Raw genomic sequence first — 57,671 nt, forward strand, 5'->3', positions numbered from 1 at the left:
ACCGGATATCACTATAACAACCTGATTATACAGGGAGTGTCAAGCCGCACCAGCGCAGGCAATGACCCTGGCGAGGTTGTCAGACTCACCAGATCCCAACCAGGTGACCTCAGGCCATCCCCTCAACCAGGTCATTTGCCGTTTAGCAAGCTGACGAGTGGCAACGATGCCACGATAACGCATCTCATCATACCCCAGTTCCCCGGCCAGGTAGTCCCACATTTGGCGGTAGCCAACGCAGCGAATTGAGGGTAGGTCCGGCGTCAGATCCCCCCGTGCGCGCAGGGCCCTGACCTCGTTCTCGAACCCTCGGGCCAGCATGAGATCGAAACGCTGCTCGATCCGCTCATGCAGCTGAGCCCTCTCGGTCGGGGCAATGGCAAATTGATGCACCCGATAGGGCAACCCCTCCCCCTGCACCTGAGTCAGCTCGGTGAGGGTCTTGCCGCTGATGCGATAGACCTCGAGGGCCCGGCTCAGCCGCTGGGGATCATTGGGATGAATACGCGCCCCGGCCACAGGATCGATACGCACCAGCTCGTCGTGCAGGGCCTGCCAGCCCAGCCGGGCCGCATCGGCCTCAATGCCGGCGCGAATGACGGGGTCGGCCGAGGGCAGCGGAGAGAGCCCCTCCAGCAGCGCCTTGAAATAGAGCATGGTGCCGCCGACCAGCAAGGGAATGCGGCCACGACTGGCAATCTCGTCCATTTCGCGCAAGGCATCACGGCAAAAATCCGCCGCCGAGTAACTCAGCGCCGGATCCAGAATATCGATCAATCGATGGGGGGCGAGCCTGAGCTCGTCGACACTCGGTTTGGCGGTGCCGATGTCCATGCCGCGATAGATGAGCGCGGAATCCACGCTGATGATGTCGCAGGGCAGGGTCTGGCACAGTTCGATGGCGAGATCCGTCTTGCCGGAGGCGGTAGGCCCCATCAGAAAAATGGCAGTCGGCAAGTCAGTCACGGTCAATTCCTTTCACAAAACGCTAAAAATGGGGGGGTTGCCCCATGCAAGTCAGCTGCGAGTGGCTTCACTCTTCCTCAAACTCGGCCAGGGCCGCGGCCAGAGAGAGGGGGCGCAGCAGCCCCTTGTCACCACGCGGATCACCCAGTTGACTCATCAGCTCACCAAGCAGGCGAGTGGCAGTGGCAAAGTCATATTGCTTGTCACTGGCCAAGCCTTGTTCGACCAGCCACTGACAGAGCACCTGAGCCTGCTCCTCGTTGCTGGCAGCACTCAACCCTTCGAGGAGTTGCAGCAGCTCGGGCAGCAAACGGGCCAGATCAGTCTGGCGCAGCAGCGCCGGCACCCGAGTCAGGATCATGGTGTCGCGACCACCGCTTTTCAACTCGAGTCCCATGCGTTTGAGCAGCTTTTCCTGTTCGGCGGCCACCCCATGGAGGGATTTGGGCAATTTAAAGGCGACGGGCAGCAGCAGCGGCTGGGCGGCCAGCCCCTGCCCCCAACCTTCGAGCAGCCAGTGGCGCAGCAGGCGCCGTTCGGCCACAACCACTCGCAGCAGAGCGAGCCCGCCTCCCTGCTCGAGCAGCAGATAACGTCCCTCCACCAACGTCAGGGCCCGAGCGGTGCCCTCGGCGTGCGCTTCATCCCGGGACGCCGTGCTGGTCTGAGGTGGCGCCTGGAGAGCGGGCAAGGTCGTCAACAGGGCCTCCATGCCACGCAGCGCCTCCCGAGTGGGGGCCTGCGGCAGCTCCCCACCATGAGAGCCCTGCCCCCTGGCCAAGGTCGTGCGCGGCTGACTAGCGGGACGGTCGCTGCCCATGATGCCATCAGATCCGCCCTGGCGGGCCCCCTCCCGCACCTCGGTGGGGGCACGATAGCCGTGTTCTGCCCCATACCAGTCGGTGCGCGCCGCTTGCCCCGGATAGTCGGGCGCCGTGGTCGGCAGGCTCACCTCACTCATCGCCAGAGGCTCCTGACGGTCGGCCTGGTGCAGGGCGCTAAACAGCGCCTGATAGATGAAGTCGTGGATGAGCCGCGCCTGATGAAAACGCACCTCGTGCTTGGCGGGGTGTACATTGACGTCCACCTGACGGGGATCCAGCTCGATATAGAGCACGTAGGCGGCAAAGCGATCCGGTCCCAGCAGCTCGTCATAGGCCTGGCGGATGGCGTGATTGATCAGCTTGTCGCGCATCATGCGGCCGTTGACATAGGTGTATTGCAGATCATTCTGCGGCCTGGCCCCGGCCGGGGTCGCCAACCAGCCGCGCAGTCGCACGTCGCTGTGCTCGCTCTCGATGGCGAGGGCATGGTGCATGAAGGGGGTGCCGCACACGGCGGCGAGGCGGCGCTCCTGCTCTTGCACCGAACTGGCAGCGCGATACTGGCGCACCAGCTTGTCATTGTGGCGCAGCAGCAGGGTGATATCGAAGCGCGACAGGGCGATGCGGCGCACCAGCTCATCGATGTGAGCAAACTCGGTCTTTTCGCTGCGCATGAACTTGCGCCGCGCCGGGGTATTGAAGAAGAGATCCACCACCTCGACCGTGGTGCCGACGGGATGGGCGGCGGGTCTGATGGTGACATTCATCTCCCGCCCCTCTGCCTCGGCCTGCCAGGCTTCGGACTGTTCCTGAGTACGCGAGGTGAAACTGAGCCGGGAGACTGAACTGATGGAGGCGAGCGCCTCTCCCCGAAATCCGAGGCTGTTGATCCCTTCCAGATCATCCAGGGTCGCCACCTTGGAGGTCGCGTGCCGTGACAAGGCCAGCACCAGCTCATCCTTGGGCACGCCGCAGCCGTTGTCACGGATGCGGATCAGCTTGGTGCCCCCTTTGTCTATGTCGATCTCGATCCGGTTAGCCCCCGCATCCAGGCTGTTCTCGACCAGCTCCTTGACGACGGAGGAGGGGCGTTCCACTACCTCGCCCGCTGCTATCTGGTTGGCGAGGAGAGCGGGCAAAATACGGATCGGCATCGCTTACTCCTGATTGTTGAACCTGGGGAATCCAGGTACCTGCACCACGACGGAGGGGCGCTCAACCACCTCGCCAGCGGCTATCTGGTTGGCGAGAATAGGAGGCAAAATACGGATCTGCATCGCTTATCCTTTGGGTATGTAGAGCACCTGCCCAATCTGGATCTCGTTGGATTTCAGATTGTTGTATTTAGCAAGCCGGGACATGGAGATGCCGTGGCGCTCGGCAAGCCGTGACAGGCTCTCGCCGCGGGTCACCACGTGTCTGATGCTGCGCTGCTTGTCGATGGTATTCGCGCCGCTGAGGCTGGTCATCGGCTTGATAACACCCGCCCCGGATGCGCTGACCACGGGGGCGCCGCTGCGAGCCGACTGACTAACAGGCGCCACCTGACTGACGGCTGGCTGGGTGCTGCGCGTCGACGCGCTGCTCACCTTGCCCGACATGATGTGTCCCTTGACGGGATGCGCCTTGTAGTAGTTGCGGATCCCGTGGAAGATCGCCTGGGCCAGCTTATTCTGATAAGCATTGCTGGCCAGCAGCTTCTCCTCTTCGTGGTTGGAGATAAAGCCCGTCTCCACCAGCACGGAAGGGATATCCGGCGCCTTGAGCACTGCCAGACTGGCATGCTCTGGGGCGGACTTGTGCAGGCGGGCGACTCGCCCCATCTCTTTCAAGATCATGCGGCTGACGTCATAGCCCTCGGCGCGGGACTTGTCCATGGAGAGATCCAAGAAGGTACGCGCCAAGTAGGGATTGGGGTCAGACTCGGCAATCACCTTGCCCACACCACCCAGCAGCTCGCCCTGCTTCTCCTGCTTCTCCAGCCAGCTGCCCATCTCGCGATTGGCCCTGTTGGTCGAGAGTACCCAGACCGAGGCACCACGCGGACGCGGGTTGGTGAAGCTGTCCGCATGCACCGAGACCAGCAGATCCGCCTTGGACTTGCGCGCAATCTCGGAACGTTTATTGAGATCGACGAAGTAGTCCCCGCGGCGGGTCATCACCGCCTGCATGCCGGGTTCACGATTGATGAGCGCGGCCAGCTTCTGGGAAACCGCCAGGGTGACTCGCTTCTCGTAGGTGCGACGCGGACCTATGGAGCCAGGATCCTCACCGCCGTGACCGGGATCGATGGCGATGATCACCTTGCTGCCCGGGGTCGCGGGGGCTGGCGTGGCATGACGGGCCGAACTCTCCTCATAGGGGAGATCGATCACCAGCCGGTGGCCATAGGGACCGGCTGGTGCCAATGGAAATACCACCGGCTTGATGGTCGACTTGAGATCCAGCACCAGACGCAGGCCTCCCTTGTCCACCGGCGTGCTCTCGCGGATCTTGCGTACCAGCTCGCTCTTGTTCTCGACCCGGGCCAGATTGGCGCCATTGCTGGCCCCTTTGAGGTCGATGACCAGCCGATCCGGCCCGGTCAGGGTGAAATAGTTGAATTGGGGCGAACTGGAGAGATCCAGCACCACCCGAGTGTTGTCGGGCGAGGGCCAGATCCGCACACTCTTGAGCTGATTGGCCCAGGTCGGTGAGGCAAGCAGAATAAAACACAGGGAAATTATCAGACGCACTTGGGTTGCAACCGTTCCAGAATAGCTTCGCCGATCGCAGTACGGGCCACCAGCAGGGCCTCGCGCTGCATGTCTACATATGTCAGGGTAATCTCGAGATCCGGGGCGGCTAACCAACCTTCTCCCTTCTCAGGCCACTCAACCAGACAGAGGGTGTTGGGGCCGAAATAGTCACGGATCCCCATGAACTCCAGCTCCTCGGGATCTGCCAATCGATACAAATCAAAGTGATAGACCTGCCAGGCTCCGAGCTCATAGGGCTCGACCAGTGTATAAGTCGGACTCTTTACCTTGCCTGAATGGCCGAGTCCCTGGATCCAGCCACGGGTGAGCGTCGTCTTGCCCGCCCCCAGGGTGCCGTGCATAAAGACGGTGGTCGCTACTTGGCTGGCGCGCGCCAACTGACCACCCAGATTTACGGTCGCTGCCTCATCCGGCAACGCTATCATCAACTGTTTTGCCATCGTCTTCTTAACTTGTCAGGAGTGTCGGGATTGGCCAGAAAGCGGATCCATGGCAACAGGTCAGATGCCAGCATGCCTCTCTCCCCTTCTGTCGCCGCCAGATCGGCAGCCTCCCCATGGAGCACTGCGCCCAGGCAGGTTGCATCACGCGCCCCTAGCCCCTGGGCCAAAAGGGCGGCGATTATACCAGATAACAGGTCACCCATGCCGCCGCTGGCCATGCCGGGATTCCCCTCATGGCAGAGCCAGACCTGTTTACCATCCGCGATGAGTGTACCTGCCCCCTTGAGCAGCACGACGCCGCCATAGGTGCCCTGCAGGGTCTGTACGGCGGCGAAGCGATCGGCCTCCACCTCGGCGGTGCTGCAACCCAACAGGCGGGCTGCCTCGGCGGGATGGGGCGTGAGCACCCAATTATCCTGATGGCGGGGCTGTAGCGCCAGCCAATTCAATCCATCTGCATCCAATACCAGTGGCAGCTCCCGGCACAAAGCCTGCTTGAACAGGGCCCCGCCCCAGGCATCGAGGCCCAGTCCAGGCCCCAGCACCCGTACTGATCCCCAGGGATTGACTCCGCCCACTCGGAGCCTCTCTCCAGGCAGGGTCTCTGCCGCCGATGAGGAGCCGACCAGCGCGTCGCGCGCTAATGTCATGATCTCGGGCTGGGTCTGGCTGGCGGGAACATTCATCGGATGCTGGCACACCTTGACCAGCCCGGCCCCGGTACGCAGGCAGGCCATGGCTGCCAGCAAGATGGCCCCCGCCATGCCCTGATTGCCGCCAATCAGCAGCACACGGCCTTGTTCTCCCTTGTGGGCGCAGCGTGCACGGGGGACTAACAGATGAGCCAGGGCGGGATAATCGATACGTCGGGCGGCGGGCGCTTGCCAATGACTCAGATCCAGACCGAGAGGGTCCACATCCAGCTCCCCGCACCAGCTCGGTCCCTGGCCGGTGAGCAGCCCCTGCTTGAGCCCGACCAGGCAGAGAGTGCGAGTCGCCCGCACCGGGCTGGCCATGATGTGGCCGGTATCGGCATCCAGCCCTGAGGGGAGATCCACGGCCAGCAGCGGCACGGGCAAACGATTGATGGTTGCGACAATTCTTGTCATCGCCTTCGTGAGTGGCAAGCGGACGCCGCTGCCAAGCAGCGCATCTATCAGCAGATCCGGAAGGGAAACCGGCTCGGCAAGGGTCAGATGGACATCCTCGAAGCGTTCAACCTGACCCCCCGCCGCCAGGAAAGCGGCCGCGGCCCGATGGGCATCCCCCTTGAGCTGTGCCGGGGCCCGCGCGGCGATGACTCTCACTCTGAAGCCAGCAGCCTGCGCCAACCGGGCCAATACATAGCCATCGCCGCCATTGTTGCCGGGGCCGGTGAAGATCCACCAGTGATGAGCCGCTGGCCAATGCCCCTTGGCATAATCAAACAGCGCGGTGCCGGCGCGCTCCATCAACTCATAGAGCGACACCCCCGCAGCGGCGGCCAATTCCGCCTCGGCACGGCGAATTTGTTCGCTACGCCATAGCGCGCTGGGGAGCCGTGGGCCATGACTGCGCGGTTCGTTGAGGAGCTGTGGTAAACTGCCCCCTCCTTCCCTGTTGATCTGCATCATGACGGCTCCCGATTTCGACAAACTGGCCCAAGATATCAAGCTCTGGGCACGCGAGCTAGGATTTGACCAGGCTGGCATCACGGACACTGACCTGCACCAGGAAGAGCCCAGGTTGCAGGCCTGGCTCGATGCCGGCTATCACGGCACCATGGACTACATGGCCCGTCACGGCATGATGCGCGCCCGCCCCCATGAGCTGCTGCCGGGCACCCTGCGGGTGCTGTCGGTGCGGATGAATTATCTCCCCTTCGAGGCGGGTTTCGCCGCGACCCTGCGCGATCCCAGCCTCGGCTATATCAGCCGTTATGCCCTGGGCCGCGACTACCACAAGCTGCTGCGCGCCAGGCTCAAACAGCTCGGTGAGCGGATTGAGGCGCGCTGCGAGGCGCTGGGCTGGCGTCCCTTCGTCGACTCGGCCCCCGTGCTGGAGCGGCCACTCGCCGCCAAGGCTGGGCTCGGTTGGGTTGGCAAACACTCACTTCTGCTCAATGAGTCCGCCGGTTCCTTCTTCTTCCTCGGCGAACTCCTGCTGAGCCTGCCGCTGCCCATCGACCAGCCGGTGGAGAAAGAGCAGTGCGGCAAGTGCGTGGCCTGCATCAACATCTGTCCCACCGGTGCCATCATCGCGCCCTATGTGGTGGATGGGCGGCGCTGCATCTCCTACCTCACCATCGAGAGCGACGAGCCTATTCCTGTCGAGCTCAGGCCCCTGCTCGGCAACCGTATCTATGGCTGTGATGACTGCCAGCTCATCTGCCCCTGGAACCGTTACGCCGATGCCAGCCCCGAGCCTGACTTCAGTCCGCGCGCCAATCTGCACAGCCCCAAGCTGCTGGATCTCTGGGCCTGGTCCGAGGCTCTCTTCCTGAAAAATACCGAGGGGAGCCCGATCCGCCGCATCGGTTATCAACGCTGGCGCCGCAACCTGGCAGTGGCGCTCGGCAACGGCCCGGCCGATGAAGCCGTCTTCACCGCCCTGCACGCAGCCCTGCCAAGCGCCGATCCCATGGTGGCCGAGCACATCAGCTGGGCAGTGGCGAGCCTGACCGCCCGTCAGCAGGGTGAGAACCGCAAGACCAAGCTGCTCATCCGCTGCATCGAAAAGGGTCTGCCGGATCACGCTTAATCTCACTGTCACCTCTGCGAACTCGCGATCAGAGCCAGTAGCCATGCCCTTGCTCGACAAGAGATCAGCGACAGATCACGCTTGAGGATCGGCCTCCTTGCTGTTTCCTCGCACATTTCCCATGCTTTAGCGCCGCCAGTGTGGCGTCATCACCATAAGGATCGGAGCAGATGCAGATATTGGGTGTGGACATAGGAGGCTCGGGCATCAAGGGGGCCCTGGTCGATACAAAGCGCGGCGAACTCATCGGCGAACGCCATCGCATCCCGACCCCGCAGCCAGCCACCCCGGCCGCCATCGCCCATGCCCTCAAGCAGCTGGTCGAACACTTCCAGTGGCAGGGCCCCATCGGCTGCGGTTTCCCGGCCACCATACACCACGGGGTCGCGAAGAATGCCTCCAATATCGACAAGAGCTGGATAGAGACGGACGCGGCCAGGCTGTTTGGCGAAGTGACAGGTCAGCCCTGCTTCGTGCTCAATGACGCCGATGCCGCAGGCCTGGCCGAAATGCGGTTTGGCGCAGGCCAGGGCCATGATGGGGTCGTCATCCTGATCACCGTTGGTACCGGCATAGGCACGGCCCTGTTTGTGGGGGGTCATCTGCTGCCCAATACCGAACTGGGTCACCTGATGCTGGAGGGCATGATAGCCGAACACTACTGCTCGGATGCGGCGCGCAAGCGGGAGGAGATCTCCTGGAGCAAGTGGGGCAAGCGTTTCAACCAATATCTGGCCCGGCTCGAGTTCCTCTTCTCGCCGGATCTCTTCATCCTGGGCGGGGGCACTGCCGCCAAACTCGACAAGTTTGTCGACAAGATAGCCACCCGGGCGCCGCTTATCGCCGCCGCCAGCCTCAACCAGGCAGGGATCATCGGGGCCGCGCTCTATGCCGCCGAACAGGCAGCCACTCGTTCGAAACCGACAAAAAAGGCCCCGTAAGGGGCCTTGGATTTACCGGGACCAAGCACTTCCTATCGGGGCAGGCTTGCGATGTAGCGCTCTACCACACCCTTCACGAAAAGCTGACAGGCCTCCCCCGTTTTCGGATCATAGTGGCCGCCATTGGTCAGGTTGTTGGAGAGGATACGGATCGAGAGGAAAGGGATCTGGAAGGCATCGGCTATCTGCGCCGCTGCCGCCCCTTCCATCTCTTCCACGCTGGTGCCGAACTCCCGGTGGAACCAGTTGATGCGATCTACCTCGCTGTTCCAGAAGTTGGCAGACCCCACCGTCCCTTCGACGACCTTCCCCCTGGCATAGGCTACCTGCCGGGCGATGTCGATGAGCGGCTGGCTTCCCTCGTAGTAACGGATCTTGTTGGCATCGTCGCCACCCGCACTGCCGGCAGATGCCATGATATCCATCGGCAGCCACGCCAGCGCATCGACCCCCTGCCCTTCTGCTCGCTGGGGTGTCTTCAGATTGCCAATGTTGACGGTCCGCTTGCCCAGCACAATGTCACCCACCTTGAGCTGCTTGTCATGGCCCCCGGCCGTGCCCTGGTTGATGATGGCCAGGGGGTGATAGCGACCAATGGCGATGGCCGTCGCCGCGGCCGTGTTCTCCAGCCCCTTGCCGGTCTGGCTGACGATCACCGGGTAACCGTTCAGAGTCCCCCGGTAGAAGAGGTAGGGACCAACCTGCTCCATCACCACCCCTTGCAACAAGGAGGCAAAGTGCTCGGCTTCGATGGGCATGGGTCCCTGGATCAGGATGGGAGACGAAGGAGGATGATCGTGGCCGGCCACAGTGACACTGCTGAGTGACTGGGCCTGGGTCGTCATGCTCATGGCCATCATCAAGGCCATGAACCACTGTGTGAGATTACGCATTGCCAAACTACTCCTCTGCTCGTGTACTCGGGTCATGGGCAGCAGGCCCATCAACCATCTAGGGCGCGGATTATCGCACAAAACAGCAAACGTTTTTATGGCAAAGCGAAGTGATAAATAGCTGAAAAATGGGGGTAATAGTAATCAAGGCAACTGAACATCGGGGATGAAAAAAGAGGTTGGAAAGGGTACTTCGAGGAGAGATTGGAGCGGGAAACGAGACTCGAACTCGCGACCCCGACCTTGGCAAGGTCGTGCTCTACCAACTGAGCTATTCCCGCAACAGGTACTGCTGGTATGACGGTGTTTATGGATGCTTGGAGCGGGAAACGAGACTCGAACTCGCGACCCCGACCTTGGCAAGGTCGTGCTCTACCAACTGAGCTATTCCCGCATCGATTCGACTGGCGTCGATGCATCTGCAAACACGGCTTTCTTCGATTGGAGCGGGAAACGAGACTCGAACTCGCGACCCCGACCTTGGCAAGGTCGTGCTCTACCAACTGAGCTATTCCCGCAACAGGTACTGCTGGTATGGCGGTGTTTTTGGATGCTTGGAGCGGGAAACGAGACTCGAACTCGCGACCCCGACCTTGGCAAGGTCGTGCTCTACCAACTGAGCTATTCCCGCATCGATTCGACTGGCGTCGATGCATCTGCAAACACGGCTTTCTTCGATTGGAGCGGGAAACGAGACTCGAACTCGCGACCCCGACCTTGGCAAGGTCGTGCTCTACCAACTGAGCTATTCCCGCACCGGGTACTGCTGGCGATCTGCAACTGCTTGGAGCGGGAAACGAGACTCGAACTCGCGACCCCGACCTTGGCAAGGTCGTGCTCTACCAACTGAGCTATTCCCGCATCATCTCGGTGTGAAACCGATGCAGCTGCATATCTATTGCTTTTTGAATCGATGTTGGAGCGGGAAACGAGACTCGAACTCGCGACCCCGACCTTGGCAAGGTCGTGCTCTACCAACTGAGCTATTCCCGCACAATCATCAATAAAAAAATCGTGCAGCATTTGGTTGCTTGCGCTACTACACGGGAGCCGAATTATAAGAGCAGAGTGATCAATTGCAAGGGCTTTTTTGTCGGGCAGAGTCCGTTCGCTCAAAAGCTGGTCGAACTGTCGATTTTCCCAACCAATGATGCCACTCCCCCTCTGCCTTGCCATCGAAACAGCCCCACGCAGAGGGATAACCGCCGCTGACGCTGACAAGGGCTGCGCCCTTGTCACTACCCTTCGGCCACGCTGGCCGCTTGGTACAGCTGGCGGCCCCTTAAATCTTGAAGACGTGGCCGCGGTAGAATTGCAGCTCGGCAATGGACTCGCGAATGTCGTCCAGCGCCTGGTGAGAACCGCTCTTGGTGAACTGATCCAGCAACTCGGGCTGCCAGCGGCGTACCAGCTCCTTGATGGTGCTGACATCGATGTTGCGATAGTGGAAGAAGGCCTCCAGCTCGCCCATGTGTTTGACCATGAAGCGGCGATCCTGACCGATGCTGTTGCCGCACAGCGGGCTGGTGCGCTCCGGCACCCACTGCCGGATGAAGTCGAGGGTCTCCTTCACGGCGCGGGCTTCGTCATACTCGCTCGCCTGTACCCGAGCCACCAGGCCGGAGCCGGTATGTGTGCGCACGTTCCACTCATCCATCTTGGCCAACTCCGCCTCGCTCTGATGAATAGCGAGCACCGGGCCCTCGGCCAGCACATTCAGATCCTTGTCGGTGATGATGGTGGCTATCTCGATAACCACATTCAGTTCCGGGTCCAGCCCCGTCATCTCCATGTCGATCCATACCAGGTTCTGCGCGCTGACACTCATGCTTGTTCTCTCTCTATTGGGAGGAATGGCGGAACTTTGCCAATTTGCATGTATCATACTGGCTTTGGATCTGTTCATAAACTGGCGAATCGAGTGGCAAAGAAAGCAAAACTCAATCTGGGTCAACAAAGGCGCGTCCAGGTCAACCGCGACAAGCGGCTGCAAAAAGAGCACAACAACCAGGTCGATGACACCCTGTTCGGCCCGGCTATCGAAGGCATGGTGATCAGCCGTTTCGGCCAGCATGCGGACGTGGAAGCGAGTGATGGCAGCATCCACCGCAGCAACCTGCGCCGCAGCAGCATCACCAGCCTGGTATGCGGCGATCGTGTGGTATGGCGTCCGGGCCTCAACGAGGCGACTCCGGGCGTGATAGAGGCGGTACACCCCCGCCACTCGGTGCTGACCCGCCCCGATTTCTATGACGGCGTCAAACCCATCGCCGCCAACATAGACCAGATCATCATCGTCTCGGCGGTGATGCCCGAGTTCTCGACCAACATCGTCGACCGTTATCTGGTAGCCGCCGAAGATGTCGAGATCCAGCCGCTCATCGTGCTGAACAAGGTCGACATGCTCGATGACGCCGCCCGCGTGCGCATCGATGGCCAACTGAGCGCCTACCGCAAACTCGGCTATCAGGTGATCCTGGTCAGTTGCGAGAGCGGTGAGGGGCTCGAGGAGCTCAAGGCCCAGTTCAACGGCAAGATCAGCATCTTCGTCGGCCAGTCCGGGGTGGGTAAATCCTCCCTGGCCAATGCCCTGATGCCCGGCCTGGGTGTCTTGACAGGCGAGATCTCCGAAAACTCGGGGCTCGGCCAGCACACCACCACCACGGCGCGACTCTATCACTTCCCGAGTGGCGGCGATCTCATCGACTCCCCGGGGATCCGTGAGTTCGCCCTCTGGCATCTGGAAGCCGATCGCATCACCTGGTGCTTCGTCGAGTTCCGCGACTACCTGGGGGGCTGCAAGTTTCGCGACTGCACCCACAAGGAGGATCCCGGTTGCGCCCTGCGCACCGCGGTCGAGCGGGGCGACATCAGCGCGGATCGCTTCTACAACTATCACCGCATCCTGGAAACCATGCAGGAAGCCCGCCACGGCCGGCAACAAGCCCGGCTGTGACCCACTAAACCCCTCTTTCTATTAAAAGAGCAGATGAACATCATGAGCATTACTGACAACCTGAAGATTGCCGGTCAATATTGTCTGCCCAAGCATGCCCTCTCTCGCTTGCTCGGCAAGCTGGCTGCCGCCGAGGCGGGCAACCTCACCACCAAGGTGATCGAGGCCTTTATCAAGCAGTACCAGGTCGACATGAGCGAAGCGCTCCATGAAGAGCCCGCGTTCTACAAGAGCTTCAACCACTTCTTTACCCGCGAGCTCAAGCCGGGGATCCGTCCCCTGGTTGACGATCCCATGACCCTGGCCCTGCCGGTAGATGGTACCGTCAGCCAGCTCGGCCCCATTAACCAAGGCCGTATTATCCAGGCCAAGGGCCACGACTACAGTGCCCGCGAGCTGCTGGGTGGTTATGAGGATCTGGTTGCCCCCTTCAAGGATGGTGACTTTGCCACCATCTATCTGGCCCCCAAGGACTATCACCGCATCCATATGCCCCTGGATGGCGTGCTGGAGAGCATGGTGTTCGTGCCCGGCGACCTCTTCTCGGTCAACCCGCTGACCGCCGAAAACGTGCCGAATCTGTTTGCCCGCAATGAGCGGGTGGTCGCCACCTTCCGCACCGCCCATGGTCCCATGGCCCTGGTGCTGGTCGGCGCCACTATCGTCGCCAGCATCGAGACCATCTGGGCTGGCAACATTGCGCCAGCTAAGCAGAAAGGACCGACCAAACAGAAAGAAGTGGTGCGTTGGGACTACAGCGGCGATGAGGCCATCACCCTGCAAAAAGGGGCGGAAATGGGGTTGTTCAAGCTCGGCAGCACAGTGGTCTGTCTGTTTGGCCCCGGCATGCTGGCCAGCTTCGATGCACCGCTGGCGCCCGGCGTCACTACCCGCATGGGTCAGCCCTTTGCCAAACTGGCGAGCGACGCATGAGCGAACCGACCGATAACCCCCAGTCCGACCAGGTTGCGGCCGACAAGGCCCAGCCCAGGAATCCACTCCATGGCTTGACCCTGGAGGCGATCCTGACCGAACTGGTGGCGCACTACGGCTGGGAGGCCCTCGGACAGCAGATCAATATCCGCTGCTTTACCGACGATCCCAGCATCAAGTCCAGCCTGAAGTTTTTGCGCAAGACCCCCTGGGCAAGGGAAAAGGTCGAGAGCCTCTATCTGTACGTCCAGCGCAAGCAGTCCAAAAAGAAGGAAGGCCCCCATGGCGTTTAAAATTACCTACACATACAAGAGTCAGGCCAAGGAAATCGGCTATTCCAACGACAAATTCCGCAGCATCTATGATGCCATCGCGGCCGCCGAGGGGCTCGACCTCAAGGCATTCCACGCCATGGAGGCCCAGTTGGCTCAGGTGTGCCGCCGTGACAAGAAGAGCGTGAAAGATTATCAGGAGAACCACTTCAAGGAGCTGGGTTTCTCCGCCATCACCATCTTCCGCGACGAAGAGTGAGCATGGCGACAATAAAAAAACCGGGCCTTGGCCCGGTTTTTTTATTGCTGCGTTTCTCATCCCTGCCTGTTTGATGACTCGGCCAGGCAGCCACGCAAGGGGCCGGGTCGTTCAGACCCCCTCTTAATTACCCAGGGTGGCGAACAGTCCCTGCTCCAGGGTACCGCGCGAGACGCAAACGGGTGTAATGGAAGGCGCGGCAACCCGCTCACCAGAACCTTCGACGAAGAACAGTTCGGTGTTGCCCTTGACGTTGACGGTAGCCACGCTGTTGGTACCGCTCTGGGTGACGATCAGGTTGATCTGCAAGTTGGGGTTACCCAGTGCGACTTTGGATCCCATGGTGCCGCAATCGAGCCACTCCAGACCATCGGCCGCATTCTCGACATTGGCCGTCATCAGACCGGTGGCACGCTGGCTGGTCTCGATCTTGAGGCCGTGGTCGGCAAACCACTTCTCGGCGCGAGCCCAGACCAGATCGACCGGGATCTGCATCTCCTGGGTGTTATTGGTCGCCTTGGCGATCGGCGGGTTATAACGGTACTGCTCACCACCATTGTTGTCCGCTGCACAGCCTGCCAGCAGCAGCGCCAGGGCGCTCCCCATTATCTTTTTCATCTGTCTCTTCTCGTCTCATCATGAGGCCATAGGCCAACCGGCGGCTATTATGGCGCCAGCGTCAACGGCTGTCAGCAGGACAATAAAGAAATGATCGAGGCCCGAGCGGGCTTTACAAAAAGAGTGTCCTATCATAGATTTGCTCGAAACTTGCCCTTTGAGCCCACCTTCACACCTTGTTCACCCCAGATCAGTTGCAAGCCATCATAGATCAACTCCCCATCAGCATTTTCTGCCGGGGTGCAGATGGCCGCTACCTGCTGGTCAATCGCCATTTTGCCCTGCACGCTGGCGCCACGCATCCGGGCGAGCTCATTGGCAAGAGGGATGCGCAGCTCCCCTGGGGAGACGTATTTCACGAGGAGGACAGCCAGATCCTGGCACGGGGTGAGCCCTTGCTGCACCAGCAACAGCTCTGCCTGCGTGACGATAACGAGTTCTGGATAGAGACCCACAAGGTTCCTATCTACGACGAGGAGGGAGCCCCTCTCGCGCTGTTTGGCGTCGTGAGCGAGATAGGGCAACACAAGGAGCTGGAGCAGACCTTCAAGCAGCAGCAGCTGTTGCAACGCCGCTTGCTCGACGCCATACCGGATCCTATCCGGTTCGAGGATCACGACGGCCGGGTGCTCGACTGCAACCAGGCCTTCCTCGATTTCATGGGGTTGCAGGCCAGCGAGGTGCTGGGCCAGAACGTCCGTCAGCACCTGCCCCCCCAGATGCCCATGGGCCGTGGTGAATATTGCCTGCTCGATGCCAAGGGGCAGGGTCGCCATCTGGAGATCATCAGAGTTGAGGTGCCAGACGACAACGGCCTCTCCCTCGGGATACTCACGTTGAGTCGCGACATCACCGGGCTGCGCACCACCCAGGCCCAGTTGCAGCAGGAGCAGCATTACGACAGCCTCACCGGCCTGCTCAAACTCTCCCATTTCCTGCAGACCAGCCGCCATCTCGGCGGGCGCCCAGCCAGTCTGCTGCTCATCGATCTGCAACATTTTCGCGAGATCAACGACAGGTTCGGCATCCGCATCGCCGATCGCCTGCTCAACCAGGTCGCTCAGCGCCTGCAACGCCTGGCTCCGGCCAATGCCTTGCTGTGCCGGGTCGCCGCCGATGACTTCGCCCTGTTACTGCCCGAGCTGGACAAACCCCTGGCCGAATGGAGCCAGCGCCTGCAAGGGGAGCTGATGGCACCCTATCAGGTCGAAGAGCATCGCATCCAGATCACCTGCTTCCTTGGCATCGCCCAGGGGCGAGCCAATGACGCCGAGCGCCTGCTGGGCCATGCCGAGGCCGCCCTGGCCGAAGGCAAGCGCCTGCAGCAGCACTGCACCCTGTTCGATCCCGAGCTCTACCAGCAGTTGCAACGCCGCAAGCAGCTCAGCGCCGACTTGCCCCAGGCGATCCGCTCGGCCGAGCTCACCGCCGTCTACCAGCCCATCATCTGCGCCAGGCAAGACAAGCTGCATGGCGCCGAACTGCTCTGCCGATGGCCCCACCCAACCCTTGGCATGGTGGCGCCGGACGAGTTTATCCCCCTGGCCGAAGAGCTGGGGCTCATCGGGCGACTCGGCGAACTGATGCTCGAGCAAGGCTGTGCCCAGCTCGCGCGCTGGCAACAGGTGTGGCCAGATCTCATGCTGTCGGTCAACCTCTCGCCACTGCAGTTCCGCGACCCCGAGCTGGGCCAGCGCATCCAGGCCTGCGCCCTGCGCCATGGCATAGCCCCCGCGACCCTGGAGCTGGAAATTACCGAAGGGGTATTGATGGAGAATGCCGACGAGATAGAGCAAAACCTCTCCAGCCTGATCCAGGCTGGCTTCCAGCTTGCCATCGATGACTTTGGCACCGGCTACTGCTCCCTCGCCTATCTGCCGCGCCTCGAAGTCGCCACCCTCAAGCTGGATCGCAGCTTCACCCGGGATCTGGTGAGCAATGCCGCCACCACGGCCATAGTGCGATCCGTCATCGGCCTGGGCCATGAACTCGGTATCCAGATCACCGCCGAAGGGGTCGAGACCCAGGAGCAGCGCCGCTGGTTGACCGAGGCGGGCTGTGACAGGCTGCAGGGCTACCTGTTCAGCCGCCCCCTGCCCCCTCAGGAGTTCGGTCGCAGTTACGGCCTGAGCGATACCTGAGCCCTGGGGCTCCATCCTGCATCTCATCGCCCGCCTGCGCTGTCACAGCTAAAAAAGCGGTCACCCTGGGGTGACCGCTTTTTTAGCTGCTGTACTCCCGGCGCCCTCCATGGCGGCGGTTTGGCCTTCCCTCACCACCCATCTGGCGGCGCCGGGCCCGGGAGATACGGCCTCACCCCTGGATATTACTCCTGGAAGTAAGTGCCCCAGCCATCGTAATCCACCCCGTATTTCTCGAGGATGGGACGCATCTTCTCGATGTCGGCGAGAATACGCTCCACATTCAAGGCGCATTCGGCAGTGGCATCGAAACAGAAGATAGTGGCGCCGTCATCCAGCTCCATCTCTTCGGCATCGGTCACTTCGAAGCCCGCCTTGAACAAGTCCACCGCAGCCTTCTCCAGCAGATCGAAATCCTGGCAGGCGAAGTGGTGCTCTATCTCGTAGTCGAGCTCAGGGTTGCTGCCGTCGGCCAGCAGTTCGGTCACTATGGCGGTCGTTTCGTCGCGCCACTCTTGCATATCCAGACTCATGTTGCCTCCCAGGCGGTATGGTTGCGCAAAGCATACCTGTCCGGCGCGCCCCGCTCAACGAGTGTCGGTGTCCATCTGCCCTTTGTTCAGGCGCGCTCCCTCTCCCCCAAATGGGGACATGCCCATTTTGGGGGCCAATCCGCACTATCTGCCATACATCACCTGATGGGCCGCACATCCAGCAGACAAGCGCATTCAAACCAGAACGAATGAGTCACCAATAGCCTTTTCTCCAGAACAAGGACGCAGTGAAGCCGCGATGACAAAGGATACGCATCGGGTTATCAAGGGTCGGCAAGCCGAGCTTGCCGACGAGAGAGGAGCCCCTGTTGGCTCCTTTTTTTCACGTGATGGAGCACGTTAATAATGACTAAAAAAACCATACTGAGCCTGCTGATTGGCTCGACCCTTATGATTGGAAACCAGGTCAGCGCCGCCCCGGTGCATGGCCCCTTCGATGCCCCCCTGGCCGATGAGGCCAAGGTGCTGGAGATGCTCAAGAAGAGTGGCAAGATTGCCACCCTGGCCTCGCCCGAGATGGAGCAGGCCGCCCTGGCCAGCTTCTACCGCCAGAAGGCGCGTGCCCACCAGGGCCATGGTGCCCTGGCGGTGCAGGAGGGCAAGGTGCGCGAGCGCATCCTCAAGAAGATCCGCTTGAACGGCACGGCCCGTCCCGGCGATCGCATCCCCACCCTGCTGCTCAAGTCTATCGAGAAAGAGCACTATCGGGGCGCCAAGCGGCAGGACAAGATCCTCGCCATTCTGGTCGACTTCCCCGACTACCCGAAAAACAGTGTCCGCCCCGAGCTGACCAAGATGTATTACCCGGACTACACCCCGGCGCACTACAACGACCTGCTGTTCTCCCCTAAGGGTTACCAGGGCCCCAATGGCGAGACCTTCATCTCGATGCGCCAGTTCTACGAGCAGCAATCCGGCCAGAGTTACAGCGTGGGCGGTCAGGTGGCTGGCTGGTACACGGCCAGCAAGCCTGCCGCCGACTATGGCAATAACCAGAACGAAACGGCGGTGCGGGAGCTGGTGAAGGAGGCGCTGATCCAGGTCGCCAATGACCCCAGCATCGATCTCGCCGAGTTTGATCAGGAGGATCGCTACGACTTGAACGGCAACGGCAATCGCAACGAACCCGATGGCCTGATCGACCACCTGATGATCTTCCACGCCAGCGTGGGGGAAGAGGCCGGTGGCGGCGATCTGGGTGAAGATGCCATCTGGGCCCATCGCTGGAACCTGGGCAACCCCTACCCCATTCCCGGCACCAGCAGCCCGGCCGGTAACTTCAACGGCCAGTATGCCGCCTACGACTACACCATACAGCCCATCGATGCGGCGGCCGGGGTCTGCGCCCATGAATATGGCCACGATCTCGGCCTGCCGGATGAATATGACACCAAGTACACCGGCAAGGGCGAACCCGTCGCCACCTGGTCCGTGATGTCTTCCGGCTCCTGGGCGGGGGTAATTGGCGGCACCGAACCGACCGGCTTCTCCGCCTGGGCCAAGGAGTTCCTGCAAGCCTCCCTCGGCGGCAACTGGCTGCACGGCAGCAATGTGCATGTCGACGATCTTAGCCGACGCGGCAACGTCTATATGCTGGATCAGGCCAACGACAAGGGACGCAACGATGATGTGGTGCGCATCAATCTGCCCCCGAAACAGGTGCCCCTCAATCCCCCCTACGCCGGCCAGTTTGAATACCATGGTGGTAACGGCAATGATCTGGACAACCGCATGGTCCTCAACCTGGACTTGACCGGCAAACAGAGTGCGACCTTTGGCTTCAAGGCCTGGTACCAGATAGAAGATGGCTTCGACTACGCGCGGGTGCTGGTCAACGGCCAGCCCATTGCGGGTAACCTGACCACCTCGGACGATCCGAACGGCATCGGTTTTGGTATCGGCATCACGGGCCATTCGGGGGGCTGGGTCGATGCCGACTTTGACTTGAGCCCCTGGGCCGGTCAGCAGATCCAGCTCAGCCTGCAGTACCTGAGCGATGGTGGCGTGGCCGAGCAGGGTCTGTTCGTGGACGAGATCCAGATAGTCGCCGACGGCGAGACTCTGGTCAGCGACGGTGCCGAGGCTGCCTCAGCCTTCAGCCTGGCGGGCTTCGTGAAGAGCAATGGCAACGAGGCCAAGGATCACTACTACCTGGCCGAGTGGCGCAACCATGCGGGCGTCGACAAGGGGTTGGCCCACATCAACGTGAGCGACCAGCTGATGCGCTACGAGCCGGGCCTGCTGCTCTGGTACGTGGATAACAGCCAGAGCAACAACTGGGTCGGACAACACCCGGGGGAGGGTTTCCTCGGCGTGGTGGATGCGGATCAGCGCCCACTCACATGGAGCGATGGCGCCGTGGCCAGCACCCGCTACCAGATCCATGATGCGACCTTCAGCCTGGGGATAGCCAAACCGCTCATCCTCAACCACCCGAGCGGCTCCTTCCTGCAGGATCTGTGGATAGCGCCCAAACGCATCTTCAAGGATGGCAACAGCTATCAACAGGCTGCCATCCCGGATGCCGGCAAGCGCCTGCCCCAGTTTGGCCTCAAGATAGCGGTCACCGGTCAGGCCAGGGACATGAGCACCGGCAGGATCATCGTCAGCAAGCAGTAACATTGATGTCAGTCGAGGCCCCTGCGGGGGCCTTTTTGCTGCCCCTACTCCCGCGTTCGGCCAGCGCCTCCCGATGGACCGGCCAGTCACTGGCCAGGAAAACAGCGGATTGCACAGATGTCGAGCGAACGGCGAATTTATCCGGCCCTCAGGTTGACAGTGCCATCTCAAAAGGGTTTAATGCGCGCCGTTGCCCAGATAGCTCAGTCGGTAGAGCAGGGGATTGAAAATCCCCGTGTCGGCGGTTCGATTCCGTCTCTGGGCACCAACAATTCCTCCTTAGTTCAGTCGGTAGAACGGCGGACTGTTAATCCGTATGTCGCTGGTTCAAGTCCAGCAGGAGGAGCCAAATTTTTGCAAAAAGCCCGCTCATTGAGCGGGCTTTTTGCATCTGCGTGGCGGCACGCCCAGCTTGGCGCGCGGCCACCACAGGGCGGGTAAGGGAGACGTCGTCAACCCGACTTCTCGCTCTGGATCCCGAGCGGGACGGGACAAATCACCAAACTTGCGGATGCAGCCAAAACCGGCGTGACCGGCTCCTGGGCCATGGTTATGATGTGGGTCCCCCAGTTGCCTCGTTTCGGGAGTACACCAGATGAATCGCCCCTTGAGTTATGTGCTGGATGGCATCCAGTGTGAGCCTCGCCTGTTCACAGTGCCACTCGACCATCAGCATGAGGACGGCCCTGAGCTCACTCTGTTTGCCCGCACTCTCTGTCGCAAGGACAAGCTGGATGCCGACTTGCCCTGGCTGCTCTACCTGCAAGGGGGACCCGGCTTTGGCGCGCCCCGCCCTACCAATCAGAGCGGCTGGCTCAAGCGCGCCTTGCAAGAATTTCGCGTCGTGCTGCTCGATCAACGGGGCACCGGCCACTCTACCCCGGTCAGCGCCGAGGCGCTGGCGCACCTGAGCCCCGCTGAACAGGCCAGCTACCTAAGCCATTTTCGCGCCGACAGCATAGTGCGCGATGCCGAACTGATCCGCGCCCAGCTCTCCCCACACCGTCCCTGGAGCCTGCTCGGTCAGAGCTTTGGCGGCTTCTGCTGCCTCAGCTATCTGTCGCTCTTTCCCAAGGCCCTGCACGAGGTCTATATCACCGGCGGCGTCCCGCCAATGGGCCGCAGTGCCGAGGAGGTCTATCGCGCCACCTACCTGCGGGTGGCCGACAAGAACCGCGCCTTCTTCGACCGTTTCCCCCATGCGCAGGCACTGGTCAATCGCCTCGCCAAACATCTGCATCAGCATGAGGTCAGGTTGCCCAATGGGCAGCGTCTGACGGTAAAGCAGTTGCAACAACAAGGGTTGGATCTGGGGGCCACTGGCGCCTTCGAGGGCCTCTATTTCCTGCTGGAAGACGCCTTCATCGGCGAGCGGATCAATCCCGCCTTCCTCTACCAGATCCAGGCCATGCAGCCCTTCAACGCCCACCCCATCTTCGCCATCTTGCACGAGGCCATCTATGCCGAGGGGCGGGCGAGCGACTGGGCGGCCGAGAGGGTTCGCCGCGAGTATCCCGAGCTGGCCTGGGCGCCGGGCCAGGACCTCGCCTTCACCGGCGAGATGATCTACCCCTGGATGTTCGAGCAGTTCCGCGAGCTACTTCCTCTCAAGGAGGCGGCCCAGCTGCTGGCAAAGAAGGCGGACTGGGGCCCGCTCTACGACCCCAGCCAGCTGCAACAAAACCAGGTGCCCGTGGCCTGCGCCGTCTATGCCGACGACATGTATGTGGAGTTTGATTTCAGTCGTGAAACCCTCAAGGGCCTTGGCAACAGCCGCGCCTGGATAACCAACGAATACGAGCACAACGGCCTGCGCGCCGATGGCGAATATATTCTGGACAGGCTCATCAGGTTGAACCGGGATCGCTAGCACCGCCCCCTGAGTGGGGAGAGGGCGGCAAGTTCGCCCGAATGTGGAAGCAAACAATAACAATAAGGAAAGTGAACTTGGATCATCCGGAACTCTCGGCCGGCTGGCTGAGTCGTCTCTTCTATCACTGGACCGGCCCCTTGCAGCGCAAGGGATTGCAGGAACCCAGCGTCAGTCTGGACGATCTCTACCCCCTGCTGCCCCAAGACAACAGAGATGCGCGAGCCGACGCCTTCCTGGCCCTGACCGCCCGCCTGCCGGTGGGCCCCTGGGCCATCACGACCTACATCTGGCGCCACTATGGCAGCCGCATCGCCCTGCTTACCTTGCTGCAACTGCTGGCCATGCTGGCCACTCTGGCCAGTCCCTGGCTGCTCAACCATGTCATGACGCAGCTCGGTACTGGCGCCGCGACCGAGCACAAACTGCTGCTGGCCTTCGCGCTGTTTGGCTCTGTACTCGCCGCGGGCATGCTGGCAGAACATGCCCTGCAACTGGCGCTCAAGATGCACGTCCCTATCCGCCGACTGCTGGCCGAGGCCCTGCTCGCCAAGGTGATGAAGCTCGGTGGCAAGAGCTTCGATGACAGAGCCGGCGGCCGGGTGCAGAACCTGATCAATCGCGATGTCTGGGACATCACCTGGATTCTTGCCGACCCCGCCATGCCAATCACCATGCTATTGCAGCTGGCGGGTACCATAGCCCTGCTGGTGTGGCAGGTGGGCAGCGCCGGCCTGGTAGGCTGCGCCGTGCTGACCCTGTTGCTGCTGCTCTCGACCCGGTTGATCCGCCGCATGAACCAGCAGGAACAGCACCTCAAACACAGCCAGGATGAGCGCAACGGCATCTTGGCCGAGTACATCAAGAAGCTGCGACTGGTACGCCAGAACGGGCTGGGCCCCTTCTTCACCCGGGCCGCGGAGCAGAAACGTCAGCAGGAGCTCAGGGTGCTTGGCCGAGTGCTCAGACTCGATGCCATCAATGATGCCCTCATGCTGGGGACACCGCTGCTGGTCACTCTGGCCACCTTCACCACCTACCTGGTGTCAGGCCAGAGCCTGACCCTGCCCCAGGTGTTCACCACCATCGCCCTGTTCGCCGTGCTGCGTATTCCCATGCAGCGCCTGCCCTACCTCATCCGTACCCTGATCAACTTCAATACCGGCTTCCAACGGCTGTGCGAACTGCTCAACAGCCCGGAGCAGCATCGCCAGCTCGATGATGACAGCCTGACCAGGGGCACAGTGGTCCTCCATAAGGTGAGCGCCCATCATCAACAGCACCCGGTGCTGAGCGACGTCAACCTGACCATCAACCCGGGCGAGTTAATCGGCATCACCGGCAAGACGGGAGCGGGCAAGAGCTGTCTGCTGCACCTGATTGCCGGCTTCGATGATGACTTCGAAGGGGAGATCCGCCGTCACGGCAGGGTCGCCCACCTGGGTCACAAGCCCTGGCTGATGAATGACAGCATCCGCAACAACATACTGTTCGGGCAGCCCTGGGATGAGGCTCGCTACCTCTGGGTGCTGGAGGCTTGCACTCTGACCGGGGATCTCGCCCTGCTCGGCCACGGGGATCAGACGCTAGTCGGCGAACTCGGCACCCGGCTCTCCGGGGGACAGCAGCAGAGGGTGGCCCTGGCGCGGGCGCTCTACACCCAGGCCGACATACTGCTGCTCGATAATCCGCTCTCGGCACTGGATCCCATGGTCTCGGCTCAGGTGTTGCGTCTGGGGCTAACGTTCCGGCCCGGTCCGACCCGGCTGCTGGTAAGTCATGACCCCGAGGTGCTGGCACACTGCGACCGGGTATTCTCCATTGAGCAGGGATCCTTGACCGAGCTGGCCCCCCGCCAGCTCGCCGACTTGCCCGTGCCGGTATCCGAACAAGCTCTCCTCGTCCCCCAGGAAGCCGAGCTGTTCAATGAGGAGAAAATGGTCGAAGGCAAGGTGGATTGGGGACTGTTTGGCTTTCTGTGGCAGCGGCTCCAGGCTCCCGGCCTTATCCTGTTGACCCTGCTGCTGGCCCTGGGTCAGGAGGGGCTGCGCATCGCCTCGGATCTCTGGCTGGGCGGCAAGGCTGCCAACACTGAACTGGCGCCCCTGCTCGGCACCTACATGGCCCTGGGGCTCGGCTCCCTGCTCTGTATCACCCTGGTACGGGTGCTCAACTACCAGCTGGGCCTCAAGCTTGCCTGGAGTCTGTTCGAGGGCATGCTCGGCCGCATCAGCCGTGCCCCCATGGCTTTTTTTGACAAGGTGCCCCAGGGCAGGATCCTCAATCGCTTCGACAGGGATCTCGCCGAAACCCAGGAGACCTTGCTGCCCATGATGAGCGGTCTGTTTGGCATGCTGATCTCGGTGCTGCTGCAAGTGTTGGTCATCGGCATCAATCTGCCGCTGTTGCTGCTGGTGACGCCCCTGGTCGGTGGCGTGCTCTACCTGCTGCAGCGCCGTTACCGCGCGGTGCAGCTCAAGCTCAGACGCCAGGCATCCGTGCTGCGCTCGCCTCTCTATATCAGCATCAGCGAGACCATTCGTGGTGCTCCCGCCCTGCGTCTGGCAGGGGCCGAGCGTTACGCCCTGGATCAGGTGCTGGTTCACTATGACAACAACCTGCGCAGCTGGTACACCACCACCTCCATCAACCGCTGGCTCGGCCTGCACCAGACCCTGCTCTCCGCCGCCCTGGTCGGCGCCGTGGCACTCATGGTTGCCCTGAGCGACAGCACGCTATTCGGGGCCGTGGCCATCACCTATGCCTTCACCACCTCGGCCATGCTCAATGCCCTGATCCGCACCTTTGCCGAAGTCGAGCAGATGATGAATGCCGTCGAGCGGGTGCGCGAATACAGCGAGATTGCCAGTGAACGCCAGGAGGGAGAGCCGCTGCGCACTCCTCATCCCCCAGTGCGCTTCGTCAACCTTGGTCTGCGCTATCCCGAGGCGAGCCAGTGGGCCCTGCACAAGGTCAACTTCGAGCTGGCTCCCGGTGAGAAAGTTGGCGTGTGCGGGCGCACCGGGGCGGGGAAAAGCTCGCTGCTCGGTGCCTTGCAGGCCATGTACCCTTATGCGCAGGGGGAGATCTATTATGGGGAGCAACCGCTGTCGACCCTGGCCCCCGAGGCCGTGCGCGCCCTCTATGACACCGTATCCCAGACGCCACTCACCTTCTTCGGCACCCTGCGCGCCAACCTGGCCCCCCTTGAACAGCAACATGGTGTGCCCTCCGGCAGCACCGAGCTGCAACCTGACAATCTCAGCGCCGAACACAGCGATGCTAGGCTGACAGAGGCCCTGCAACGGGTGGGACTGGGTGAACGCTGCGCCGGCCGGCTGGATGAGGATCTCGACAGGCTTCAGCTCTCCGCAGGGGAGACCCAGTTGCTGGTGATCGCCCGCATCCTGTTGTCGCAGCGCCCGCTGATCGTGCTGGATGAGGCGACCTCGGATCTCAGCCACAGCGGCATGCGCGAGATGGCCGAGTTGCTCTATCGCTATAGACCCGATGCCAGCTACCTGGTGATAGCCCACCATCTGGAGCCGCTGCTCTCCCTCGACAAGGTAGTGGTCATGGAAGCCGGTACTGTGGTGGAGCAGGGCTCGCCGGTCGGCCTGCTGGCCAACCCCGGTTCGCGCTTCCATCAGCTGTTTGCCCGCCAAGTCAATCGGCAGATCGATCAGATAGCCTGACCACACACGGCAGAGGGCTGCCCATCGGCAGCCCTCTTACCAAGAGAACAAGTTGGATCAACGCTCCATTATCTGAGTCACATCGTCCTTCCTGATCAGCATCTCCCTCCCCTCCTCATCGTAATACCGATACATGCCAGTGCTCTCATCCAGCTTGGGTCTGCTATCAGTGGTGATCAGCTTGCCATCCCGAGTGCTCATTATGTATTGGGAGCTGCATGCCGTGACACCCAACGCGCAGCAGAGTAACACCATGGAAAATCTCATCGCCTGCTTTCCTTGCCCGCCCCTCACCATGAGGGGAACACACCAACAGCCTAGCTGAAGCGAATTTAAATCAATAATAAAAACAAGAAAGTCAACCACCAGAACGAAACCTAAAAACCAACAATCAAGCACAAAAACACAACAGAATTTATACAAACACTCCTGCGTCTCAGCACAAAAAACCATGAATGGCTCTAATGGCACCCATTTATTGAGAATTGTCTGATATTTGTTGCAAAAAAATACACTTTTGATAGATTCCGCCACTGAATTCAAATGGCAACCCAATTACTAAAACCATCAATAATAAATCTTTTTCGCCCACCTAAGTGCGACACAGGTTGTCTGGCGAACAGGTTAGGCAACAAATAATTCACAAAGCATGCCGGGATGTCATTCGGATGCGGTAGCTATGCCCATTTTTCCCTACATCTTGTCGATGGGATGAGACTCTTTATTGAGTAATTTGGTCGCACAGTTGGCAAGATAGTGATTTGTGCCATAAGTCAATACTGATTTTCTGTGAGCTCCATGTCATGTCATCCGCTATAAATGTCAATTTTTCGTAATTTACAATTTTAATACGTTTATTTCATGTGACTCGTAAATACTTAAAATAATTTCACCATAGAAAATAAAAATATATTTAATAGGCCCAGTTCCTTTCAGGGTGTGATGCACAGCAATAGTTAATATAGTCAACATGGAATGTCAGATACGTTCTGGCAACCATTTCTAATAGTTAGAACAAACACATTTCAAGGCTTTACCAAAAATGAAATTCATAACAGCGCCATGGATACTTGCTGCGGTTAGCTTAAATGCGTTCGCCGCACCGCAAATAAGCCCACAGATGATGGAACAGTTCAAGCGTCTATCGCCTGTAGAACAGCAATCATTGGCAAAACAATATGGTATATCAACAGAGCAACTGAAAAGCACAAGCGCCATTACCCCTGTCACGCCATCAGTCCCTGTTGCAGCCCCACGTGAACTCGATTACACCCAGGTATCCCAACGTCCGCTCATTGCTGGTGTGGCGCAACCCGGAGACTTACAGCCATTTGGGTATAATGTATTTGCCGGTGAGCCCATCCTGGATGCCCCTATTACCGACATGCCAGTTGCAGATGACTATGTTATTGGCCCTGGAGATGAAATTCATGTTCAACTCTACGGTAAAGAAAATGCGGTTTACGATTTGAGTGTCGGCCGGGAAGGCTTTATTGATTTTCCCAGTCTCGGCCCTATCTCCGCCAGTGGCTTAACCTTCCAGCAATTCAGAAGTGACCTTGAATCCAGGATCAAGGAGCAGATGATTGGTGTAAATTCCTTCATCAGCTTTGGTTCAATGCGTTCCATGCAGGTGTTTGTCATGGGAGACGCCTACCGCCCAGGTGCTTACAATGTCAGTGGCATGGCGACCGTGACTCAGGTATTGCAGGCCGCTGGTGGCATAGACACAGTCGGTTCCTTGCGAAAAATCCAGGTAAAACGCGCAGGGCAAAAAATCATCGATGTGGATCTCTACAAGATGCTTGTCTGGGGTGATACCAGCCAAGACATCCGTTTACAGGCCGGAGATACCGTGTTTGTGCCTGCCAAGGGCAGTGAGGTCGCCATCAACGGGCTGGTCAAGCGCCCCGCCATTTACGAGCTGAGGAATTCGGCACCACTGGCGGATGTGCTCGCACTGGCTGGCGGCGTCAAAGCCGCCGCGTTGCAAGAAGTCTCCGTAGAACGTCACACCGACAGCGGTCTCAGGGTATTCAACCTGACACTGGCCAACGCCCATGATCGCCTGTTCAGTATTCGGGACGGGGACAAGATATCGGTCAAACCGAGCAGCACCGAATATAACCAGGCCATTGTGGTCAAAGGCGCTGTGGTTCGTGACGGCGTCTATAGCTTCTCTCCCGGTACTCGGGTCAGCACCATCTTGCAGAGTGTTGAGCGAGACCTCATTTCGGCTACCGATTTGAGTTACGCACTCGTGGTCAGAGAGATTGATTCCCAACGTAATATCAACGTGATTCAATTCAACTTGGGCAATGCCCTGCAACACCCTGGTGGCAAGGATGATGTCCTGCTTCAGGCCCGGGATCAGGTGCTGGTGTTCCGAAATGATGCTACTGACCGCCTCAGAGAGACAGCCACAACCTCAACCAAGGTGAAGGATCTCAAGGCGAAGTCTCGAGAACTGGACAACGCTGCCATGATGCGCACAGATGCATCCACCGGCGCCAATGTCACAAACGATGAATTGAATACCGATAGCCAGATCAAGCTCTCTTCACTTTCCGATAAAACCGCAACAGATGCCGTTGTGGCGGACTCCAGACAAGCCTTGTTGGCGCCAGTCATCGAGCGCCTGAAAGCGCAGTCGACTCAGGGCCAGCCGGTCAAAATCATGGAAGTCAGGGGGGAAGTGAAATACCCGGGCCTCTACCCACTGACCGAGAGCAGTCGCATGTCCGATGCCATTCTCGCCGCCGGTGGGTTCAATGAGCAGGCCAACATTGTCGAACTGTCCCGCGTCACTGAGCGTGGTGACAGCATCCTGGTCCAGAATGAGCGGTTCCCCCTGGACACAGCCAATAGCCCGTACAGTTCGCCCCTCCTGCAATCCAAAGACAATATCAACGTCCTGCCCCACCCACAGTGGCGGGAAGAAGCGACCGTCCAGGTCTTCGGTGAAGTGAAATTCCCCGGCACATATACCGTCCGACGCGGAGAAAGCCTGCACGATCTGATCGAGCGGGTGGGTGGCATTACTGCCTACGCCAATCCCAACGGGGCGATATTTGCTCGTAAGGCCTTGCGCCAGCAGGAAGAACAACGGTTGGTGATGCTGCGGGATGAGCTTCGCCAAGAAATATCGACCATGACCTTGCGCAGACAGAGCACCATTGCCAACTACAGCAGCTCTCCTGCCGAAGCCATGACGGTTGTGAATCAACTGGAGAACAGCAAGGCCATTGGGCGGATGACCATAGATATGCCAGCACTGCTCTCCGGAGAAAAGCAATCCGATATATTGCTGGAGGATGGCGATAAATTATATATCCCGACCATGCAGAATGTGGTCTCCATCGCAGGGATGGTGCAGTTCCCATCAGCTCACATATACAAAGGGGATACCAGTATCAATGAATATATCAGTCTTGCTGGCGGAACAAAGAAGCAGGCCGATACCGATCGCGTCTATGTGATAAAAGCCAACGGCAGTGTGATGTTGCCTAATGACAGTTGGTTTGGTGGACGAAAGAGTCTTGAGCCTGGCGATACCATCATAGTCCCGGTGGACTCTGATTATCTAGACAACCTGAGCATTATGTCCTCAGCAACTCAGATCATGTATCAATTGGGTGTGGCCTGGTCCGCAATAAAATAATGCTATTGAACGCATCAGTTCATATTCCATAGGACTCATTACATCATAATGGAAGCACAAAAAGTGAATGTCATTCCCTTACCGAGAGATATGTCTCCGGTAAGTGATGAAATTGACCTGCGGGAGTTAGTGGTTGCCTTGTGGCATGGCAAGTGGTGGATTTTTTCCACCACCTTCATTGCCACCGGTCTCGCCGTCGCCTTCGCACTCTGGAGCCCCAATATCTATCGCGCCGAGGCCTTGCTGACTCCCTCTCTTGAGCAGCAAGGTGGTGGACTCTCCGCGCTGGCATCCCGCTTCGGTGGGCTAGCCAGCCTGGCTGGTGTCGATCTTGGCAACAAAGGCGGAGATAAGGCCTCGATAGCCATCGAAGTGGGCAAATCACGGCTGTTTCTTGGAGATTTCATCCGCCACCACCAGCTGGCTGTCCCTTTGCTCGCCGCTACCGGTATGGATAAAACCACCGGCGAGTTGATCATCGACCCTCAGATCTACGATACGGTGACCCAGAAGTGGGTGCGCGAATTACCTGCTGGCAAGTCACCCGAGCCCACGGACTGGGAACTGATCAAGGCTTTCAGGGGGCTGGTCTCCCTCAATAGCGATCCCAAGACCGGATTGTTGACAGTCAACGTTGACTTTTATTCACCACAACTGGCCAAACAGTGGGTGGACTGGTTGATCAATGATCTCAACCACACCATGAAACAACGGGATCAAGAGGAGGCAAAGCGCAATATTTCCTATCTGACCGAGCAATTATCCAAAACCTCCGTCGCCGATATGCAGAAGGTTTTTTATCAACTGATCGAAGAGCAGACCAAGACCTTGATGCTCGCCGAGGTCAATCAGGAATACGTATTTAAAGTACTTGATCCTGCCGTCATCGCCGAAGAGAAAATAAAACCAAAACGGGCACTGATTGTTGTATTGGGTGCACTATTGGGCGGCATGTTGGGAGTGATGATAGTTTTGGTTCGGTTTGCATTCCGTCATGATAAAAAATAATGGGTGCAAATTAACCAAAAACGATGGCTTGCCATCATAATAGAGTAGAACGAACCTCGACTATTCTGATTTTATAAGGGAAATATATGAAGAAGAGTGTTTTGATTATGACTGCCCTGCTGGCCCTGTCCGGCCAGACCATGGCTGCAGAAACAGCTGCTGCTGCTGGCGCAGGTGCTGCAGGCAGCGCTGCCGCTGGTGGTCTGACCGTTGGCGCCATCGCTGTTGGTGTCGCCGCTGCGGCTGCCATCGGCGTCGCCGTCGCCGTTGCCAGCAACGACAAAGACGACAACAGCTCCACCTCGACTGTTACCAGCACAGCTCGTTGATATTACGATTTAAAGACTGCCTGAGGGCAGTCTTTATTTTTATACCGATTCATTCAGCGATGTTTTTATGCTAACTAAGCGCATTATTGTAATGTTATCAATGTTGTTGTTTGGCTGTGCAGACAACAACGTTGATAGCTATCAGCAACTTAAATTTCTTCTCTCCGGAAATGCAGAAATAACTATCACCCCGGAAGCCATCAATAAACTCCCTTATGCCAGTGCATATGTCACCGTAGATGACAGACCAAAAATATTCGTCGTGCTCGCGTTTGCAGATGAAAATAGGTTGTCCTGGGTTAGCAGCGACAGGGGCATGATAGTGACCGAGCATGGTAGAATTACTAAAACATTGAAACTGGAAAATGATCTTCATTATTATTCCAGTACGATGAAGGACCCCTTGATTCAAGCATCCATCGCCTCGGGTGCACAGTTCAGTTACAGCGCCGAATGGGCAAAGGATCGTCGCAGTGGGAGAAGCATGCGCAGTGTATTCCGCCAGCTCGCGGATGAAAATCTGGATATCAATGGCACCATTATTGCGACCTCCCTCTATGAGGAAACCGTGCAGTCGATAAAAGATGATCAAATATGGAATAATTATTACTGGTTGGACAAAAAGTCTGGCCTGATCCGAAAGACCGTTCAAAAGCTAGGCCCTGACAACAGCACCATAGAGATGGTCTTTACCAAGCCTTACGCATCATGAAAAAAATAATACTCTCGTTATTGATAGGCTATATGCCCTTTCTTCACGCTGACAGTGTTACCAAAGTAGCCTTAGGTAATGTCAATGGCACCACCATCTCCCTTTCGGATAGTCAGCGTCTTGAACAGCTACTGAATAATGCCAAGCTACCTGATCATATTTATTGGCCTGCCGCCATTATCTCATCCCCCGCAGAAGAGCGTGTGGTCCAGCAAGCCAAGGAATTATTGCTCAGCGATGTGAAATCGCTCCAGGTGATATGGATGAGAGAGCATCAAGGCGGTCTGGTTCAAACAACCCAGCAACTGTTGCGAGAGCTGGATCAGCTTGATGTCACCGGCCGGATTGATATAAAGCTGGATCCCGATCTCAGCAGAATTGAACCTGATAACAACCCCCGCTTGAGCGGCAACTACTCATTGTATGTCTCTCCTCGGCCATCCCGTTTATATTTGATGGGTTTAATCAATAGCCGTAAGTCATTGCCTCATGAGCATGGAAAAGGTTTGGCTGAATATTGGCAGGGCCATAGCTTGTTGGCCGGAGCCAACCCGGGTGAGGTATATCTCATCCAGCCAGATGGCAGCACCCAGTTATCACCTGTGGCCGTATGGAATGAATACCATATAGAACCCATGCCCGGTGCAACACTGTTTGCCGGGTTCGATCCCGAATTGCTGCCAGCCAAATTTAAAAACATCAATCTCCGTATTGCCGAAATGATTGCTAATCGGATACCCGAGTAATGCTAACCAGAATCGCCACTCTCTCTATTCTTGTCTCTCCTATCGCTTGCGCCAATACGGATAGTTTCTCCCCTGCCTTTCCGACCCAGAGTGACTTTGGTGGTGTAGGTCTGCTCCAGATGCCAACGGCGCGCATGGCCCCAGAAGGTGAGTTCTCTTTCAACTACATGGATAACCAGGAATATCGACGCTGGTCTATCTCCATGCAACCATTCGACTGGCTGGAAGCCACCCTGAGATACACCGACATTCGCACCCGCCTGTATAGCAATGATGAGAGCTTCAGTGGCGATCAAACCTATAAAGACAAGGGGCTGGATGTCAAAGCCAGGCTCTGGAATGAATCCACCTGGCGCCCTCATGTCTCTGTCGGGCTTCGCGATGTCATGGGGACCGGACTCTTTGATAGCGAGTACATCGTTGCCAGCAAGCGCTATGAGAACCTTGATTTCACCCTGGGCATGGCATGGGGAAACATGGGGCAGAGTGGCAACATCAAGAACCCCTTCTGTGAACTCCGCGATGGCTGGTGCCAACGGGACGACGGGTTCTCGGGCAGTGGTGGCAAATTTGAATTTGGCAGCCTGTTCCATGGGCCTGCCGCTCTCTTTGGCGGAATAGAGTACCAGACGCCCTGGCAACCATTGAGGTTGAAGCTTGAATACGATGGCAATGACTACAGTCACGAGTCGGCGGGCGTCATCACACAAAGCACCCCCATCAATGTGGGCATAGTCTACCAGCCCTATGATGCTCTCGACATGCACCTCAGTTATCAGCGCGGCAACACGCTGATGTGGGGGATGACACTGCATACCAATTTCAACGATCCCTCCTTGTCGCTGCCAAAGCTCATGGATCCCCCGGTTCCGGCCTATCAGACCAGCGAAACGGCCTCTCTGGATGAGGTGGACTGGCAAGATTTGTCCTCCCAGCTGGCCGCCAATGCAGGCTGGCAAGAGGTCTCCCTCTACGGTGATGACGACACCCTTACCCTGGTGGGTGAGCAGACCCGCTTCCGGGAGCAGGCTCAGGGCGAGCACAGGGCTACCATGCTTGCCGTCAATGACCTGCCTGCGTCGGTGAAGCAACTGCGGATCATCGAGCAAAAGCAAGGGATGCCACTGCAGGAGACCCGCGTCGATCTGGACTCGGTGCGCCGCGCCAACAGCGATCTTCCTCTCGGCCAGAAACAGGAGATCGAGGTCAGCCGGCAATCACCGACCCAGGTTCAGGGAGCACGGCGCCATGAGGCGGAGCCCCGCTCATGGAGTTTCAATATTGTGCCCAAACTGAGCCAATCCATCGGGGGCTCAGAGAGTTTTTACATGTATCAGGTCGGGTTGAATGCCAATACCGACTGGTACATGACAGATCACAACTGGCTGAGCAGCACGCTCTTCTTCAATCTGTTCAACAACTATGACAAGTTCAATTACACGGCTCCCCCGCCCGATGGTGAGGCCTTGCCCCGGGTCAGAACCTGGATCCGGGAATATGTCACCTCCTCAGATGTGCTGCTGAATAACCTTCAGCTCACCCATATGGATAAATATGGTAAAGATTGGTACGCCCAGACATATGGCGGCTATCTGGAGATGATGTACGCCGGGGTCGGCGGTGAAGCCTTGTATCGCCCCTTCAACCAATCCTGGGCCATAGGGGCAGATCTCAATCTGGTGAAACAGCGGGACTGGGAAAACACCCTCCAGTTTGCTGACTATCAGGTGGCGACCGGCCATGTCACCACCTACTGGCAGCCGGAGTTTCTCGACAAGGTGACGGCCCAGATCTCGGTGGGTCGTTACCTGGCAGGGGATTATGGTGCCACCCTCAACTTCGCCAAGGAGTTTGATTCGGGCATCAGTGCCGGTTTCTTTGCGACCTTCACCAATGTGTCGGCAGAAGAGTACGGTGAAGGGAGCTTCACCAAGGGGCTCTACATCACCATCCCGTTCGACCTCATGATGTTCAAGTCCACCATAGACAGCGGCACCATCAGCTGGGTCCCCCTGACCCGGGACGGGGGTCAGATGCTGGCCAGAAAGTACGGGCTCTACAGCCAGAGCAGTGTCGCCTCCTTCTGATATGAAATGACTGCCCATCGCAGATAAAAAAAGCACCTTCCATGAAGGTGCTTTTTTATTTCTGGCGCACGAGTCTCTGCGGTCAGCCCTTTGGCTTGCGCTCACCGGTGATGGTCGGATTCTTGGGATCAGAACTCCATTCGTACCAGCCACCGTCGTAGACGCTGATCCGCTTCCAGTCCATCAACCAGGCGTAGAAGAAGGCCTCGGAGGCGCGCCAGCCAGTGCCGCAATAGAAGGCGGTCTGATCCTGTGGCGCTATCTGCCACTGCTGCCACATGGCCAGAATTTCACTCGACGGCTTCATGGTGCCATCCGGATTGTGGAAATCGCTCATGCTTTGCGAGTCAACACCGCCATGACCCCACTTGGCGCCAGGAATGTCACCCTTGGGTTCGATATAGCTGTAACCCGAGGTCTCGCCGATGAACTCGTCCCAGGTACGGATGCTGACCAGCTCGCCATCGGACTGCTTGAGCAAGGCCTTGGCCTGTTCGGTCGAGGTGAGGTACTCAGGGTGCACCGGGATCTTGGCACCGAACGACTCGGCGGCCTCGTACTGGTGCGGCAGGCCGGTCTTGGTGCGCAGATGGGCGATAAACCAGGCCTCGATGCCACCATCGAGCAGACGAACGTCCTTGACGCCGGCGTACATCATCAGATGAGCGGCGCGGGCAGCAGCCATGGTGTTGCGACCATAGAGCACCACAGTGGTGTCATGACGGATCCCATTTTCCAGCAGCAGCTTCTCAAGATCGGCATCGGACACCTTGTTCCACAGCGGCTCCTGCTCCAGGCGATTGGTATCGATGTAATCGGCCCCCGGAATGTGGCTGATCAGAAACGCCTTGGGCGCCCCCCAATCCACTTCGAACAGTTTCCAGTCGCCCTTGGGAGCGGCCACGACGGGTTTGCCCGCCTGCAAATCCGCCAGCCACTGGGGATAGACCAGTTGCTGCCAGCGCACCAGGCGCTCTCGCTTGGCCTCTTGCCAGCCTTTGAGCTCGTACAGCTGATGGAAGCCGCGCATACGCAGCATCCGCGCCACCTCGGCCAGGCCACGCTCGCTGCCATAGAGGGCGACCGGCTTTCTGGCATCCAGCCCCTTGTCACGCAGTGCCTGGGGCCACTGCTCGTCATCATATTTCCAGTCCGCAGACAGGCTGACCGCCCCCGATACATGGCCGCCCTGACTCTCCCCTTCCATGGGCCATCCCTGATAGAAGTGGCTGGGACGGGTGTCGACTATGATGGCGCCCTGAGCCTTGGCCTCCTGCATGGAGAGGGGGGCCAGCTCGCCCGCTTGCGCGGAGAAGCTGCACCAGAGCAGCAGGCTGGCCGAGGCCGCCAACAGCTGCCGAATCGCGTGTTTCATTGACTTGCTCACTTATGATGAATGGCAGTTAAAAGATGGAGCGGCCGAGGCGCTCGGACAGTCGCTCGAGCGCCGCCGTGCCTGCCAGAGAATTACCGGCCTTGTTCAGTTCGGGTGACCAGACACAGACACAGAGCTCACCCGGGATCAGCGCCATGATACCACCGCCGACCCCGGATTTACCCGGCATGCCGACGCGGTAGGCAAAATCCCCCGCTTCGTCATAGAGGCCGCAGGTGGCGAGCAAGGCATTGACCTGTTTGGTGGTGCGCGCCCCCAGCAGCGGCTCGCTCGCCCCGAGTGGCAGGCCACGATTCGCCAGATAGACGAAGGCGCGTGCCAAGTCGACGCAGCTCATGCGAATGGCGCAGGCGTTGAAGTAACTCTGCAGCACCTTGTCGACTTCATTTTCAAAGTTGCCGTGGGACTTCATCAGGTAGGCGATGGCGGCATTGCGGGCCGAGTGTTGGTATTCGGACTTCGCCACCACGGCATCCGCGACGATGGCTGGATTGGCCGCCAGGCGGCGCACCAGCTCCAGGGTCCGTTGACGGGGCGCCGTAAGCCGGGTTTCCAGCAGATCGCTCACCACCAGGGCACCGGCATTGATGAAGGGATTACGGGGTATGCCTTGCTCAAACTCAAGCTGAACCAGCGAGTTGAACGGCTGACCCGAGGGCTCCTTGCCAACCCGGGCCCAGATCTCCTCTTCCCGGTAGAGGGTGAGGGCCAGGGTCAGGCTCAGCGCCTTGGAGATACTCTGGATGGAGAAGGGTTCGAAAGCATCACCGGCGGTAAACAGTTCGCCCCCCACCGTGTAGACCGCCATGCCAAGCCTGTCGGCCGGCACCTGGGCCAGCGCCGGAATATAATCTGCCACCTTGCCTTGCCCCAGCAGGGGACGCACTTCATCAAGGATGCTTTCCAATAATTGCGATGACAACTGCATTGAGAGGTTCCACGACTCAAACGGGGCGATCTACCCCACAGACAAAAATCCCGCCAGCGGCGGGATTTTTCATTCGGCCAATCAGGCCGGTTCGCCATACCAGAGGTCGAACAGTTCGGTGACCTCGACGGCCTCCATGCCTTTGGCTTCCAGCCAGCCCTTGAGAACGGCTCTGTCCTCATCGGTGCATTTGCCCAGCGCCTGGGTGCAGATCATGCCTTCCCATGCCAGGTGGCCGGAACCGGCGAATGCCAATTTACGCGGCTCAATCACCTCATCGATCAGGGCATCGATGACGGCATCTATGGTCGCTTCGGCGGTGTTGACCGGGAAGTTAAAGCTCAGATCGAATCCCATTTCCTGGAACTCTTCGACGCGCAATTTCTTACGCAGACGGCGACTACGGTTTGCCATGACAGCTCCTCAGGTTCAGTTAACGCGTTTAAAAATCAGATCCCAAACCCCGTGACCAAGACGATGGCCCCGTTGTTCAAATTTGGTCAGCGGACGCCACTCGGGACGCTCCACCCAGTTGCCCGCGGGCGAGGTGTTCTCATAGCCTTCGGCGGCGCTCATCACTTCCAGCATGTGCTCGGCATAGTTTTCCCAGTCGGTGGCCATGTGGAAGACGCCACCTATGGCCAGCTTCTGGCGAATATCCTGGGCAAAGGCAGGCTGCACGATACGACGCTTGTGGTGACGGCTCTTGTGCCAGGGATCCGGGAAGAACAGCTGCAGACAGGCGAGCGAGCCATTCGGGATCATGTGTTCCAGCACTTCGACCGCATCGTGGCAGATGACGCGCAGGTTGGTGACACCGGCCTCCTGAGCGCTGCCGAGGCAGGCGCCGACGCCGGGGCTGTGCACCTCGATACCGATAAAGTTCTTCTCGGGAGCTTGCTTGGCCATCTCGACCAGGGAGGTCCCCATACCAAAGCCAATCTCCAGCACCACGGGGGCATCGCGACCAAACAGGGCGACGAAGTCCAGCGGGGCAGTGTCGAAATCGATCCCCATGACTGGCCACTGTTCGGCCAGAGCCTTCTCCTGACCCTTGGTCAGGCGGCCTTCACGACGGACAAAGCTGCGGATCTTGCGCATGAATTTGCCGTCTTCGTTAAATTCGTCTTGGGTCACTGGCATATTGGATCACTCGTTATTTCATCAATCTGGGTCACAGCCGACATGGGTTGCTCGTTATTTCATCTATCGGCAGAAACTGGGTAGCGAATTATCCCAAGATGGGCTCAAGGCGCAAGTCTTTCCGACAACTAATGACCGAGCCGCGCCCATCCCGTGCTGCTCAATGGACAATTGCCAGCTGGCTCACAGTATCAAAGGCTTCATAAGGGCATGCTGTGCCGCGATAATAAAACCATACACAACAAAGGATTGCAGTATGAACAAGACCCTTGTCGCCCTCAGCCTCGCCACCCTGTTGGCCGGTTGCAACACCTCCAGCAATGAGTCAGAGGCCCCGGCTGCCCCGACGCCAGCCGAACAGGCCTTCGAATACCTGACCCAACTCAGCTCGAGTGCCGAGGGCATTGGTGCCCGTCCGACCGGCAGCGCCGCCGAGACCCGCGCCGCCGACTGGATCCAGGATCACCTGACCGGCTGGGGCTATGAGGTCGAACGCCAGCCGTTCAGCTATCAGCGCCGCGGGGAGGAAAAATCATCCCAGAATCTGATCGCCGAACTCAAGGGTGAAAGCGATAACGTCATTCTCATCGGAGCCCATTACGACAGCACAGGGGAAGAGCTGGGGTCGGAGGGGGCCACCGACAATGGTGCTGGCGTGGCCGCCCTGCTGGCAGTCGCCGAGGCACTCAAGGGCCAGACCCTGCCTTATACGGTACGTTTCGCCTTCTTCGGCGCCGAGGAGAACGGCCTCAACGGCGCCAAGGCCTATACCGCCAGCCTGGATGAGGCCGCCATCGCCCGACTGCTCGCCATGGTCAACTACGACACCATCGCCGGGGGCGACATCGTCTACGTCCACTCAGCCCACTCGGATGAAGCCGAGTATGGCTGCGCCGAACCGGCCCGTTACAGCCATGATCCCAAGGTACGGGATCGTCTGCTCGCCATCTCGGAGCTGACCCAGACCCCGTTCGCCATCCATCCCAGCTATGCCGGCTACCCGGAAGGGGAAACCGGCAGTTGGTCGGATCATGCCCCCTTCGCCTGCCTCGGGGTGCCCATCGCCTATGTCGAGGCGACCAACTTCACCATCAATGGTGCTGATGGCTTTGATGGTTACTCCCAGAGCACCCACCCGGCGCTGTGGGATTGCTACGACGAGGGGAGCAAGAGCGCCTGCGATCGGGACAGCGAGACCCAGTGGGGCAAGATCTGGCACACAGAGCACGACCGCCTCGACAAGATGGCCGAGCTCTTCCCGGGCCGGGTCGAGCAGCAGCTCGGCGCCAATACCGACATCATGATCCGCTTCCTGCGCGATCCTGGCTTGTAACAGGCCCCCCAGCCGTTTTGGCGAGGGGATGCCAAGCCGGGACGATAAAATGTGGGCAGGTGCCAAAGCTGCCCTTTTTTATCGATTTTTCCACCAGCCATTGCCTCAATTTTTAAATCTGATACAAACGGATAACTTGGCGGTTGAATGGAGCGACCGCCCACCAGTCAGAGAGAGTCCTATGCAGCCGTTTTTTGCCCAGCGTTTCGAGAAGGTTGAACCCTCCTTCATCCGCGAGATCCTCAAAGTTGCCGCCAATCCGGAGATCATCTCCTTCGCCGGCGGCCTGCCCAATCCTCATCTGTTCCCGGTCAAGGCCATCGACCAGGCCTGCCAGGACGTGCTGCGCGAGCAGGGTGCTGCTGCGCTGCAATATGCCGCCACCGAGGGCTTCGCCCCACTGCGCCAATATATTGCCGACCGCTACCTGGCGCGCCATGGCATGACCGTCAACCCGGACAATATCCTGATCACCAGCGGCTCCCAGCAGGCGCTGGATCTGCTGGGCAAGGTGCTGGTCAACGAGGGACAAGATCTCATCATCGAGGAGCCGGGTTATCTCGGCGCCATTCAGGCCTTCTCCGTCTATCAACCGAACTTCCGCCCCATCACTCTGGGAGAAGAGGGACTGGATCTGGCTGCGCTGGATGCGCTGCTGGCCGAGGGCTCCACGGCCAAGCTGCTCTATGGCGTGCCCAACTTCCAGAACCCGAGCGGTGTCTCTTATAGCCGTGCCAACCGCGAGGCGCTGGCCGAACGGCTGGTGCGCCATGAACTGCTGATGGTGGAAGATGACCCCTATGGCGAGCTGCGCTTCGAGGGTGAGCACCTGCCCCCCATCGCCAAGCTGGCGCCAAACAATACCGTGCTGCTCGGCTCCTTCTCGAAGACGGTGGTGCCCGCGTTTCGTCTCGGCTGGATGCTGGTACCGGACTGGCTGCGCAAGAAGGTCACCATCGCCAAGCAGGCCACGGATCTGCACAGCAACGCCTTCAGCCAGCAGGTGCTGCACCGCTTCCTGACCGACCACTCGCTGGATGCCCATCTGGAGAAGATCAAGGAGGTCTATGGCCGCCAACGTGCCGCCATGGAGGCCGCCCTGGCTCGTCACTGCCCGCCCGGCGTCAGCTATACCCGTCCGGAAGGGGGCATGTTCCTCTGGCTGACCCTGCCCGCCAGCATCTCGGCCATGGCGCTGTTCGACGAGGCGATCAAGGAGAAGGTCGCCTTCGTGCCCGGCGCCCCCTTCTATGTGCGCCCCGAGATCCAGAACACCCTGCGCCTGAGCTTCTCCTGCGTGGACGAAGCCACCACAGAGGAAGGCATCAAGCGGCTGTGCAACGCCATGAGGCGCATGCTCTAAGCCCCTCTTTACCAATAAAAGAGCGGCCAAGGGCCGCTTTTTTATTGGTGATTAGAGTCACATCGACGATGCCTGCCCTCCATCTTTGCCAAAGGTGGTCATGACCTGTTCAAAGCCGACCATAGGCAAGGGGCGGCTAAACAGGTAGCCCTGCAGAAAATCGACGCCGTGAGCCTTGAGATAGTCCGCCTGTATCCGGGTTTCGACCCCCTCGGCCACCAGCATGAGACCGAGCCGGGTCGCCAGGTCGATGACGTTGTCCACTATGTGGCTGGAGAGGGCATCGGAACCTATCATGGCGACAAAACTCTGGTCGATCTTGAGGAAATCGACCTGAAACTTCTGCAGATACGTCAGGCTGGAGTGGCCGGTACCGAAGTCGTCGATGGCGATAAACACGCCGAGATTATGCAGCTCGGCAAACAGGCTATCTGTCATGGCATTGGGTTCAATCAGTTCACGTTCGGTCAGCTCCAGCACCAACTTGATGGGGTTGGCCTCGAATGCCTTGAGGAAAGCCCGGCAATCCTCCACCAGGCTGAGATCCTGACAATGGCGGGCGCAGATATTGAACGCGAAGTGAAAACCGACGGGTAACTCCCGGGCCTTGGGGGCGAAGCGCTCGCGCACCTGGCGCATCAAGTCGCTGGTCATGGGAATGATCAGGCCACTAGCCTCCGCCATGGGGATGAAACGATCCGGCGATATCATGCCCTGTTGCGGGTGTTGCCAACGCATCAGTACTTCACAACCGGTACACGCCTCATGGACGCCATCCATCACCGGCTGGAGATAGGGGATGAATTCCCCCTTGGCGAGCCCCCGTGCCAGCTCCTCCTCTGGCGACACCGGACGCCCCAACACCCAGAACGCCACCCCAGCCCCCAACAACGCCAAGATCAGGAAGAGCACCATGCTGCCATTGCTGTAATCCCTGGCTCGCTGCCAATATTGTTGCGGCGTGATACTCGAGCCCAATCGATAGGCATAACGCTGGGAGGCGAGACTGAACTTGCCCCCATCGAGATGAGGCTCCCCATCCAGGACGCGACCATTAGGACCCATCCAGCGTTGGCCCACCAGCAGCATCATGGGGACCTCGCGACTCATTAGTTGCAGCGTGTTGGCCAGGTAATAACCATCCACCCCCACCAGCACACTGCCCTCCTCCCCTTGGGCGCGGTAAACGATGAGGGCGCGATCCGGGGTGAGCGAGTTCCCCGGCGCCAGATCCAGCTGTCCCTGCACATAGCCGCTGGGGTCATAATCCTGGTCGTATTCGCCATAGAGGGAAGTGCAGTAGATGCGATTGCCTCGGGTCAGGTTGACGGTGCGCACATCCGGCACCGTCGCCACTTGGTGACGCAGTATCTGCTTGACGTTGGCACAGGGTTGACCCAGCAAGGGTTTGACCGTCATGGCCGCCTGATAGGCGTTATCCAGGGTACGATCGAACATGTCGCGAGCATGCTGCAATCTGGTCTGGTTATCTGCATTCATGTCACTCACTGTCTGCCAGCCGATGATGGTGGCACCAAGCAGCAGGATCACCAGGAAAACGAGACCAGACTGGACTCCTCGCATGATCTGTTGACGCAATTTGAAGCGGCGAAAAGGCATTGTGGACCCCGGGGTGATGGCGAAAAAGGCATCGATGATACTGGTTTGAATCTGCCTTGTAACCCGGCAATTGGCCAGTGGCAGATATAAATAATTGAATCAATAATGTGCCACCTCCCACCCGGCAAGCCAGAGATCACGATTGTGTTCCCCTATGCGCAGCCATCATCCTAACGAAAAAAAGAGCCCCGAAGAGCTCTTTTTTAACGGGAGTGAGAGGGACTCAGGCTCGCAGGGATTTCTCTGCCCGGGAGATACCACAAACCCCGGAGCGCACCACCTCGATGATCTCGTTGGTCTGGGCCGCCGTCTTGATGAAGGCATCCAGCTTCTCGCTGGTACCCACCAGTTGGACAGTGTACTGATCCGGGGTCACATCGACTATCTGACCACGGAAGATATCCGCCAGCCGCTTCAACTCGTCGCGAGTACCGCCAATGGCACGGGCCTTGACCAGGGCTATCTCCCGCTCTATGTGCTCCCCTTCGCTCAAGTCACACACCTTGAGCACATCCACCAGCTTGTGGAGTTGCTTCTGGATCTGCTCAAGCACCCGCTCATCACCCATGGTCACTATGGTCATGCGCGACAGGGTGGGATCCTCGGTGGGGGCCACCGTCAGGGTCTCGATGTTGTAGCCGCGCTGGGAGAAGAGACCCACCACACGACTCAGGGCGCCGGACTCGTTTTCCAACAGAACGGAAATAATATGTCTCATCAGCTTCTCTCCGTCTTGCTCAGCCACATCTCATCGACGGCGGGCTCCACCAGTACGACCGAAATAATATGTTCCATCGTCAGGTCCTCTCCATCTTGCTCAGCCACATCTCGTCATTGATGGAACCAAACTTGAGCTCCATGAGTACGACCGGAATAATGTTTCCCATTGTCAGGTCCTCTCCGTCTTGCTCAGCCACATCTCGTCCATGGCGCCGAACTTGATCTGCATCGGATAGACGTGCTCATCGGGGTCGACCGAGATATCCATGAACACCAGCCGATCCTTCATGGCGAAGGCCTTCTCCATGGCGCTCTCAAGCTCCGCCGGATCGCTCACTGCCATGCCGACATGGCCATAGGCTTCCGCCAACTTGACGAAGTCCGGCAGTGACTCCATGTAGGAGTGACTGTGACGGCCGCCATAGAACATCTTCTGCCACTGCTTGACCATGCCCAGCGCACGGTTGTTGATGGAGATGATCTTGATGGGCACCCCGTACTGCATGCAGGTAGAGAGCTCCTGGATGTTCATCTGTACCGAACCATCGCCGGTCACGCAGCACACCACGGCATCGGGGTTGGCAAACTGGACGCCCATGGCGGCCGGGATGCCGAAGCCCATGGTGCCGAGGCCCCCTGAGTTGATCCACTGGCGCGGCTTGGCAAAGGGGTAGTAGAGGGCGGCGAACATCTGGTGTTGGCCGACGTCGGAGGAGACGAAGGCCTCCCCCTTGGTCACCTTGTAGAGGGTCTCGATAACCTGCTGTGGCTTGATCAGGGTTGGGTGAGTCTCGTAGGCCAGGCAGTTGCGGGAGCGCCACTGATCGATCTGGCTCCACCAATCTGCCATCGCCTGCTTGTCACTGTCGAAGCCACACTCGCCGATCACATCCAGCATCTGCTGCAACACGGTTTCTACCGAGCCGACGATGGGCACATGGGCCTGCACCGTCTTGGAGATGGAGGTGGGATCGATGTCGATGTGCACTATGGTCGCATTGGGACAGAACTTGGCCACGTTGTTGGTGACGCGGTCATCGAAGCGGGCACCCACGGCGAAGATCAGATCCGCGTTGTGCATGGTCTTGTTCGCTTCGAAGGTACCATGCATGCCCAGCATGCCCACGAACTGCTTGTGGATGCCGGAGAACGCCCCCAGCCCCATGAGCGTGGTGGTCACCGGCAGGTTGAGCAGCTCGGCCAGCTTGGTCACCAGCTGATCCGCGTTGGCATTGATGGCACCGCCACCCACATACATGACCGGGCGCTGGGCCTCGGTCAGCAGCTTGGCCGCCCGCTTGATCTGGCCCTTGTGCCCGGCCTTGGTCGGGTTGTAGGAGCGCAGGGAGACGGACTCGGGATACTGGTAGGGGAACTTTTCTTTCGGATTCTGCACATCTTTGGGCAGATCCACCACCACGGGCCCCGGGCGGCCAGTCGCAGCTATGTAGTAAGCCTTCTTGATGGCGTCGGGGATCTCGCTCGCCGTCTTGCACAGGAAGCTGTGCTTCACTACAGGACGGGAGATACCGATCATGTCGGTCTCCTGGAACGCATCCTCTCCTATCATGCTGGTCGGCACCTGGCCGGACAGGATCACCAGGGGAATGGAGTCCATGTAGGCGGTGGCGATACCGGTAATGCAGTTGGTCGCCCCCGGGCCCGAGGTCACCAGCACAGTGCCCACCTTGCCGGTGGAACGGGCGTAACCATCTGCCATGTGTACCGCCGCCTGCTCATGGCGTACCAACACATGTTCCATCTTGCCGTTTTCGAAGAGGGCGTCATAGATGTCGAGCACTGAGCCACCCGGGTAGCCGAACACATGTTCAACCCCCTGATCCTCCAGCGCACGTACCACCATCTGAGCGCCTGATAACATCTCCATGATAAAGCCCTCCAGGCTTTGCTCCGTTTAGCAATTCTATCGACGGCTCCGCTGCTTCCCGGCACCACCCGGTCTGCCTGCTATTTCTTATGGGTCAGACGGAGTGAGTACGGAGCGCGATAGTTGAAAAATAGGGTTTGTCCATCATACCCCCACAAAAGGGGGTGAAAAACCAAGTTAACCCGCTTCCCCCGGCTTGTCCACGGCTTTATCTGACAATAACAGTCATAAATTTCAAACAGATATTAACATTTAGTGAGGGGGTCGAGAAAAACGGCATGATTGCCTGGATGCTTCGGAAGGGAGTAGTGGATCCTGCTGAAGAGGAAATTGTTGGCAGGGGAATGCCCATCCCGCGGGGATGGGCATTAGAGGGGGTAATCTAGGGATTGTCTTCCGGTTCGGCCAACCAGATCTGCTGATCCGGGTCAGTCTCCTCACAGACGGAGATACTGACGCCCATATCGAGCAACTCATGGAGAGTCAGACCATCTGCCAGGTTCATCACTTCACCATGCTCATTGGTAAAACGCATCTTGCTTATCCTCAGCTAGGGGGCACTCATCAGTCTAGTCCATTGGCGCGGCCGGGCACTGAACGCCATGCCACCGCAGCCAGCCATCGGCCGTTGATGAACTATTCGAAACTACCGAGCTGGGATAGCCAGGTCGTGCCAATGGACTCCCCTCCTTCCAACTCACTCAGCCGATCACCCACCTCCTCGGGAAACAACGCCTTGGCCCAGAGTCGCCGTGACAAGTTGGCCAGCGTCTCCTCGGCGCCCTCTGCCAGCCAGAGCGCCAGGGCCGTCGCCACATCCGGATAGACAATCTGCCCAGGCGACGGCGCATCGAGCCAGTTACGCACGGCATTGGCATCCAGACTGTCCATCAGCTGCGCCAATCCCATCAGTTCCAGGGTCTTGCCGTTAGTCAACTGCTCGAACTGGCCACCCAGCGGCTTGACCAGCAACTTCTTGCCCAGGGTCAGCGCCTCCGAGGCGAGCTCGAAACCGGCATTGGAGATGACTCCGCGACAACCGCAGAGCTGGGCCTTGAAACCATCCCTGGCCGGTGGCTCGAAGCGGATATTGCGCCACTGGGTGGTCGTGGTCACCCCTGGATGGAAACAGACAAACTGATGCTGGCTAAAGCGCGACAGCAGGGCCGCGATGGCATCTTGCTGCTCGAAGGGCAGATAGACCAGGATGCTGTGATTGTCGGGGGCCGGGCGCATGGCATCGACGATGGGGGGTAATAAAGGGAAACCAAAGTGGAACCAGTGCAGTCCCAGAGATTGCTGGACAGGGGCGTAGTGGCGCATCAACTGCTGGCTGAGCCGGTTCTCGCCCCAGCGAGGAACGGGCCAGTGGAAACTGGCCTGATGGCTGATGCTGAGGCTCGGCACCCCCTGCCGACGGGCCGCATGAGCGCTCAGGGGCTCGAAATCGCTGATGACAAGGTCATAGCGGCCACAATCCAGCCCCTTGAGATCCTGCCAGAAACGCAGTGGCGCCAACTGACGCGCAGTGTGCCAGGGGCTGACCTGCCCCTCCCGGGTGACGAAGCTGAGCCCCCCGAAGCTGCGATAGTCACCGAAGGCCTCCATCTCGAAGTAACCGTCACGAGCACGGCCACTGAACAGATAATCCACCTCTATCCCTTGCGCGGCCAAGGCTCGCGCCAGGGTGCGACTGCGACTGATATGGCCATTACCCGTGCCTTGAACCCCGAACAGTACCCTCATCCCTGGCTCCAGCTCAGCGCCAGAGTGGCACAGCTCACCCCCAGCAGGGCACCGGCCAGCAGATCGCTGCCATAGTGCACCCCCAGCAGCAGCCGCGAGGCCGCCACCAGGCTCGCCCAGGCAAAGAGTGGACCGGCCCACTCTGGGTAGCTGGCAGCCAGCACTGTCGCCATCAGGAAAGCGGCCGCGGTATGACCAGAGGGCAGACTGTAGCGATCCGAGGGGGTGATGAAGACCGGTAATCCACTGGGACGAGCCCGTCTCAGGCTGTTCTTGAGCAGCAGATAGAGCGGCAGTTCCAACATGAAGGCGAACAGCGCCGCCTCCACCGCCCCCTGGCCACGCGCACCTTGCTGCCAGAGCAGCAGGGCCAGCAACAGATAGAGGGGGCCATCGCCACTGTGGGAGATGAGGCGACTTATCCGGGCCAATGTTCGGTTATAGGGATGGAGCAAGCAGAGCTGGCACACTCGCAGATCCCATTGCTGGATTTTATTCATCACCCTCGCCTCCTCGTCATCCTGAATGCCAGATTGAGGCGGTGGTATGACAAAAAGGTGAAGAGGGGATAACAGATTAATGAAAAAGGGCCTCATGGCCCTTTTCTCATCGTGCGGATCTCGAATGCGTCAGTTCAGACTGGGACGCAAGCCGGACTCCATCAAGCGACAGTTGTGGTTCGCCAATCGCGCCATGAACTGCTCATCGACCTTGAGGCCGAACACCTGCTCATAAAGCTCCTTCATCACGAAGGGCTGCCACATCATGCTGAGGAAGGAGACCTTCAGCATCTCGGGATCCGCATCGGCATTGAGCTCGCCGTTATCCTTCATGGCGGCCAGCAGGGCATCGAATTGAGGCATCTGCCGCTCGAGGAGGCGGTTCAGGACAAAATCCCGGCCCGGGCTCTTCTCACTGGATAAGGCACTGGAGATGGCAGAGGTCAGTTCGCTGTTTGGCGCCATCACCTGGTAGTAGGTGCTGAGCAGATCGTTGAGGCTGCGGTGGCTGCCCTCATCCTGCCAGGCTTGCTCCAGCGGCTCGGCGACATCCCCCAGCACCGCTTGATAGAGACCCTCTTTGCTACCGAAGTAGTAGTGGATCATCGCCAGGTTGGAGCCAGCTCGCTCGGCAATCTCACGGGTGGTGACCTTGCTGTAAGGGGTGCTCAAAAAGCGCTCTCGAGCAGCGGCGAGCAACTTGTCACGAATGTCAGAACGTCCAACCGGACGACCGGGTCTACGTTTTTCCATGAAATACCTCGAATGAATGCGCGAAAGGCTGATAAGTCGATACGTTTGTGCAGGTGATCGAGTGCAGCAGGAATGACCGGATAATCGAGCAAGCACCGAACATGGGACAAGGAAATTTGCACTCCTTTACAATTCGATTAAATAACGCAGGGGATCCCATGGGTAAAGTCCGGTTGACACAGGATAAAAAACTCGATATTGGTAAAGCATGACTGACTGGAAGGATTGTTCACCTCATGGGTATTGCCGCTCAACGACTACTAAGCTCCCTAATCGCGACTTCTCGCGCGGGAACCTTGTAGCCGGGCTCAGGCAAAGCCGGTCATTACAAAAACCCGTGCAACCTGCACGGGTTTTTTTATGCCAATAGCAGGATGCACACCAAAGCACTTAGGAAGAGGGAAAACAGATGTCAAATCGAGTGATCATATTCGATACCACCTTGCGTGATGGTGAGCAGGCATTGGCGGCCAGTCTGACGGTCAAGGAGAAGCTGCAGATAGCCCTGGCCCTGGAGCGGCTCGGTGTCGACGTCATGGAAGTGGGTTTCCCCGTATCCTCCCCCGGCGACTTCCAATCGGTGCAGACCATAGCCCGCCACATCAAAGACAGCCGAGTCTGCGCCCTGGCCCGGGCCCTGCCCAAAGACATAGATGCCGCCGCCGAAGCCTTGAAAGTCGCCGAGGCGTTTCGTATCCACACCTTCATCTCCACCTCCTCCATCCATGTTCAGAGCAAGCTGAAAAAGAGTTTCGAAGATGTACTGGAAATGGGTATCAGCGCGGTCAAGCATGCTCGCCGTTACACGGACGATGTAGAGTTCTCCTGCGAGGATGCGGGCCGTACTCCGATCGACAACCTGTGCCGCATGGTCGAGGCCGCCATCAAGGCTGGCGCCCGCACCATCAATATCCCGGACACTGTGGGTTACACTGTCCCGACCGAGTTCTCCGGCATCATCCAGACCCTGTTCAACCGGGTGCCCAACATCGACCAGGCCATCATCTCGGTGCACTGCCACGACGATCTGGGCCTGTCGGTGGCGAACTCCATCGGTGCCATCCAGGTGGGTGCCCGCCAGATAGAGTGCACCATCAACGGCATAGGCGAGCGGGCCGGCAACTGCTCCCTAGAAGAGGTGGCGATGATCCTGAAGACCCGTGCCGATTTGCTCGGGGTGCACACCAACATCCGCCACAACGAGATCCACCGCACCAGCACGCTCGTCAGTCAAATTTGCAACATGCCGGTGCAGCCGAACAAGGCCATCGTCGGCGCCAACGCCTTCTCCCACAGCTCCGGCATTCATCAGGACGGCGTGCTCAAGGCCAAGAACACCTACGAAATCATCACCCCCGAGAGCATTGGCCTGACCCAGAACAGCCTTAACATGACCTCTCGCTCCGGTCGCCACGTCATCAAGCACCGCATGGAGACCATGGGCTACGCCGAGAGCAGCTATGATCTCGACCATCTCTACGACAGATTCCTCACCCTGGCCGACAAGAAGGGGCAGGTATTTGACTATGACCTGGAGGCGCTGGCCTTCTTCAGCCAGATCCACGAAGAACCTGAACACTTCAAGCTGGAATACCTGGGCGTGCAGAGCGGCAGCTCGGTACTGGCCACAGCGTCAGTCAAGCTGAAGGTAGGTCAGGAGACCATCAGTGAAGCCGCCACCGGCAATGGTCCTGTCGATGCCGTCTACCAGTGCATCAACCGGATCACCGGCTACGAAATTCGCATCGACAAATATGAACTCAAAGGCAAGGGTGAGGGCAAGAACGCCCTCGGCCAGGTCGACATAGTGGCCGAATACAAGGGACGCAAGTTCCACGGCATGGGCCTTGCCACCGATATCATCGAGTCCTCGGCCCAGGCGCTGATCCATGTGATCAACAGCATCTGGCGCGCCGATCAGGTCGCCGAGCAGATGGGACGCAATAACAATATCAAGACGGAGACAGTATGAGCAGTTATCGGATCGCAGTATTGCCGGGTGACGGCATTGGCCCGGAAGTGATGGCCGAGGCTATCAAGGTGCTGGACAAGGTGCAGGCCAAGTTTGGCTTTTCCCTCGCCTATGACCGCCATGACGTGGGTGGCATCGCCATCGACAACCACGGCTCTCCCCTGCCCCAGGGCACCCTCGATGGGTGCGAAGCAGCCGACGCCGTGCTGTTTGGCTCGGTAGGCGGCCCCAAATGGGAACACTTGCCGCCACAGAGCCAACCGGAACGTGGCGCCCTGCTGCCCCTGCGTGCCCACTTCAAGCTGTTCTGCAACCTGCGCCCGGCCCGTATCTACACCGGATTGGAGCAGTTCTCTCCCCTGCGTGCCGACATCTCGGATCGCGGCTTCGACATCGTCTGCGTGCGTGAACTGACCGGCGGCATCTACTTTGGTCACCCCAAGGGCCGCGAGGGCGAAGGTGCCCACGAGAAGGCATTCGACACCGAGGTCTACCACCGCTTCGAGATAGAGCGTATCGCTCACCTTGCCTTCCAGGCGGCAAGAGTGCGCCGCAGCAAGGTCACCTCCATCGACAAGGCCAACGTGCTCGCCTCCTCCATCCTGTGGCGCGAGGTGGTGACGCAAGTCGCCCACTCCTACCCGGACGTGGCCCTCAGTCACATGTATATCGACAACGCCACCATGCAGCTCATCAAGGATCCGTCCCAGTTCGACGTGCTGCTCTGCTCCAACCTGTTTGGCGACATTCTCTCCGACGAGTGCGCCATGATCACCGGCTCCATGGGACTGCTCCCCTCCGCCAGCCTGAACGATGCCGGTTTCGGCTTGTTTGAACCTGCAGGCGGCTCTGCGCCGGACATCGCAGGCAAAGGGATCGCCAATCCCATCGCCCAGATCCTCTCCGCCGCCCTGATGCTGCGCTACAGCCTCAAGCAGGAAGAAGCGGCCCTGGCCATTGAAAAGGCCGTGGCAGAGGCCCTGGCCGAAGGTTACTTCACCGCCGATCTGCATCAGGCCGATGCCCATCATCCGGTGCAGAGCACGGCCGCCATGGGCTCCCAGATAGTCGCGCGCATCTAAACATCAGGAAGGAGTGAGCAAGATGGCAAAGACCCTCTATCAGAAAGTATTCGACGCCCATGTGGTTCGTGAAGTCGCAGGCGAGACGCCCCTCATCTACATCGACCGCCACCTGGTCCATGAAGTGACCAGCCCGCAAGCCTTCGATGGTCTGCGCGCCATGAATCGCCCCCTGCGTCGCCCGGACTTGACCTGGGCCACCATGGATCACAACGTCTCCACCACCACCAAGGACATCGCCGCCTCCGGCGAGATGGCCCGCATCCAGATGGAAACGCTTGCAGCCAACTGCAAGGAGTTCGGAGTTCGTCTCTACGATCTCAACCACAAGTATCAGGGCATAGTCCACGTGATGGGGCCTGAGCTCGGCATCACATTGCCTGGCACCACCATCGTCTGCGGCGACTCCCACACCGCCACCCACGGCGCCTTTGGCTCTCTGGCATTCGGTATCGGCACCTCGGAAGTCGAGCATGTGATGGCCACCCAGACCCTGAAGCAGGGCCGGGCCAAGACCATGCGTATCTCTGTCAACGGTAAGTTGGCCGAAGGCATTAGCGCCAAAGACGTGGTGCTGGCCATTATCGGCAAGGTCGGCGCTGCCGGCGGTACCGGTTACGTGGTGGAGTTCGCAGGCGATGCCATCACGGGTCTCTCCATGGAAGGGCGCATGACGGTCTGCAACATGGCCATCGAGCTGGGTGCCAAGGCGGGGATGATAGCCCCGGATCAGACCACCATCGACTACATCCAGGGCAAGGTATTCGCCCCCACCGGCGAGTCACTGGCACAGGCCATCGCCTACTGGCAGACCCTCAAGAGCGATGAAGGCGCAACATTCGATGCCGAAGTGGTGCTCAATGGCGCCGACATTGCGCCACAGGTGACCTGGGGTACCAACCCGGGCCAGGTGATCTCCGTCAATGACCCCATTCCGGATCCGGACTCCTTCACCGATCTGATGGAGCAACAGTCCGCCCGCAAAGCACTGGCTTATATGGATTTGCAACCGGGTCAGAAGCTCAGCGATGTCACCATCGACAAGGTGTTCATTGGTTCGTGCACCAACAGCCGTATCGAGGATCTGCGTGCCGCCGCCGCCATCGCCCAGGGTCGCAAGGTTGCCGCCGGGGTGCAGGCCCTGGTCGTACCGGGCTCCGAGCAAGTGAAGGCCCAGGCCGAGTCTGAAGGACTGGACAAGATCTTCATCGAGGCTGGCTTCGAGTGGCGTCTGCCTGGCTGCTCCATGTGTCTGGCCATGAACAACGACCGGCTGCAACCGGGGGAGCGCTGCGCCTCCACCAGCAACCGCAACTTCGAGGGTCGCCAGGGTCGCGCCGGCCGCACCCATCTGGTGAGCCCGGCCATGGCCGCCGCCGCCGCCGTTACCGGTCGTTTCGCCGACATTCGCGCGCTGTAATTGGAGATCAACAAGATGACAGGCTTCAAGCAACACCAAGGGATCGTCGTCCCCCTCGACAGCGCCAACGTCGATACCGACGCAATCATTCCCAAGCAGTTTTTGCAAAAAGTGAACCGCACCGGTTTTGGCAAGCACCTGTTCCACGACTGGCGCTTCCTGGATGACGCCGGCCAGCAGCCCAACCCGGAGTTCGTGCTCAACCAGCCGCGCTATGCCGGTGCCAGCATCCTGCTGGCCCGGGAGAACTTCGGCTGTGGCTCGAGCCGCGAGCACGCCCCCTGGGCGCTGGCGGATTACGGCTTCAAGACCATCATTGCGCCGAGCTTTGCCGACATCTTCTACGGTAACGCCATCAACAACGGCCTGGTGCCGGTGCGCCTGAAAGAGGATGAGGTTGAGGCGCTGTTCCAGCTGGTTGCCGCCCAGCCGGGAATCGAGATCGACGTGGATCTGGAGGCGAACCAGGTGCGCGCCGGTGCGCTGTGTTTTAGCTTCGAGATCGACGAGTTCCGCCGCTACTGCCTGCTCAACGGCCTGGATGCCATCGGCCTGACCCTGCAACACGGGGCCGCCATCGATGCTTTCGAAGCACGGCAGCCGAGCTGGATCTGAGTCTGAACATCATCGATGCCTGACGGACGACATCACCACATCGCCACCCGGGATCGGGATGCCATCGACGTCAGGCAGGTCAGCTGACGCTGAACGCTGTAGTATGAACGGGGAGCCTTGGCTCCCCGTTTTCATGGCTGTGCCGACCCCACAGGAGATGTTGACCCCCGATGAGCAGAACCCTCTTAGTCATGACATGGCGCCTCTCTTTGCTGCTGAGCCTGGGTGGGATAAACCAGGCGCTTGCCGCCCAGAGCCACTTTATCAACAGCGCAGGTCTGCTCAATGTGGGCTGGCAGGACAACAAAGGGGAGACCCAGCAACTCAGCTATCAGTTGGCGACCGGTTCCTTGCCGCCGCTTATCGCCTATCGCCCGGCACGGATGCAAGAAGATGTCTGGCAGAGCCTGCTGCGCGAGGCGAATGACAAGTTTCCCGAGGTGCAGTTTTCCCTGGCAAGGCCCGCCTTCGAGCTGAGCCTCAAGAGCCGTAACCAGGATAAGGCGCAAGCGGCCATCGCCTGGGTGGAGAGTCGCCGCGCCGAACTGGAGCAGGGGTGGCTGCGGCAATACTACTTCCAGTACTTCACCCCGCCCGATGGCAGCAGAGCCATCAAGCAGGATCATGTGCGCATTGCCCTGGAGAGCCGCAACGAACTGGCGCCCCTTGCCGACCTGCTCAAACAGGGGGGGGCCACCGAGTTTGAGGCCTATCAGAACACCACGGCCCGGGTGCTCGATTTTGTGCAGAACATTCCCTACTTGCTGCTCGATGAACCCAGCGGCCGGGGGGGGCGAGGTCTGCTTACCCCCCGTCAGGTGCTGGAGCAGAATCGTGGGGATTGCGACAGCAAGGTGACCCTGATGGCCGCGCTGCTGGCGCAACTCTTCCCAGAACTCCCCCAGATCATGGTATTCGTACCGGGCCATGCCCTGCTCGGCGTCGCACTGCCCGTCCAGAGCAGCCAGGAGAGCCTGATGTGGGAAGGTCAACGCTACCTGTTGATGGAACCAACCGGCCCCGCCGAGTTACCCCCAGGCCAGCTGGCCGCGAGCAGCAAGACGCTGGTAGACAGTGGCCAGTTGAGTATTCAGGCGGTGCGCAGCGAGGAGGTGGGAGGGTAAAAGGGCCGGCGGGTCATCCCATCTCGCCCCCACTTTCGCGCCGCAAGCAGACCGGAGATGGATGATGCAACGCCCCGCGAGCGCCCTATCAACGGATGGGAAGGAACTCCACCGCCAGCAAGGTCCCCTCTTGCGCATCCAGCTCCCGGATGATGCGCGCCTGAGCCTCGAACGGTGGCAACAGGTTGCTGTGGGTGGCCAGGCTGACCCGGATCGGCAGACCGAGCTCCAGATTGTGCTCATTGACCAATATGCCCATGCCCGTGGCGCTGAGATCCCGGCAGATCCCCATCAGCACGGTATCGCCCTGATAGAGGGTGATAGGGGCATTGATAATCATGCGCTGGAAGGCGCGCCTTTCCTTGGTACTGATGATCACGCAGAACTCCTCTCTCGACTGGGGCCTGGCCCGACACCAGATTGTGCTGGCCTGCCCTCCAGAAGGTTAATACAATGCGACTCCTTGCTCAAACGGGGTGCGCCCAGGCGCTGAGATGATACCCGTGAACCTGATCCAGATAATGCTGGCGGAGGAATTTGAGGCTAGAGGCGCACAGCGCCTCCTCATCCGTCGGCACCTCACAGGAGTGCCATAGATGAAAACCATGCTCACTGCCGCCGCTGGCCTGTTGATCTCCGTCGCCGCCAACGCAGCCTCGCCCCAGATTCTCACCGTCTATACCTATGACTCTTTCGCCTCCGAGTGGGGACCCGGTCCCAAGATCAAGCAAGCCTTCGAGCAGCAGTGTGCTTGCACCCTCAATCTTGTTCCCCTCGAAGATGGGGTCGCCATCCTCAACCGGTTGCGCCTCGAAGGGGGCCATGGCAAGGCGGATCTGGTATTGGGACTGGATGATGCGCTGGTGGCAGAGGCCAAGAAGAGCGACCTCTTTGCCAAGCATCATCTCGATTTGAGCGCCCTCAGGGTGCCGGGTGGCTGGCAAGACGACACCTTCGTCCCCTACGACTACGGCTACTTCGCCTTCGTCTACAACAAGGACAAACTCAAGCAGCCCCCCACTAGCCTGAAAGAGCTGGTCGAGCGCCCGGATCTCAAGGTGATCTATCAGGATCCGCGCACCTCCACCCCGGGTCAGGGGCTGATGCTGTGGATGAAGTCGGTCTACGGGGATGAGGCGCCTGCAGCCTGGGCTCAGCTTGCCAAGAAGACGGTCACCGTCACCAAGGGCTGGTCCGAGGCCTATGGCATGTTCATGGATGGCGAGGCTGACATGGTGCTCTCCTACACCAGCTCCCCCGCGTATCATCTGATTGCCGAGCAGAAGAGCCAGTATCAGGCTGCCGCCTTTAGCGAAGGCCACTATCGTCAGGTGGAAGTGGCCGCCAAGCTGGCGGGCAGCAAGCAGGAGAAGCTGGCGGATCAGTTTCTTCAGTTCATGATAAGTCCCGCCTTCCAGCAGGTGATCCCGACCGGCAACTGGATGTATCCGGTGATCAATACCGAATTGCCCAAAGGCTTCGAACAGATGATCACCCCGGCCAAGACCCTGAGCTTCTCCTCTGATGAGGTGGCGAGCAACCGCAAGGGCTGGATCCGCGAGTGGCTGCAAGCCGTCACTCAGTGAATCAGACCCGCCCCTGCTGGTGGCTGCCGGGTCTCGGCGCCACCAGTCTCATCTTGTTGCTAGCCCTGGGGCCCCTGCTGGCCCTGTTGTGGCAGGCGGGGACCCTCTCCCTGTCCGGCCTGCTCGCAGACCCCTATCTGCGCCATGTACTGGGTTTCAGTCTGGGACAGGCCCTGCTCTCAACCCTGCTTAGCCTGGGTCTCGCCATTCCGGTGGCCCGCGCCCTGGCCCGGCGCCGTTTCCCCGGCCGTCGCCTGCTGCTCAAGCTGTTTGGCCTCTCCCTGGTGCTGCCGGTCATCATCGCCATCTTCGGCATAGTGGCGGTCCATGGCCGCCAGGGCTGGCTGCCGCAGCTGCTGCGAGCCCTCGGCCTGGATCCTGGCAACTATCTGTATGGCCTGTTTGGCATCTTGCTGGCCCATGTCTTCTTCAACATGCCCCTGGCGGCCCGTCTGCTGCTGCAGAGCCTGGAGACCATCCCCGAATCGAGCTGGCGCCTGGCCAGTCAGCTGGGCATGCGCTCCTCACACATCTTCCGCTTGCTGGAGTGGCCGCTCATTCGCGCCGCCCTGCCGGGGCTCGCCAGCCTCATCTTCATGCTCTGTTTCACCAGCTTCACCACTGTGCTGGCCCTGGGGGGCGGCCCCAAGTCCACCACCCTGGAAGTGGCCATCTATCAGGCACTGCGCTTCGACTTTGATCTCGCCACCGCCGGGGGCCTGGCCCTGATGCAACTGCTGCTGACCGCCGCGCTGCTGGTGCTGCAACACAAGCTGCAGACCAGTCCCGCCAGCCGGGTCAGCCGGGTGCGCACCTGCCTGCGCCCGGACCGCCTGCAGCCCGGTACGCGATGGGTGGACAGTCTGGTGCTGCTGATTGGGATTGGCATCTTCCTGCCCCCCCTGCTGGCCATACTGGTGGCCGGGCTCAATCCCGCCTTGCTCACGGCACTCGGCTCCGCCGCCTTGTGGCAAGCGGCGGGCCACTCACTGCTCATTGCCATCGGCGCCGGCCTGTTCGCCACCCTGCTAGGCTGCGCCCTGTTGCTCACCAGCCGTCATCTCAAAGTCCGCAAGCGCCGCCGCCGCGCCGCCGCGCTCTGGGAGGCCAGCGGCGCCATGATCCTGATGATACCGGCCGTGGTGCTCAGCACCGGCCTCTTCATCATGTTTATGCCCTTCACCGATGTGTTCGCCCTCGCCCCCTGGCTAGTGGTGCTGGTCAATGCCCTGATGGCGCTGCCCTATGTGCTGCGCACCCTCTCGGCCCCCATGCAACTGGTGGTGCGTCAATATGACCGATTGGCCGACAGCCTGGGCGTGAGCGGCCTGAACCGCCTGCGACTGGTGGAGTTGCCGCTGCTGCGCCGCCCTCTCGCCCTGGCCATGGCGCTGTCGATGATCTTGTCTCTGGGAGATCTCGGTGCCATCGCCATGTTTGGCAGTCAGAGCCTCACCACCCTGCCCTGGCTGCTCTACCAGCAGCTCGGCAGCTATCGGCTGACCGAGGCGGCCGCCACCGCCCTGCTGTTGCTACTCTTGTGTCTCTCGCTGTTCTGGCTGGTAGAGCGGGGGCTTGGAGGGAAAAATGCAGCACATTAAGACGCTGACCATCTGCTGCCGCTTGTCTGGCCAGCCCTTGGCATCAATGACTGGTCGAACGACACCTTTGAGGGGAAAACATGCTGATCATCGATGAGCTGGTCACCAGCTACCCGGACTGGCGCGTGAGCTTCAGTGCCCGACTCGCGCCGGGCCAGATCACCGCCCTGATAGGGCCAAGCGGCGCGGGAAAATCGACCCTGCTCGGCATGATCGCCGGCTTCGTACCGGTCGAATCCGGCGCCCTCACCTTCTGCGATGAGGATCTGCTGCCGCTGGGACCCGCAGCCCGCCCGGTCACCACCCTGTTTCAGGATCACAACCTCTTCTTGCATCTGTCGGTGTTCGACAACATCGCCATCGGCCTGCACCCTGGCCTGCGTCTCAATCCTGCCCAGCGCCAGCAAGTCACAGACGCCGCCCGGCGGGTCGGACTCGGTGAGATGCTGACCCGATTGCCCGAGCAGCTCTCCGGCGGTCAGCAGCAGCGAGTCGGCCTGGCTCGCGCCCTGGTGCGCGGCAAGCCGCTGCTGCTGCTCGATGAGCCTTTCTCTGCCCTGGACCCCGCCCTGCGCAGGGAGATGCTGGCGGAGGTTGCGGGCCTCGCCCGCGAGCAGAACATCACTGTGCTCATGGTCTCTCACAATCCGGAAGATGCCGAGCTTATCGCCGATCAGTTGCTGTTCGTCGATGAGGGACGTATCGCCCTGCAGGGGCTGCCCTGTCTGCTGCGCGACTCGGACCACCCGGGCTTGCGCCGTTACCTCGGCCTCTCCCAAGGGGCCTGACTGGCATCGAATGCCAGCCATGAAAGAGGGGAGCCACAGGCTCCCCTCTTTGCCATCTTGAGGATGAA

At 59.5% G+C, this 57,671-nt stretch carries 48 protein-coding genes, 9 tRNA genes and 1 riboswitch; of the genes, 28 read left to right on the forward strand and 29 right to left on the reverse strand.

Going from position 1 to position 57,671, the window contains the following annotated elements:
* Positions 1–39: 39 nt before the first annotated feature.
* The 5 genes from miaA to KYK33_RS16095 form a co-directional block, all read right to left on the reverse strand.
* Positions 40–936, reverse strand: a complete 897-nt coding sequence (gene miaA / locus KYK33_RS16075; protein ID WP_042041022.1) for a tRNA (adenosine(37)-N6)-dimethylallyltransferase MiaA — start codon at positions 934–936, stop codon at positions 40–42.
* 97 nt (positions 937–1,033) lie between these two features.
* On the reverse strand, positions 1,034–2,944 hold the full coding sequence (mutL, locus tag KYK33_RS16080) for a DNA mismatch repair endonuclease MutL (RefSeq protein ID WP_224431173.1): 1,911 nt from the start codon (positions 2,942–2,944) through the stop codon (positions 1,034–1,036).
* Positions 2,945–3,070: 126 nt separating this feature from the next.
* Positions 3,071–4,525, reverse strand: coding sequence for an N-acetylmuramoyl-L-alanine amidase (locus tag KYK33_RS16085; protein WP_042040964.1), 1,455 nt, complete (start codon positions 4,523–4,525; stop codon positions 3,071–3,073).
* Positions 4,516–4,989 (reverse strand): tRNA (adenosine(37)-N6)-threonylcarbamoyltransferase complex ATPase subunit type 1 TsaE, encoded by a 474-nt coding sequence (gene tsaE, locus KYK33_RS16090; RefSeq protein WP_224431174.1) that lies wholly within the window; start codon positions 4,987–4,989, stop codon positions 4,516–4,518. Before tsaE ends, KYK33_RS16085 begins: the two co-directional genes overlap by 10 nt.
* The gene (locus KYK33_RS16095) at positions 4,974–6,605 is read right to left on the reverse strand and encodes an NAD(P)H-hydrate dehydratase (protein WP_224431175.1); all 1,632 of its coding nucleotides are present in this window, start codon (positions 6,603–6,605) and stop codon (positions 4,974–4,976) included. The genes tsaE and KYK33_RS16095 overlap by 16 nt, the downstream gene beginning before the upstream one ends.
* Here KYK33_RS16095 and queG point away from each other — a divergent pair.
* Positions 6,604–7,731, forward strand: a complete 1,128-nt coding sequence (gene queG / locus KYK33_RS16100; RefSeq protein WP_042041023.1) for a tRNA epoxyqueuosine(34) reductase QueG — start codon at positions 6,604–6,606, stop codon at positions 7,729–7,731. The genes KYK33_RS16095 and queG overlap by 2 nt on opposite strands.
* 170 nt (positions 7,732–7,901) lie before the next feature.
* Positions 7,902–8,672 carry a polyphosphate--glucose phosphotransferase gene (gene ppgK, locus KYK33_RS16105; protein WP_224431176.1) on the forward strand — a complete coding sequence of 257 codons (771 nt, stop codon included), beginning with the start codon at positions 7,902–7,904 and terminating at the stop codon, positions 8,670–8,672.
* A gap of 32 nt (positions 8,673–8,704) precedes the next feature.
* On the opposite strand, the gene KYK33_RS16110 is transcribed toward ppgK, so the two are convergent.
* The 9 genes from KYK33_RS16110 to orn all read right to left on the reverse strand — a co-directional run bounded on the left by KYK33_RS16110 (position 8,705) and on the right by orn (position 11,393).
* On the reverse strand, positions 8,705–9,565 hold the full coding sequence (locus tag KYK33_RS16110) for a 5'-methylthioadenosine/S-adenosylhomocysteine nucleosidase (protein ID WP_224431177.1): 861 nt from the start codon (positions 9,563–9,565) through the stop codon (positions 8,705–8,707).
* 205 nt (positions 9,566–9,770) lie between these two features.
* A tRNA-Gly gene (locus KYK33_RS16115) sits at positions 9,771–9,846 on the reverse strand.
* A gap of 37 nt (positions 9,847–9,883) precedes the next feature.
* Positions 9,884–9,959, reverse strand: a tRNA-Gly gene (locus KYK33_RS16120).
* A gap of 48 nt (positions 9,960–10,007) precedes the next feature.
* Positions 10,008–10,083: transfer RNA gene (locus KYK33_RS16125), tRNA-Gly, on the reverse strand.
* Between the two features lie 37 nt (positions 10,084–10,120).
* Positions 10,121–10,196, reverse strand: a tRNA-Gly gene (locus KYK33_RS16130).
* Positions 10,197–10,244: 48 nt separating this feature from the next.
* Positions 10,245–10,320, reverse strand: a tRNA-Gly gene (locus tag KYK33_RS16135).
* 30 nt (positions 10,321–10,350) lie between these two features.
* Positions 10,351–10,426, reverse strand: a tRNA-Gly gene (locus KYK33_RS16140).
* 56 nt (positions 10,427–10,482) lie between these two features.
* Positions 10,483–10,558: transfer RNA gene (locus KYK33_RS16145), tRNA-Gly, on the reverse strand.
* Positions 10,559–10,847: 289 nt separating this feature from the next.
* Positions 10,848–11,393: an oligoribonuclease gene (gene orn / locus KYK33_RS16150; RefSeq protein WP_042040969.1), complete on the reverse strand. Its 546-nt coding sequence runs from the start codon at positions 11,391–11,393 to the stop codon at positions 10,848–10,850.
* A gap of 93 nt (positions 11,394–11,486) precedes the next feature.
* Here orn and rsgA point away from each other — a divergent pair, with 93 nt between their 5' ends.
* From rsgA to KYK33_RS16170, 4 genes are read left to right on the forward strand one after another with little or no spacing between them, the layout of a single operon-like run.
* Positions 11,487–12,521 carry a small ribosomal subunit biogenesis GTPase RsgA gene (rsgA, locus tag KYK33_RS16155; protein WP_042040970.1) on the forward strand — a complete coding sequence of 345 codons (1,035 nt, stop codon included), beginning with the start codon at positions 11,487–11,489 and terminating at the stop codon, positions 12,519–12,521.
* A 42-nt stretch (positions 12,522–12,563) separates the two neighbouring features.
* Positions 12,564–13,454, forward strand: coding sequence for an archaetidylserine decarboxylase (gene asd, locus KYK33_RS16160; protein ID WP_396021356.1), 891 nt, complete (start codon positions 12,564–12,566; stop codon positions 13,452–13,454).
* A complete protein-coding gene (locus KYK33_RS16165) occupies positions 13,451–13,747 on the forward strand; it encodes a VF530 family protein (RefSeq protein ID WP_224431179.1) in 297 nt (98 codons plus the stop codon). The genes asd and KYK33_RS16165 overlap by 4 nt, the downstream gene beginning before the upstream one ends.
* Positions 13,737–13,985, forward strand: coding sequence for a DUF2960 domain-containing protein (locus KYK33_RS16170; protein ID WP_042040972.1), 249 nt, complete (start codon positions 13,737–13,739; stop codon positions 13,983–13,985). Before KYK33_RS16165 ends, KYK33_RS16170 begins: the two co-directional genes overlap by 11 nt.
* Before the next feature lie 123 nt (positions 13,986–14,108).
* Here KYK33_RS16170 and KYK33_RS16175 read toward each other — a convergent pair whose 3' ends face one another.
* Entirely contained in the window at positions 14,109–14,603 is a 495-nt protein-coding gene (locus KYK33_RS16175; RefSeq protein WP_040319391.1) for a hypothetical protein, read from the reverse strand.
* Positions 14,604–14,779: 176 nt separating this feature from the next.
* On the opposite strand from KYK33_RS16175, the gene KYK33_RS16180 reads away from it, so the two are divergent.
* The gene (locus KYK33_RS16180) at positions 14,780–16,744 is read left to right on the forward strand and encodes a putative bifunctional diguanylate cyclase/phosphodiesterase (protein WP_224431180.1); all 1,965 of its coding nucleotides are present in this window, start codon (positions 14,780–14,782) and stop codon (positions 16,742–16,744) included.
* A 185-nt stretch (positions 16,745–16,929) separates the two neighbouring features.
* Here the strand turns inward: KYK33_RS16180 and rraB are convergent, their stop codons facing one another.
* Positions 16,930–17,265, reverse strand: coding sequence for a ribonuclease E inhibitor RraB (rraB, locus tag KYK33_RS16185; RefSeq protein ID WP_042040974.1), 336 nt, complete (start codon positions 17,263–17,265; stop codon positions 16,930–16,932).
* 378 nt (positions 17,266–17,643) lie between these two features.
* Between rraB and KYK33_RS16190 the strand changes: the two genes are divergently transcribed.
* The 5 genes from KYK33_RS16190 to KYK33_RS16210 all read left to right on the forward strand — a co-directional run bounded on the left by KYK33_RS16190 (position 17,644) and on the right by KYK33_RS16210 (position 25,482).
* Positions 17,644–19,917 (forward strand): immune inhibitor A domain-containing protein, encoded by a 2,274-nt coding sequence (locus tag KYK33_RS16190; RefSeq protein ID WP_224431181.1) that lies wholly within the window; start codon positions 17,644–17,646, stop codon positions 19,915–19,917.
* Between the two features lie 192 nt (positions 19,918–20,109).
* A tRNA-Phe gene (locus KYK33_RS16195) sits at positions 20,110–20,185 on the forward strand.
* A gap of 5 nt (positions 20,186–20,190) precedes the next feature.
* A tRNA-Asn gene (locus tag KYK33_RS16200) sits at positions 20,191–20,266 on the forward strand.
* Positions 20,267–20,512: 246 nt separating this feature from the next.
* A complete protein-coding gene (locus tag KYK33_RS16205; protein WP_224431182.1) occupies positions 20,513–21,787 on the forward strand; it encodes an alpha/beta fold hydrolase in 1,275 nt (424 codons plus the stop codon).
* A 77-nt stretch (positions 21,788–21,864) separates the two neighbouring features.
* Positions 21,865–25,482, forward strand: a complete 3,618-nt coding sequence (locus tag KYK33_RS16210) for an ATP-binding cassette domain-containing protein (RefSeq protein WP_224431183.1) — start codon at positions 21,865–21,867, stop codon at positions 25,480–25,482.
* A gap of 57 nt (positions 25,483–25,539) precedes the next feature.
* Here the strand turns inward: KYK33_RS16210 and KYK33_RS16215 are convergent, their stop codons facing one another.
* The gene (locus KYK33_RS16215; protein ID WP_042041059.1) at positions 25,540–25,749 is read right to left on the reverse strand and encodes a YgdI/YgdR family lipoprotein; all 210 of its coding nucleotides are present in this window, start codon (positions 25,747–25,749) and stop codon (positions 25,540–25,542) included.
* A gap of 775 nt (positions 25,750–26,524) precedes the next feature.
* Here KYK33_RS16215 and KYK33_RS16220 point away from each other — a divergent pair.
* The 6 genes from KYK33_RS16220 (at position 26,525) to KYK33_RS16245 (ending at position 34,025) form a co-directional block, all read left to right on the forward strand.
* Positions 26,525–29,143: an SLBB domain-containing protein gene (locus tag KYK33_RS16220; protein ID WP_224431184.1), complete on the forward strand. Its 2,619-nt coding sequence runs from the start codon at positions 26,525–26,527 to the stop codon at positions 29,141–29,143.
* Between the two features lie 48 nt (positions 29,144–29,191).
* On the forward strand, positions 29,192–30,151 hold the full coding sequence (locus KYK33_RS16225; protein ID WP_224431185.1) for a Wzz/FepE/Etk N-terminal domain-containing protein: 960 nt from the start codon (positions 29,192–29,194) through the stop codon (positions 30,149–30,151).
* Positions 30,152–30,237: 86 nt separating this feature from the next.
* Positions 30,238–30,480, forward strand: coding sequence for a hypothetical protein (locus KYK33_RS16230; protein ID WP_224431186.1), 243 nt, complete (start codon positions 30,238–30,240; stop codon positions 30,478–30,480).
* Positions 30,481–30,547: 67 nt separating this feature from the next.
* A complete protein-coding gene (locus KYK33_RS16235) occupies positions 30,548–31,192 on the forward strand; it encodes a YjbF family lipoprotein (RefSeq protein ID WP_224431187.1) in 645 nt (214 codons plus the stop codon).
* Positions 31,189–31,938, forward strand: a complete 750-nt coding sequence (locus KYK33_RS16240; RefSeq protein ID WP_224431188.1) for a capsule biosynthesis GfcC family protein — start codon at positions 31,189–31,191, stop codon at positions 31,936–31,938. The genes KYK33_RS16235 and KYK33_RS16240 overlap by 4 nt, the downstream gene beginning before the upstream one ends.
* Positions 31,938–34,025: a YjbH domain-containing protein gene (locus KYK33_RS16245; RefSeq protein ID WP_224431189.1), complete on the forward strand. Its 2,088-nt coding sequence runs from the start codon at positions 31,938–31,940 to the stop codon at positions 34,023–34,025. The genes KYK33_RS16240 and KYK33_RS16245 overlap by 1 nt, the downstream gene beginning before the upstream one ends.
* An 82-nt stretch (positions 34,026–34,107) precedes the next feature.
* Here the strand turns inward: KYK33_RS16245 and KYK33_RS16250 are convergent, their stop codons facing one another.
* The 4 genes from KYK33_RS16250 to trmB all read right to left on the reverse strand — a co-directional run bounded on the left by KYK33_RS16250 (position 34,108) and on the right by trmB (position 37,492).
* Positions 34,108–35,400, reverse strand: a complete 1,293-nt coding sequence (locus tag KYK33_RS16250; RefSeq protein ID WP_224431190.1) for a sulfurtransferase — start codon at positions 35,398–35,400, stop codon at positions 34,108–34,110.
* A gap of 28 nt (positions 35,401–35,428) precedes the next feature.
* Entirely contained in the window at positions 35,429–36,349 is a 921-nt protein-coding gene (gene glsB, locus KYK33_RS16255; RefSeq protein ID WP_224431191.1) for a glutaminase B, read from the reverse strand.
* 81 nt (positions 36,350–36,430) lie between these two features.
* Positions 36,431–36,763, reverse strand: a complete 333-nt coding sequence (locus KYK33_RS16260) for a 50S ribosome-binding protein YggL (protein WP_042041064.1) — start codon at positions 36,761–36,763, stop codon at positions 36,431–36,433.
* A gap of 15 nt (positions 36,764–36,778) precedes the next feature.
* Entirely contained in the window at positions 36,779–37,492 is a 714-nt protein-coding gene (gene trmB / locus KYK33_RS16265) for a tRNA (guanosine(46)-N7)-methyltransferase TrmB (protein ID WP_042041065.1), read from the reverse strand.
* A 256-nt stretch (positions 37,493–37,748) separates the two neighbouring features.
* Here trmB and KYK33_RS16270 point away from each other — a divergent pair, with 256 nt between their 5' ends.
* Both KYK33_RS16270 and KYK33_RS16275 read left to right on the forward strand, forming a co-directional pair.
* A complete protein-coding gene (locus KYK33_RS16270; protein ID WP_224431192.1) occupies positions 37,749–38,825 on the forward strand; it encodes a M28 family metallopeptidase in 1,077 nt (358 codons plus the stop codon).
* Positions 38,826–39,006: 181 nt separating this feature from the next.
* Positions 39,007–40,188, forward strand: a complete 1,182-nt coding sequence (locus tag KYK33_RS16275) for an aminotransferase-like domain-containing protein (RefSeq protein ID WP_224431193.1) — start codon at positions 39,007–39,009, stop codon at positions 40,186–40,188.
* Positions 40,189–40,245: 57 nt separating this feature from the next.
* Here the strand turns inward: KYK33_RS16275 and KYK33_RS16280 are convergent, their stop codons facing one another.
* The 7 genes from KYK33_RS16280 to KYK33_RS16310 all read right to left on the reverse strand — a co-directional run bounded on the left by KYK33_RS16280 (position 40,246) and on the right by KYK33_RS16310 (position 47,415).
* On the reverse strand, positions 40,246–41,808 hold the full coding sequence (locus KYK33_RS16280) for an EAL domain-containing protein (RefSeq protein ID WP_224431194.1): 1,563 nt from the start codon (positions 41,806–41,808) through the stop codon (positions 40,246–40,248).
* Positions 41,809–42,031: 223 nt separating this feature from the next.
* Positions 42,032–42,526 carry an acetolactate synthase small subunit gene (gene ilvN, locus KYK33_RS16285; protein WP_005899311.1) on the reverse strand — a complete coding sequence of 165 codons (495 nt, stop codon included), beginning with the start codon at positions 42,524–42,526 and terminating at the stop codon, positions 42,032–42,034.
* Between the two features lie 171 nt (positions 42,527–42,697).
* A complete protein-coding gene (locus KYK33_RS16290) occupies positions 42,698–44,416 on the reverse strand; it encodes an acetolactate synthase 3 large subunit (RefSeq protein WP_042039621.1) in 1,719 nt (572 codons plus the stop codon).
* Between the two features lie 382 nt (positions 44,417–44,798).
* Complete coding sequence (locus KYK33_RS16295) at positions 44,799–44,951, reverse strand: hypothetical protein (protein ID WP_157013829.1); 153 nt, start codon at positions 44,949–44,951, stop codon at positions 44,799–44,801.
* A 101-nt stretch (positions 44,952–45,052) separates the two neighbouring features.
* On the reverse strand, positions 45,053–46,162 hold the full coding sequence (locus tag KYK33_RS16300) for an MJ1255/VC2487 family glycosyltransferase (protein ID WP_042039619.1): 1,110 nt from the start codon (positions 46,160–46,162) through the stop codon (positions 45,053–45,055).
* Positions 46,159–46,662 (reverse strand): phosphatase PAP2 family protein, encoded by a 504-nt coding sequence (locus KYK33_RS16305; RefSeq protein WP_224433036.1) that lies wholly within the window; start codon positions 46,660–46,662, stop codon positions 46,159–46,161. The genes KYK33_RS16300 and KYK33_RS16305 overlap by 4 nt, the downstream gene beginning before the upstream one ends.
* 129 nt (positions 46,663–46,791) lie before the next feature.
* A complete protein-coding gene (locus tag KYK33_RS16310) occupies positions 46,792–47,415 on the reverse strand; it encodes a TetR/AcrR family transcriptional regulator (protein ID WP_042039617.1) in 624 nt (207 codons plus the stop codon).
* Between the two features lie 409 nt (positions 47,416–47,824).
* Between KYK33_RS16310 and leuA the strand changes: the two genes are divergently transcribed.
* The 5 genes from leuA (at position 47,825) to KYK33_RS16335 (ending at position 53,628) form a co-directional block, all read left to right on the forward strand.
* Positions 47,825–49,387: a 2-isopropylmalate synthase gene (gene leuA, locus KYK33_RS16315; RefSeq protein ID WP_224431195.1), complete on the forward strand. Its 1,563-nt coding sequence runs from the start codon at positions 47,825–47,827 to the stop codon at positions 49,385–49,387.
* Positions 49,384–50,469, forward strand: coding sequence for a 3-isopropylmalate dehydrogenase (leuB, locus tag KYK33_RS16320; RefSeq protein ID WP_224431196.1), 1,086 nt, complete (start codon positions 49,384–49,386; stop codon positions 50,467–50,469). The genes leuA and leuB overlap by 4 nt, the downstream gene beginning before the upstream one ends.
* A gap of 22 nt (positions 50,470–50,491) precedes the next feature.
* Positions 50,492–51,889, forward strand: a complete 1,398-nt coding sequence (leuC, locus tag KYK33_RS16325; RefSeq protein ID WP_224431197.1) for a 3-isopropylmalate dehydratase large subunit — start codon at positions 50,492–50,494, stop codon at positions 51,887–51,889.
* A gap of 15 nt (positions 51,890–51,904) precedes the next feature.
* The gene (gene leuD / locus KYK33_RS16330) at positions 51,905–52,504 is read left to right on the forward strand and encodes a 3-isopropylmalate dehydratase small subunit (RefSeq protein ID WP_224431198.1); all 600 of its coding nucleotides are present in this window, start codon (positions 51,905–51,907) and stop codon (positions 52,502–52,504) included.
* Positions 52,505–52,674: 170 nt separating this feature from the next.
* Positions 52,675–53,628, forward strand: coding sequence for a transglutaminase domain-containing protein (locus KYK33_RS16335; RefSeq protein WP_396021358.1), 954 nt, complete (start codon positions 52,675–52,677; stop codon positions 53,626–53,628).
* Between the two features lie 88 nt (positions 53,629–53,716).
* Here KYK33_RS16335 and KYK33_RS16340 read toward each other — a convergent pair whose 3' ends face one another.
* The gene (locus tag KYK33_RS16340) at positions 53,717–54,007 is read right to left on the reverse strand and encodes a PilZ domain-containing protein (RefSeq protein WP_224431199.1); all 291 of its coding nucleotides are present in this window, start codon (positions 54,005–54,007) and stop codon (positions 53,717–53,719) included.
* An 83-nt stretch (positions 54,008–54,090) separates the two neighbouring features.
* Positions 54,091–54,181, forward strand: a riboswitch (TPP riboswitch).
* Positions 54,182–54,224: 43 nt separating this feature from the next.
* Here KYK33_RS16340 and thiB point away from each other — a divergent pair.
* The 3 genes from thiB (at position 54,225) to thiQ (ending at position 57,603) form a co-directional block, all read left to right on the forward strand.
* Positions 54,225–55,214 (forward strand): thiamine ABC transporter substrate binding subunit, encoded by a 990-nt coding sequence (gene thiB, locus KYK33_RS16345; RefSeq protein WP_224431200.1) that lies wholly within the window; start codon positions 54,225–54,227, stop codon positions 55,212–55,214.
* A complete protein-coding gene (gene thiP, locus KYK33_RS16350) occupies positions 55,190–56,815 on the forward strand; it encodes a thiamine/thiamine pyrophosphate ABC transporter permease (RefSeq protein ID WP_224431201.1) in 1,626 nt (541 codons plus the stop codon). The genes thiB and thiP overlap by 25 nt, the downstream gene beginning before the upstream one ends.
* An 80-nt stretch (positions 56,816–56,895) precedes the next feature.
* Positions 56,896–57,603 (forward strand): thiamine ABC transporter ATP-binding protein, encoded by a 708-nt coding sequence (thiQ, locus tag KYK33_RS16355; protein ID WP_224431202.1) that lies wholly within the window; start codon positions 56,896–56,898, stop codon positions 57,601–57,603.
* Positions 57,604–57,671 lie beyond the last annotated feature (68 nt).

It is taken from the genome of Aeromonas rivuli (genome assembly GCF_020149575.1).
In the GTDB taxonomy this organism is placed as follows: domain Bacteria; phylum Pseudomonadota; class Gammaproteobacteria; order Enterobacterales; family Aeromonadaceae; genus Aeromonas; species Aeromonas rivuli.

Excerpts from the sequence above, each read along its gene's own strand:
- miaA (WP_042041022.1), bottom strand. The coding sequence starts at position 936 with ATGGGGCCTACCGCCTCCGGCAAGACGGATCTCGCCATCGAACTGTGC.
- mutL (WP_224431173.1), bottom strand. The coding sequence starts at position 2,944 with ATGCCGATCCGTATTTTGCCCGCTCTCCTCGCCAACCAGATAGCAGCG.
- tsaE (WP_224431174.1), bottom strand. The coding sequence starts at position 4,989 with ATGGCAAAACAGTTGATGATAGCGTTGCCGGATGAGGCAGCGACCGTA.
- queG (WP_042041023.1), top strand. The coding sequence starts at position 6,604 with ATGACGGCTCCCGATTTCGACAAACTGGCCCAAGATATCAAGCTCTGG.
- KYK33_RS16095 (WP_224431175.1), bottom strand. The coding sequence starts at position 6,605 with ATGATGCAGATCAACAGGGAAGGAGGGGGCAGTTTACCACAGCTCCTC.
- ppgK (WP_224431176.1), top strand. The coding sequence starts at position 7,902 with ATGCAGATATTGGGTGTGGACATAGGAGGCTCGGGCATCAAGGGGGCC.
- KYK33_RS16110 (WP_224431177.1), bottom strand. The coding sequence starts at position 9,565 with ATGCGTAATCTCACACAGTGGTTCATGGCCTTGATGATGGCCATGAGC.
- orn (WP_042040969.1), bottom strand. The coding sequence starts at position 11,393 with ATGAGTGTCAGCGCGCAGAACCTGGTATGGATCGACATGGAGATGACG.
- asd (WP_396021356.1), top strand. The coding sequence starts at position 12,564 with ATGAGCATTACTGACAACCTGAAGATTGCCGGTCAATATTGTCTGCCC.
- KYK33_RS16165 (WP_224431179.1), top strand. The coding sequence starts at position 13,451 with ATGAGCGAACCGACCGATAACCCCCAGTCCGACCAGGTTGCGGCCGAC.
- KYK33_RS16170 (WP_042040972.1), top strand. The coding sequence starts at position 13,737 with ATGGCGTTTAAAATTACCTACACATACAAGAGTCAGGCCAAGGAAATC.
- KYK33_RS16175 (WP_040319391.1), bottom strand. The coding sequence starts at position 14,603 with ATGAAAAAGATAATGGGGAGCGCCCTGGCGCTGCTGCTGGCAGGCTGT.
- rraB (WP_042040974.1), bottom strand. The coding sequence starts at position 17,265 with ATGCAAGAGTGGCGCGACGAAACGACCGCCATAGTGACCGAACTGCTG.
- KYK33_RS16190 (WP_224431181.1), top strand. The coding sequence starts at position 17,644 with ATGACTAAAAAAACCATACTGAGCCTGCTGATTGGCTCGACCCTTATG.
- KYK33_RS16205 (WP_224431182.1), top strand. The coding sequence starts at position 20,513 with ATGAATCGCCCCTTGAGTTATGTGCTGGATGGCATCCAGTGTGAGCCT.
- KYK33_RS16215 (WP_042041059.1), bottom strand. The coding sequence starts at position 25,749 with ATGAGATTTTCCATGGTGTTACTCTGCTGCGCGTTGGGTGTCACGGCA.
- KYK33_RS16220 (WP_224431184.1), top strand. The coding sequence starts at position 26,525 with ATGAAATTCATAACAGCGCCATGGATACTTGCTGCGGTTAGCTTAAAT.
- KYK33_RS16225 (WP_224431185.1), top strand. The coding sequence starts at position 29,192 with ATGGAAGCACAAAAAGTGAATGTCATTCCCTTACCGAGAGATATGTCT.
- KYK33_RS16230 (WP_224431186.1), top strand. The coding sequence starts at position 30,238 with ATGAAGAAGAGTGTTTTGATTATGACTGCCCTGCTGGCCCTGTCCGGC.
- KYK33_RS16235 (WP_224431187.1), top strand. The coding sequence starts at position 30,548 with ATGCTAACTAAGCGCATTATTGTAATGTTATCAATGTTGTTGTTTGGC.
- KYK33_RS16240 (WP_224431188.1), top strand. The coding sequence starts at position 31,189 with ATGAAAAAAATAATACTCTCGTTATTGATAGGCTATATGCCCTTTCTT.
- KYK33_RS16245 (WP_224431189.1), top strand. The coding sequence starts at position 31,938 with ATGCTAACCAGAATCGCCACTCTCTCTATTCTTGTCTCTCCTATCGCT.
- KYK33_RS16250 (WP_224431190.1), bottom strand. The coding sequence starts at position 35,400 with ATGAAACACGCGATTCGGCAGCTGTTGGCGGCCTCGGCCAGCCTGCTG.
- glsB (WP_224431191.1), bottom strand. The coding sequence starts at position 36,349 with ATGCAGTTGTCATCGCAATTATTGGAAAGCATCCTTGATGAAGTGCGT.
- KYK33_RS16260 (WP_042041064.1), bottom strand. The coding sequence starts at position 36,763 with ATGGCAAACCGTAGTCGCCGTCTGCGTAAGAAATTGCGCGTCGAAGAG.
- trmB (WP_042041065.1), bottom strand. The coding sequence starts at position 37,492 with ATGCCAGTGACCCAAGACGAATTTAACGAAGACGGCAAATTCATGCGC.
- KYK33_RS16270 (WP_224431192.1), top strand. The coding sequence starts at position 37,749 with ATGAACAAGACCCTTGTCGCCCTCAGCCTCGCCACCCTGTTGGCCGGT.
- KYK33_RS16275 (WP_224431193.1), top strand. The coding sequence starts at position 39,007 with ATGCAGCCGTTTTTTGCCCAGCGTTTCGAGAAGGTTGAACCCTCCTTC.
- KYK33_RS16280 (WP_224431194.1), bottom strand. The coding sequence starts at position 41,808 with ATGCCTTTTCGCCGCTTCAAATTGCGTCAACAGATCATGCGAGGAGTC.
- ilvN (WP_005899311.1), bottom strand. The coding sequence starts at position 42,526 with ATGAGACATATTATTTCCGTTCTGTTGGAAAACGAGTCCGGCGCCCTG.
- KYK33_RS16290 (WP_042039621.1), bottom strand. The coding sequence starts at position 44,416 with ATGGAGATGTTATCAGGCGCTCAGATGGTGGTACGTGCGCTGGAGGAT.
- KYK33_RS16295 (WP_157013829.1), bottom strand. The coding sequence starts at position 44,951 with ATGCGTTTTACCAATGAGCATGGTGAAGTGATGAACCTGGCAGATGGT.
- KYK33_RS16300 (WP_042039619.1), bottom strand. The coding sequence starts at position 46,162 with ATGAGGGTACTGTTCGGGGTTCAAGGCACGGGTAATGGCCATATCAGT.
- KYK33_RS16305 (WP_224433036.1), bottom strand. The coding sequence starts at position 46,662 with ATGAATAAAATCCAGCAATGGGATCTGCGAGTGTGCCAGCTCTGCTTG.
- KYK33_RS16310 (WP_042039617.1), bottom strand. The coding sequence starts at position 47,415 with ATGGAAAAACGTAGACCCGGTCGTCCGGTTGGACGTTCTGACATTCGT.
- leuA (WP_224431195.1), top strand. The coding sequence starts at position 47,825 with ATGTCAAATCGAGTGATCATATTCGATACCACCTTGCGTGATGGTGAG.
- leuB (WP_224431196.1), top strand. The coding sequence starts at position 49,384 with ATGAGCAGTTATCGGATCGCAGTATTGCCGGGTGACGGCATTGGCCCG.
- leuC (WP_224431197.1), top strand. The coding sequence starts at position 50,492 with ATGGCAAAGACCCTCTATCAGAAAGTATTCGACGCCCATGTGGTTCGT.
- leuD (WP_224431198.1), top strand. The coding sequence starts at position 51,905 with ATGACAGGCTTCAAGCAACACCAAGGGATCGTCGTCCCCCTCGACAGC.
- KYK33_RS16335 (WP_396021358.1), top strand. The coding sequence starts at position 52,675 with ATGAGCAGAACCCTCTTAGTCATGACATGGCGCCTCTCTTTGCTGCTG.
- thiB (WP_224431200.1), top strand. The coding sequence starts at position 54,225 with ATGAAAACCATGCTCACTGCCGCCGCTGGCCTGTTGATCTCCGTCGCC.
- thiQ (WP_224431202.1), top strand. The coding sequence starts at position 56,896 with ATGCTGATCATCGATGAGCTGGTCACCAGCTACCCGGACTGGCGCGTG.